Raw genomic sequence first — 57,671 nt, forward strand, 5'->3', positions numbered from 1 at the left:
TGTTCAGCATCATCCCGATGGTGGTCGAGTTCGCCCTGGTGGCGGTGATCCTGCTCACCCACTACGACCCGATCTTCACCCTGGTCACCTTCGGTACCGTCGCGGTCTACATCGTCTTTACCTTTGCCGTGACCGAGTGGCGCATGGATTACCGCCATACCATGAACCGGCTGGAGTCCCAGTCCAATGCGCGCGCGGTGGACAGCCTGATCAACTACGAGACGGTCAAGTACTTCGGCAACGAGCGGCTCGAGCTGGAGCGCTTTGACGGCACCCTGGACGGATGGGAAGAGGCGGCGGTGAAGAGCCAGAGCTCCATGTCCCTGCTCAATTTTGGGCAGGGCGGGATCATCGGTCTCGGCGTCACCGCCATCATGTTCTTCGCCGCCGGCGGGGTGGTGGACGGCAGCATGTCCATCGGCGACCTGGTGCTGGTCAACGCCTTCCTGCTGCAACTGTTCATCCCACTCAATTTTCTCGGCATGGTATACCGGCAGATCAAGTACTCCCTGGCGGACATGGACCTGATCTTCAAGCTGATGGAACTGGAGCCGGAGATCCAGGACCGCGCGGACGCACCGACCCTGCGGCTGAGCCGGGGCGAGGTGCGCTTCCAGCACGTCTGCTTCTCCTACCAGCCGGAACGGGAGATCCTGCGCGATGTGGATTTCACCATCCGCCCCGGCCAGAAGCTGGCGGTGGTGGGCCACAGCGGCGCCGGCAAATCGACCCTGTCGCGGCTGCTGTTCCGCTTCTACGACGTGACCGGCGGCGCGGTGCTGGTGGACGGTCAGGATGTACGCGAAGTGACCCAGGAGAGCCTGCGCGAGGCGATCGGCGTGGTGCCCCAGGATACGGTGCTGTTCAACGACACCATCTATTACAACCTCGCCTACGGCCGCCCGGATTCGACCCGGGAGGAGATCGAGGCGGCCGCCGGCATGGCCCATATCCGCCAGTTTATCGAGTCCCTGCCGCACGGCTACCAGACCCTGGTGGGGGAGCGCGGGCTGAAGCTCTCCGGCGGCGAGAAGCAGCGCATCGCCATCGCCCGGGCGATCCTCAAGCGGCCGCGAATCCTGATTTTTGACGAGGCGACCTCGTCCCTGGACACCCAGACCGAGCAGGCGATCCTGGAGACCATGCGTGAGGTGGCGGAGGATCACACCACCCTGGTGATTGCCCACCGCCTCTCCACCGTGGTGGACGCCGACCAGATCCTGGTGATGGACCAGGGACGGATTATCGAACGCGGCAGCCACCGCCAGCTGCTGGCCAAGGCCGGGGTGTACAGCGAGATGTGGCAACTGCAGCAGGAGGAGCGCAAGATGCAAGTGGAGCAGGCGGTATAAATCTGAATTCCTCGACTCCGCGAAAACGGTAGATTTATAATTTCTATCTCCCTAACCTGTGGTGAGCTCCAAAACCGTTCGTAGGGGCAGGTTCCGTGTCTACCCTGGGTCGGTGCAACCGGAGGTTTCGGGCAACCACGGGGGGTTGCCCCTACGGGGACGGTGAACACCTGAGGGGCAACGCCATTCGTAGGGGCAGGCCCCCGTGCCTGCCCTGGGGCGGACTGCATACAAGGATGGGAGATGCCTGGTTCTGGAATTTCAGAGGCGGCCTTGGTTTATGTAATTGCACAATCCCTGTAGGCTCCACTATGGCATCCCTGCCATAGAGGCTCTTTCCACAAACACCCCGTTCTAGCTAGGGCTGAATAGTTACCAATCCCTAAGAGATACAATGAGGTTTTCAGGATGAATATATACTTGGTAGGCGGCGCGGTACGCGACCGGCTGCTGGACATCCCGGTCAAGGACCGCGACTGGCTGGTGGTGGGGGGCAGCGAGGCGGAGATGGTGGAGCGGGGCTTTGTGCGTGCCGATGGACAGTTTCCGGTGTTCCTGCATCCCGAGACGGGCGAGGAGTACGCCCTGGCGCGGCGCGAGGCCAAGACCGGGCCCGGCTACAAGGGGTTCAGCGTCGAATACGGCCCGGATGTCACCCTGGAGGAGGACCTGCAGCGGCGCGACTTCACCATCAACGCCCTGGTGGAGAATGAGGCCGGCGAGGTGATCGATCGGGTGGGCGGCCTGGACGATCTGGCACAGCGCCGACTGCGCCACATCACCCCCGCCTTCAGCGAGGACCCGGTGCGGCTGCTGCGCGCGGCGCGCTTCATCGCCCGTCTGTCCAAACACGGCTTCTCCCTGGCCCACGACACCTTCAGCCTGATGAAACAGATGGCGACCGGCGAAGAGCTGGCGGCGCTCAAGCCGGAGCGGGTCTGGCAGGAGCTGAAACGGGCCCTGCCGGAGCCGGAGCCGTGGCGCTTTTTCGAGACCCTGCAGCGCTGCGGGGCGCTGGCGTCGCTGTTGCCGCCCCTGGCCGAAGCGATGACCGAGGCGACGGCCGAATCGGAAGCAAGCGATGCCGCCCACGGCGAGCAGCCGGACTGTGAGCCGATCCGGGCGCTGAAGCGCGCGGTGGCGGCCGGGGCCGATCCGCAGGTATGCTTCGCCGCGCTGTTTCATAGCCTGTGCCAAGGGCTCGCCCGGGCCAGCTGGCTCAAGGCGGCGCTGCCGGTGGAGCGGGAGTATCTGGACCTGCTGGCCCAGTTGCAGGGGGTGGCCCGCTTCTATCCGGGCACCGTGCGACAGGAGGCCGCGGCCACCCTCGATCTGCTGATCCGCGGGCGGGCACAGCAGCAGCCGGAGCGCTTCCATCGGCTGCTGCTGCTGTGCGGCGTGGTCTGGCCCGCGCCGCCGGAGCAGCTGGCCGCCTGGCTGGCCGAGGCCGGGCGCGCCATGGCCTCGATCTCCCCTGCCCGCCTCAGCGAAGAGGGGTTGCAGGGGGCGGATCTGGGCCGGGTGCTGCGCGAACGGCAGATCCGCGCCATCGCGGCGGTTGCTGACGAGGTTAAGTATATAAATCATACCTGTGGGTAGGCGATAGGGCGCCCCGTGGGCGCCGTGAAACAGTGCGTGGTTGTGGTGGCGGGCACGGCCCGCCCTATGACTACTGAATTCCTTATGAGAACCCATCTGACTCAGCCCTACCGGGAGAAATATGTGCCGCGAATGTACGCAAATGAACGCGAATAAGGTTACTGGGGTATTCGGTTGAGTGAAGTATCACTACCTGTGGTGATCATCTCCATCCCCAGCAATCGTAGGGTGGATAAGCCGGTAGGCGCATGCCATCCTCAGGTCCGTAATCGGTACATCCTTGTACCACTCCTCACCATGGGCGTGGTGGATGCGCTGTCGCTTATCCACCCTACGGCTCCTCTCAATGACAGCAGAAAGCCCGTTCTGGATCCAGGTCCGTAACGATCGCGTTGGGGGCGTGAGCCGGAAGTGGCTTTGCCTAGTGGATTTTTTCGTATTTTTTATCGCATGCGCGGTTCAACTGGGCTAGTCGGGATGATGCGCCGATGGCCAGTTTCCTCCACCACGGAAAATCATGCTAAATTAGCAACTTCGAATACTGAGTGCTGAGCAACCCGGTTCGCATCCACACAAGGTGAAAAATGACTACGGCCATGACGAACGATGAGAAGACGCCTCGTTCCCCTGCGCCCGAGGCCGGCGGCCCGCTGATGAACGTGGTCGGCCGCTACCCCTATCTGCAGGTGCTGGTGGCCGCCCGCCTGATCGGCCCGCTCATCACCCTCGCCTCGGCGCTGCTGTTCAGTCTGCTGCTGGTGCTCTGGTTCATCCGCGGCACGGCGCCGGACCCGATCGGTGTGCTGTTTCTCGCCACCATCCTGGTGGCGATCGCCGCCTTCATTGTCGGCGTCAACCGCCTGCGTAACCGCCTGCTGGCGCCGTTGGTGCAGCTGGAGCGCGCGGTGGGGGATGTCTGCCAGGGCGAGCCCTGGACCTCGCTGCTGATCGATGACGTGGGGGTGCTGGGGCCGCTGGCCAGGGATCTGGACAGCCTCAGCAGCGAGCTGATCGACCTCTACGAGGACATGGACAACCGGGTGGCGCGGCAGACCCGCCGCCTGGCCCAGCAGACCACCGGACTCAAGGCGCTCTACGATGTGGCGGCCAGCATCAATCAGGTCGATGACATGGACGAGCTGCTGCTGCGTTTTCTGCGGGTGCTCAAGGAGATGGCCCATGGCGTCGCGGCCACGGTCCAGCTGACCACCGCGCAGGGGCTGATGCGCCTGGTCGGCAGCATCGGCCCGGATGACCGGATCCTGACCGAGAGCGAGCAGCTGCCGGTGCCGCTGTGCCAGTGCGGCAAGACGCTCTCCAGTGGCGACGTGCTCTGTGAACACGATGCGGTCGCCTGCTCCAGGCGCAACGGCCGGCACATGTACGGCAGCGACGAGCTGGAGCAGATCACCATCCCGCTGAAATTCCATGGCGATGTGCTGGGGCTCTATCGCCTGCTGATCAAAAAGTCGGGACTGGAGGGGCGCGAGGAGACCTACGACCTGCTCTATACCATCGGCAGCCACCTGGGCATCGCCATCGCCAAGCACCGCTCGGACGAGGAGGCGCGGCGCCTCTCCATTATCGAGGAGCGCACCGCCCTGGCCCATGAACTGCACGACTCCCTGGCCCAGACCCTGGCCAGCCTGCGCTTCCAGGTGCGCATGCTGGACGAGACCCTGGAGCAGGAGCCGGGCGACAACTCCCTGGCCCGCAACGAGCTGGAGCGGATCAAGAACGGGCTGGACGAGGCGCATACCGAGCTGCGGGAACTGCTCAACAACTTCCTCGCCCCGGTGGACCAGCGCGGCCTGATCCTGGCGCTGGAGAAGATGACCCAGCGCTTCCGCCAGGACACCGGGATCCCCATCTTCTTCCAGTGCGGCTGTCGCCAGGTCAATATGGGGGCCAGCGAGGAGATGCAGCTGCTGCGCATCGTACAGGAGAGCCTGGCCAACATCCGCAAGCATGCCAAGGCGCATACCGTGCGCGTGCTGCTCACTTGCAACGCCGACGGCGAATACCGCTTGCTGGTGGAGGACGACGGCGTCGGCTTCGACAACGTCCGGCCACACGGCAATCCGGGGGAACATATCGGCCTCTCGATCATGGAGGAGCGGGCCCGGCGGGTGGGGGCCGAGATCAGGATCGAGAGTGAACCGGGTGAAGGTACCCGGGTTGAACTGACCTATAGCCCGGGCCTGAGCGCCCGCAAAAGCGAGCAGAAAGAGAGCGGCTGATGCGTATCCTGTTAATCGATGACCACGCGCTGTTTCGTATCGGCCTCCAGGAGCTGTTGCAGCGCCGCGGCATCAACGTGATCGGTGCCTTCGGCAATTGCCGGGAGGGGATCGAAATGGCCGCGCGCGAACGGCCCGACGTGGTGCTGCTGGATATGCGCATGCCGGAGATGAACGGCATCGAGGTGCTGCGGGTGCTGCGCGAGCAGGGGCTGACCATGCCGATCGCCATGCTCACCACCAGCCGCGAGGAGAGCGACGTGATCAACTCCCTGCAGGGGGGCTCCCAGGGTTATCTGCTCAAGGACATGGAGCCGGACGACCTGGTCAATGCCCTGCACGCCATCGTTGGCGGCGCCACCATCGTCGCCCAGGAGCTGACCGGCATCCTCGCCAAGGCGGTGCAGGGCGAGGGCCAGGCCAGCACCGCCCGGGATGTCTTTGCCGACCTCACCCCGCGCGAGGCGGAGATCCTCTGCCTGCTGGCGGATGGCCAGAGCAACAAGGTGATCGCGCGCAACCTGGGCATCTCCGACGGCACCGTCAAGCTGCACGTCAAATCCATCCTGCGCAAACTCAATGTGCACTCGCGGGTCGAGGCGGCGGTGATCGCCGTCGAACAGGCGCTCTGCTCCCGTGAACAGTAACCCTCATCGTAACTACTCACGGGGTGATTGGCCTGCCTTGCCGGCCTCACGTGATGGCTTGTGTCCTCGAATCCGGCCCCTTTTTCAGCGCCTGCCCAAACTCGCTTCGCTCAAACAAGGGCAGGCTTGAATCTGAAAAAGGAGCCGGATTCGAGGCGCCATCAAGATCGGCCAACAAAGCAGGCCAATCACTTACAGACTGGGTGAGTAGTTACCCCTCATCAACGATAAACCAAGGTAGTCACAGGACTTATCCCTATGATGCGATTTATTGAACTGATCCGCAGCTGTCTGACGGATGTAAAAGAGATCATGCCGTGGGATCTGGAGGAGCGCCAGCTGGCCAATCCCGATCTGCTGATAGTCGACGTGCGCGAGCCGGAAGAGTTCGCCGCCATGCACATCCCCGGCTCCATGAACGTGCCGCGCGGCATCCTCGAATCGGCCTGCGAATGGGACTACGAAGAGACCGAGCCGGAACTGGTGCGCGCACGCGAGTGCGAGATCGTGGTGGTCTGCCGCTCCGGCTACCGCAGCGTGCTGGCCGCCAACTCCCTGCAGGTACTCGGCTTCGAAAACGTCGCCTCGCTGAAGACCGGCCTGCGCGGCTGGAACGACTACGAACAGCCGCTGGTGGACGCCAACGAACAGCCGGTGGACGTGGACGACGGCGACGACTACTTCACCACCAAGCTGAGGCCGGAGCAGAGGCGGCCGGTCGGGGGCTGAACCCACTGTCCGTGTGCAGGGCGCCGGGTTCACTCCGTACCCTTGGGAGCAATAGGGGGGAGCAATAGGGGACAGACCAGAATGGCACTTACTTAAGCCAAGAACCACCGTCATCCCGGCGCAGGCCGGAGGAGTGGTGCAGGAGGAGTGGTACAGGGATGTACCGTTTACGGAGCCGAGGATGCCATGCACCGTTTACGGACCTAAGGATGGCATCCAGACTGCTTAATGGTGGCCGTATTCCTGGATTATTCGCTTCGCTCACCCTTCGGGCCGACTTTCAGTCGTTCAACGCGCTTCGCGCTTTTGTCCGGTCTGAGCCGGAGAAGTGGTGCAGGAACGCACCGGTTACGGACCTAAGGATGGAATGACGAAAATCCTGCAATTCGCCTTAAGTAAGTGCCATTCGGGACAGACCACGGTTATGAAGGAGGAACGACGTAACCCATCGGTTCCGATCAATAGGCTACGTTGCGCTTCACCGATCCTCTCATCGCCGGCTAGCCGTCCTTCCCCTGGCGTTGTTCGGCCTCCAATGCCGTGACCAGATCCTGGAATACCGTTTGGTTGCGTTCGTCGATGGCGCATAGGCGGCGATGGGCGGAGAGGACCAGTTCCAGCATTTCGCGCTCGTCCACGGCCAGGGTCTCCAAGGCTTCCAGTTCGGCGGTCTCGATACTGTCGCCGCTCAGGATATGGAACTGCTGATCGAAGCAAACTACCCGCAGTAGCTCGGTGATATCCGGGTTGGACGAGACGATCACCGGCTTGCCTTCTCCCCGCTGCGCCAGGTGATTGGCAATACCTGCCAGGATGCCGAGACAGGTGCTGTCGATGGTTTCGGCCTGATTGAGGTCGATCAGGTAACGGGTCAGCCTGCTGTCGGCGAAGGTGTTGTTGAGCAGGGCATCGATGGCGGGCGCCAAAGGGTGACGGACGTCACCGGAGAGCTGTAGGATCAAAGTGTCGCCATCTTTGGCATAGCGTGCAGAATTCTTATTCATTCTAACCGTCCCGTGTCAGCAGCAGCAGTGTGATGTCGTCGGGGTAGCTTTGACCCTCTCTCAATCCCAGGCGCTCGATCAGATTTCGGGCGCCGGGGTCGAAATGGTTCAGGGCGTCGAGCAGGTGCTGTTTCTTCTCCACCAGGGTCGGCTGAGGCAGCACCTCGAGGATGCCGTCGGAAAAGGCGGCAAGGGCGAAATGCTCCGGCAGGTCCAGGGTATCTGCAGCATAACCGGCTCCCGCAAAGAGCCCGACGGGTGGGCCTCGTCCCGGGAGAAAAACTGCCTGGGTGCCGTCGAACAGCATGGGGCTGGGAAAGTGTCCGCCAATGCTGAATTTGATCCGGTTATGCCCGGTGTCGATGACCGCATAGAAGATCGTCAGGTATTTCTCCAGTTGGTCCGACAGCAGGGTCTGGTTGAGGCGTGTGAGCAGCCGGTCGGGTTCCAGCACGGTTTGGTCATTGTCCTTGTGCAGCCGTTCGAGTTGACGGTTGACGTAACTCTTGAGGAGCACCGTAATGAAGGCGGAGGAGACGCCGTGGCCGGATACGTCGGCAAGATAGCAGCCAAAGTGGCCGCGATCGATACTGAAGTAGTCGACGAAATCACCGCTCAATACCATTGACGGCAGGAGGCTGTGGCTCAATCGATAGGGGCCGAGGTCGATCGCCTGCTCGGGCATGATCTGCAGCTGGATGCGACGTCCCGCATCGGCATCGTCGCGCATCTGCTGCAGGCTCTCCTGCAGACGGTGGTTGGCCTGTTCCAGATCCTGTTGGTAACGGTGGTTATCGCGGATCAATTGCGCCTTTCCCAGGGCGGCGGTGACGGCATGTTCGAGTACCGCCATGTCCTGGATCGGCTTGACGACAAAATCCCAGGCCCCGGCGCGCAGCGCGTCCACCGCATCTCCCAGCACCCCCGTACCGGAGACGGCGATGATCGGCAGTTCAGGATGGGAGTGGTGCAGCTGCCCGATCACCTCCAGTCCATCGAGACCCGGCATGCGTAGATCGCTCAATACCAGATCAGGCCGTTGCCGCTTTACCGCCTCGATCGCCTGCAGCCCGTCCTCCGCCTCGAACACCGAATAACCGGAATCTTCCAGATAGCCGGCGATGTTGTAGCGGATCATGCTCTCGTCATCCACTACCAGGATCCGGGTCTCCGCAACTGTCGGGGCGAGATTGCTCATCGGCCGGCGCAGAGCGCGTGCACGGTTGCAGTAAATTCGGCCATGTCCATGATCGGTTTACGGTACAGATGATCCGGCGTGATACCGATGGCGCTGAGCTCGGGGGATATGACATAGTTGGGTGACCCGGTATGGAGCAGGAAGCGGATCCCGGGGTCCTGCCGGTGCAGCGCCTGACAGGCCTCGTTGCCGTTCATGCCGGGCAGGCGCATATCCATGATGCATACCTGCACACTCAGTCCTGCCTCCACCAATCGCAACGCATCCTCCGCCGAATTGGCGACATCGACCTCCAGCCCTTCATCCTCCAGATAGGCCGCCATATTGCTACTGATCAGCTCCTCATCGTCGACAATCAGGACCGATGCCATCTCAATGCTCCTCGTGCCGAGGTAGCCGCAGGGTGAACTTTGAGCCCTTGCCCGGAATGGAATCCACCTCCAATCGGCCATGGTGTTGCTCGGTGACGATGAAGTAGGCCACCGCGAGTCCAAGACCTGTCCCCATGCCGACCGGCTTGGTGGTGAAAAACGGTTCGAACAGACGGTGACGGACCTCCGCCGACATCCCCGGTCCGTTGTCGATCACCTCCAGGCGTAGCCACTGTTCCTCCTCACGCAGCCGCAGGGTGATAGCCGGAGCGGTCTGCTGTGGATTGCCGGCCATCGCCTGGGCGGCATTTTTCAGCAGGTTGAGCAGCACCTGTTCGATGGCCATGGCTTCGCAGAAGATCACGTCGGAGCGGATATCGTAGTCGCGCTCGATGCTGATGCGCCGGAAGTCGTAGTTTTTCTTGACGTCATAGTCGTGGCTGGCGAGGTGCAGCACGGTCTCCACCAGTTCGCACAAGGAGGTTGGGACGAAACTCGAGGTGCTGCGCCGGCTATAAGCGAGCATCTCGGTGACGATTCGTCCCGCCCGCTCGGTAGCCTCCTGCATGCCGGCGATAAACTGAAAGAGTCCGCGCTCGGTCATATAGCGGCGCATTGTGTCCAGATCCAAGCCCAGATTATCGGCCACCTCCCGGTTCTTCGGGATCTCGTCGGAGAGCCGGCGCACCAGGTTTTGGCAGCTCTGGGCGATGATGCCAAGGGGGTTGTTGATCTCGTGGGCCATGCCTGCGGCCAGGCCCCCCACCGACATCATCTTCTCCGTCTGGATCATCATCTCCTCGATGCGGACTCGTTCGGTAACATCATCGATACGGACCACTCCACCCAGGCCATCGGCAGAACTGAGCGGATAGACCACCAGGTCGATAAAACGGGTGCCGCTACCGCTTTGCAGAGGGAGGCGTTCCTTGCGCACCGGATGGCGTTCGCGAATGGCGCTGCTGATATCCCCCAGTTGACGCTCCAGAAAGGGGAAGAGCTTGACCAGGGGTTGGCCGATGCCCTCCCTGATGTCCATATTCCGCTCCGCCGCGGCGGAGCGGTTCCAGTGGGTAATAATGCCCTGCTCATCCACGCCGACCAGGATCGATGGCATGGAGTCGATGATGTCCTGGAGAGAGGCCCGGGCGTTGCGCAGGGCCTTTTCCGCCTCTTTCTGTACCGTCAGGTCATGGATGATGCCGATAAAGCCATGGAACTCCGCCACCTTGACCTCTCCCACTGAGAGGTAGATGGGGAAAACGGTACCGTCCTTGCGCCGTCCCTCCACCTCACGGCCGCTGCCGATGATATGGGGCTCTTCGGTCTCCAGGTAACGGGCGATATATTCGTCGTGATGCCGGCTGTAGGCCGGTGCCGCCAACAGCTTGATATTGCGCCCCATCACCTCTTCCGCCGGATAGCCGAACAGGCGCTCGGCAACCGGATTGAACATCTCGATGTTGCCGTGGATATCGATGGCGATAACCGCATCGGCGACGTTGTTGACTATTTCCCGTACCCTGGGATCGGCACTCCAGAAACGAACCCGCTGTGCTTGGTTTACTGAGGTATCCATCGTTACGCTCGTGTCCCAGCCCGTTTGGACCCAATAACCTATCCCCCTCCCGCCCTCTGCGGGCAAATCTTAGTATAGTTGACTAAATTTGTCGGGTAATGGTTCGGATATAAACCGCCAACCAGAACCGCAATCCCGGGGGCCGGCATTCGATTAACTGTGCCGTGATGCTAATCACCTGACGGTTGGCCTTAAAGCGTACGAAGCGGCCATAGCAACTCGGGTTGATTTAGCGGGGAATATTCGAGGTTAGAGTGACGGGTGTCCTGGAAAGCCGGGCAGCAGGGAGGCAAAGGGCGGCGGCAGCGTCAGCAGCGGGGTGATATTGTCCGCCGGCACCGGCCGTTGGAAATAATAGCCCTGCACCCGTTCGCAGCCCTCGTTGTGCAGGAATTCGAGCTGTTCCCGGGTTTCGACGCCTTCGGCCACGACATGGAGCCGCAGTCGCTCCGCCATCGCGATAATGGCCCGGATAATCGCCGCGTCGTCAAGGTCGTTGGGCAGATCGTCGACAAAGGTTTTATCGATCTTCAGCACGTTCACCGGAAACCGCTTAAGATAGCTCAGGCTCGAATAGCCGGTGCCGAAATCGTCCAGCGAGATCGAAAGCCCAAGGTCGCGCAGCTTTTTCAACATCTCCAGGGCCGTATCCGGATCCTGCATCAGCGCCGTCTCGGTAATTTCGATCTCCAGCTGCTCGGGATCCAGCTGATGATTTTCGATGATGCGGCTGACGATCTCCACCAGGTTGTGCTGGTGGAACTGAAAGGCCGAGAGGTTCACGGCCATCCGCGGTGTCGGTGATATGCCGGTCGCCTGCCAGTGACTGACCTGTTGACACGCCTCTGCCAGCACCCACTGCCCGATCGGCAGAATCTGTCCGGTCTCTTCGGCTATCGGAATAAAAGTGGCCGGCGAGATCGGCCCCCGGTCTGGATGCGTCCAGCGCAACAGTGCCTCGACCGCAACAACACGGCCGCTGGACAGCTCGACCTGGGGCTGGTAGTGGAGCGAGAATCGCTGGCCTTTCACCGCCTGCCCCAGATCCCGTTCCAGGCTCAGGCGCTGATGCAACTGCTCGCGGATCTCGGGTTTGAAGAACCGGCAGCCACCCTTGCCCTCCTTTTTGACCCTGTGCATCGCCATGGCTACATTGCGTTGCAGCTCTTCCGCGTCCTTGCCGTCGTCCGGAAAAACACTGACACCGATACTGGCATGGACCTGCAGCGCATAGCCGCTAAGGGTGACAGGCTTGGCGAGCGTCCTCTGCAGTTTGCCGATGCTCCGCACCAGGTCGCTTTTCAGCGCCAGACTCGGCAGGATCAGGACAAACTCGTCGCCGGCCAGTCGTGCGACCACGTCGTCCGGCTTGACACACCTGACCAGACGCCGGGCAATCTTCTTCAGCAGTTGATCGCCGGCGTCCTGGCCCAGGCTGCTGTTGATATCGCGAAAGCGAACCAGGTTAAGGTGCACCAGCCCGACCATCTGTCCTGCCCGCCGGGCCTGCTCGATCGACTGGTCGAGACGCCTGTCGAACAGGGCATGATTCGGCAGGGCGGTGAGTTCGTCATAATTGGCCAGGAAGTGGAGGCGTCTTTCGGCCAGACGCCGCTGACGCCGCGTTTCCGACTCCCGCAACTCGCGGGGCACCGTGGCCGACAACCGGCGCAGGTTACCCTTGAGGATGTAGTCCTGGGCGCCCGACTTGACGGCCTCGACCGCACTCTCCTCGCCGAGGGTACCGGAGACGAAAATAAAGGGTACATCCGGATCCTTCTGGCGTACCAGTCGCAGCGCCTTGATACCATCGAAGGTGGGCATCGTAAAGTCTGAAAACACGATCTGCCAGGGGTTCTGCAGTGCCTCTGCCAGGGCCTCTTCGGTGTCGACGCAGACATAGTCCGGCTCGTAGCCGTTGCGGCGCAACTCCCGCAGCAACAGCTGAGCATCGTCCTCGACATCCTCAATAATCAGAGCCTGCAAAGGTATCCTGTCCATTATCCTTGCTCCTGTAAACGTACCGGCCCGCTGCTGTGGTCTGGCCGGGTCGGGTTCAGGGTCACCATCGATCAGGCCCCTGATTACTCCTGACTACCCCTGACTAATAGGGCAGCTGATTCAGCAGCAGCCAGTACATGCCCAGCTGGCCCACCGCCGCGACAAACTCGTTGAAGTCCACCGGCTTGCGCACATAACTGTTGGCGCCCAGGTTATAGCTGCTGACAAGATCCTCATCCTGTCTCGACGAGGTGAGAACGACCACGGGCAGCATTCGCGTCTGTTCGTTGTCCCTGATCCGGCGCAGCACTTCCAAGCCGTCAATCTTCGGCAGCTTGAGATCGAGCAGTACTACCGCGGGCAGGTCGCGGCTGTCCCGATCGGCATACTGACCCTGGGCGAAGAGGTAATCGAGGGCTTCAGCGCCGTCCCGGGCGACCACGATCGGATTGCTGATATTGCTCTTGCTGAAGGCTCTGAGGGCCAGGACCTCGTCATCGGCGTTGTCCTCTACCAGCAGTATCGGTTTACTGTGCATCATCCATCTCCTGTTATCGTCTCCGGGGGCTGCGGCAGCGTGAAATAAAAGACCGCGCCCCGGTCAACCTCCGCTTCGGCCCAGATCTGGCCGCCGTGACGGCGTATGATGCGCTGGACCGTTGCGAGACCGACCCCGGTACCGGGATAATCGCGCGCATCATGCAGGCGCTGAAAGGCGCCGAAAAGCCGGCCGGCATAGGTCATGTCGAAGCCGGCGCCGTTATCTTCAATGAAGTAGCTGGGACGACCGGCGGCATCGCGCAGGCCGAATTCGATCCGTGGCTGGCTGCGCTTGCCGGTGTATTTCCAGGCGTTGTTGAGCAGGTTCACCAGTGCCACCCGGATCAGCCTTGCGTCGCCGTAGCCGCTCATCCCGGCGGCGATCTGCACCTCCACTTCGCGCTGCGGGTCGCTTTCCCGCAGCTGCGCCACGATCTCCTCGGCCATGCCGCTGAGATCCAGCACCTCACGATCGAGCTGCGTCCGGCTGACGCGGGACAGGTTCAGCAGGTCGTCGATCAGTACCCCCATGCGCTGGGCCGCCAGGCGTACCCGGCTCAGGTAGTCCTGGCCGGTAACGTCCAGACTCGCCTGGTAGTCCTCGAGCAGGGCCTGGCTGAAGCCGTCGATGGAACGTAACGGCGCCCGCAGGTCGTGCGATACCGCGTAACTGAAGGCCTCCAGTTCCTTGTTGGCATTTTCCAGTTCGGCGGTGCGCTCGAGCACCCGCTGCTCGAGTTCGGCATTCAGGCGTCTGACCTCGTCGCTGGCCTCGATACGCTCGCCTATCTCCTCGGCCAGCCGGCGGTTGCTGGACTCCAGTGCCTTGGTGCGCCGGCCTATTTCCGACAGCAGGTCGTTGAAGGCCTCCACCAGATAGCCGATCTCGTCGTCGGTGGTGCCTTCGGCGCGCAGGCTGTAATCCCGCTGTTCGACCACCTTTCGTGCCAGTTCGCTCACCCGAAGTACCGGGCGTGTGATGCGTGTCTGGATCCACAGCGAGACCAGCATCGAGATCGCCAGCGCCAGCAGAGCCACGCCGAGGACGATGCCGATATCACGTAATAGCCGTTCGTTATAGGGAAAGTCCGCCAGCAGATAAACGGAGCCGAGTACCTCGTTCTCGAACTGGATAGGCTGGAACAGACCCAGTTGGCCTTCGACGCTACGAAAATCCGCCGTACCCGGCCGTTCGGGCAGCACCGCGGGCTCGATGTCCGCGGCGGCATAGTGGGTGAAGAGTGCGCCATCGGACCGGTAGATCGCAGCGGCCAGTATCTGCGGGCGCAGGTGCAGCAGCGCCAGTTGCTGACCGGCGACCCCGGGATCGTCGAACTGCAGCGCCGCCACACTGGCCTGGCCCATCAGGTCAGCCAGGGTGCGAAGATCCTGCTGAGTACGTTCACGAAAGTCCCCCAGGTCGTAGACGATGATGATGGATCCCGAAATCAACAGCGCCGTCACCGTCGTCAGTAGCACGCCCAGGGTCAGTTTGTGGCGGATCGAACGCAGTCCGAAATGCTGCTTCCCGGAGCGGCCTGTCACGCCGGGCGTCCTGTCCCGCGCCGGCGAGTCGTGCGCCGAATGCCCCTGATTCATACCGAGACGCCGCATCATGGCCGTGCCCTTCGTACCTGACGCGCGACCGCCAGCAACTGTGAGCTGATGCGCAACTGTTTGGCCTCGGCGGCAATCAGCGAGATATCGAAGCGGACCCGGTCGCCTTCGACAACAAAATTGACGCTACCGCCGGTTGCCAGTCCGTCGGGATCGTCGGTAACCAGCAGCACCGGCTGGTCCTGCAGGTGCTCGAGCACTGTATGTCGGGCGGCCCGGTCCCTGCCATCGACGTATAGCAGATGGACCCCCGCCGGGGTGATGTCGTTGCGGTAAAAACGCACCTGCAGCGGCCGCTGTTTGACGTTACGGCCGACGATCACCCGCTGCAGCTCCTTGGCGATGGTGATATCGCCGACGACCCCGATCACGATCGGATCGGCGGGCCCGGCAAAGGCCTCGTCGGGCCATTCGACGTAGAGGCTGAACTTGTAAAGAAAAGCGGCCTTGATGCGGTTCTCGGGCGTAATTTCCTGTGCGGCGGCGGGCACTGTCACCAGCCAGAGACTCAGCCAGAACAGTTTGATCATCAGTGCCGCCGGTCGTTTCGTCATCAAAACCTCAGCAGCAGTTCAAGATAAAGACTGCGTTCGACTTCGCTGCGCGACGTAGCCTCACCGAACTCGCCATGCGCTGAATCGAGCAAGTTCCAGGCCGACAGGGACAGCTCGGCATTGGGCGTGGGCTTCCAGCCCAGGCGCAGGTCCAGGGCCGTATAGGCGGGTACCTGTGGATCCGGCAGCTCGCCCACATGGCGCAGCGTCAGGTCGAACTCGTGGGCGGGGCCGAGATTCAGACTGGACCGCAAGAGCCACTGGTTCGACGGGTCGTTGCCCTGCGAGGTCTCGATACTGCCGGGTGCAAGATCGAGATCGTCCCGGCGCAGCAGGACGCCGGCGCTAAGGCGCCAGCGCTCGGTGGCCTGGAAATCGCCCCAGGCCTCGAGCCCGTAGATCTGCGCCTCGATACCGTTGCCGAGCACGAAGGTGCCATCACCGACCGGTTCGAGCGCACGCAGATCAGCGTAGTCATGATAGAACGCGGTCAGCGAGTAGTTGAACCGCCCTGAGCGGGAGCCGCGGTAACCAAGCTCGAGCGAATCCGCGGTCTCGGATTCGAAATCCGGACCACCGACCAGTGGCAGCGACGGCACGAAGACGAAGAAGTCGCGGTCCAGGCGCGACGGCGTGCGCACCGCCCGGGCCACCGAAGTCCAGAGCAGATCCTGCGGCGTGATACTCCAGGCCAGCCGGGCATTGGGCATAAATTCCAGGCCAGTATAGCTGTTGTGCTCCAACCGGCCGCCAAGCGTGAGCTGCAAGTTCGGCCGCAGGCTGATCTCGTCCTGCAGGAAGAGGTTGCTCCAGCGCAGGCGCTTCTTGGCCGGCAGAAAGGCCAGGAGCGCCGAGTTGGTCACATCGTCCCAGGCCGAACGATGGCCCAGACCCCAGACGATCGTCTGCCGCTCGCCCAACCTGAAATTGTGCTGCAGTTCGAGATCGAGGATATCCAGGGTCTCAGCGAATTGGCCGGGAATGTCGCGCTCGGTCCTGTCGTAGTAGGCCTGCAACTCCAGTGTCGCATCATCCCCGAGCTCATGCCGCCAGCGGCTCAGCAGGTTGAGGCCACGGATCTCGTCCCGATCTTCGGCCTGCCGGTTCAGCCGGCCCTCATAGGCATCTCCCTGCAGGGTCAGGCTGCCATTCAGCGGCGTATCGACGCGGAAACCGGCCTGACCCTTGTGCCAGCCGTCCCCGGCCTCGCCGCCGCTTTCCCGCTGCGACTCTTCGACCCGGAAACCCTTGCCGTAGACCCGATAATGGCCGCCGCTTTGCAGGGCGCCGCCATAGCGCAACGTCGCGCCCCGCTCGAGATTGCCGGCCCCCGCCGCCAGCAGGGTACCCTGGGTATCGGCGGCAGCGCGGGTGATCACATTGATCACGCCATTGACCGCATTGCTGCCCCAGATGGTGGTGTTGGGGCCGCTGATCACCTCGATACGCTCGACATCCTCGAGCAGCACATCCTGTGCATCCCAGAACACACCGGAAAACAGCGGTGTATAGGCGATGCGGCCATCGATCAGCACCTGCAGCTTGTTGGCGGTGGTGGCGTTGAAACCCCGGGCGCTGATCGCGTAGTTGGCGGCATCGACGCGGGCGACCAGCAGGTTCGGCGCCAGGCGCAGGACCTCGGGCAGGCTGGTAGCACCGCTGCGACGGATATCCTCGGCGGTGATGACGAATACCGATGCGGCGGCATCGGACAGGCTCTCGGGTTTTTTCGATACCGAGCTGATCGTCAGGTTGGCCAGATCCTCGAGGCTGAGTTCGATCAGCTCATCGCCGGCATAGGCATAGCTGGCGGCCCCGGCCTGCGGGGGCAGCAGCAGCGCTGCGGTCAACAGCAGGCTGAGGTAATGAACAAGCGGCCGTTTTGGGCGACCGTATGGCAATGCCGTATCCGCGCGGCTCTTCCGTGAAATCCTTGCCAGCATAACAAGCGTCCAGACATGGAGGGTATAGGCAGCATAAGAGAGCTTTTCCGCCGCCTGTTCGGGATCGTGACCGACACAGTCGGAAACGCCCTGAGTCGATCTAGAACTAAATGTATAGACGACCGGTGAGGAATTGCCAGCCTATTAATGGCCGGGATTACCGATTGCCAAATACTATAAAAAAAGTATGGTAAATAAATGGCTCGTCAGGTTGAAGGTTTTTTGATGGTGCGCCGCCCCTTAGAAAATAGTGGTCTGTCCGTTCGCATGCCCGCAGGTCCCGCATGCCCGTCAGGTCACGGGTTTCATCGCCTCGATATCTGCGGGGTTCCCGATCCGGACTAATATCGAGGTGTTATTCATCGTGACTGGCGTCGCTTCTCTACAGACGGGCGGCGTCAGCCGCGAGGCGGCCGGTCGCAGGAATGAAGTGGGGACAAGAGGTTCCTAAAGGTGCATCCATATGAATGACCCGAAAAAAAATATCTACCACGAGCATCTGGGAATGAGTGCCGAGGACCTGCAGCGCTCCCTGGCCAATCGTCTCGAGTACAGTGTCGGCAAGGACAGCCTCACCGCCAACCTGCGCGATTGGTACAACAGCCTGTCCTATGTGATGCGCGATCGCATGATCGAGCGCTGGATGTCCACCATGCGCAGCTATTATCACCAGGACACCAAGCGCGTGTATTACCTGTCACTGGAGTTCCTGATCGGCCGTACCCTCTACAACAGCATTCTCAATCTGTGCATCGAACCGGAAACCCGGGATGCCCTGTTGCAGTGCGGCCTGGATCTCGAGGAGATCCGTGAACAGGAGCCCGATGCCGCGCTGGGCAACGGTGGTCTGGGGCGGCTTGCCGCCTGCTTTCTCGATTCCATGGCCACCCTGGGGTTGCCAGGCTATGGCTACGGCATTCGCTATGAGTACGGCATGTTCACCCAGCGCATCGAGAACGGCTACCAGGTGGAGCATCCGGACAACTGGCTGCGCTACGGCAATCCCTGGGAGTTTTCCCGGCCCGAGGTGCTGTACCTGGTGCGTTTCTACGGCAAGGTGGTGGACTATGTGAACGAGGTCGGCAAACTGCGTCATCACTGGGTGGAGGGCGAGGTGGTCATGGGCATGGCCTATGACACCCCCATTCCCGGCTATGGCAGCAACACCGTCAACAATCTGCGCCTGTGGAGTGCGAAGTCGAGCCGGGAGTTCAACCTCAACTACTTCAACGAGGGCAACTACATCAAGGCGGTGGCCGACAAGAATGAATCGGAGAACCTGTCCCGGGTGCTGTATCCGAACGACACCACGGCCATGGGCCGCGAGTTGCGCCTGAAGCAGCAGTATTTCTTCGTCAGCGCCTCCCTGCAGGATATCCTCTACCGCTACCTCAAGCGCCACGAGGATTTCGCGCCGTTTCCCGACAAGGTGGCGATCCAGCTCAACGATACCCATCCCGCCATTGCCATTCCGGAACTCATGCGTCTGTTCATGGATGTGCATGACCTCGGCTGGGATGAGGCCTGGAATATCAGCAAGCGCACTTTCTCCTATACCAATCACACCATCATGTCCGAGGCGCTGGAAACCTGGCCGGTGGAGCTGATCGGCCAGCTGTTGCCGCGACACCTGCAGATCATCTATGAAATCAACCGGCGTTTCCTGGAGGATGTGCGACATCGCAATCCGGGCGATCTTGATCTGTTGCGGAGGGTGTCGCTCATCGATGAACGGGACGAGCGTCGCCTGCGCATGGCGCACCTGGCCATCGTCGGCAGCCATACGGTCAATGGCGTGGCCAAGCTGCACACGGAGATCATCCAGCAAACCATATTCGCCGATTTCCACCGGCTGCAGCCGGAACAGATCGTCAACGTCACCAACGGGGTTACCCAGCGGCGCTGGATGAACCAGGCGAACCCGTCGCTGTCGGCGTTGATCGGCAAACACATCGGCCACGGCTGGCTGAAGGATCTGCGTGAATTGCAGGGGCTGGAGCCATTGGCGGAGGATGCCGGCTTCCGCGCCGCCTTTCGCCAGGTCAAACAGCAAAACAAGACACGCCTTGCCGCCCTGATCCACCGGCATCTGCAGATCGCGGTGAACCCGGAGTCGCTGTTCGATGTGCAGGTCAAGCGCATCCATGAGTACAAGCGCCAGTTGCTGAACCTGCTGCATGTGGTCCATCTGTACGATCGCATGCGCACCGACCCCGATGCCGACTGGGTACCGCGCACTGTGATCCTGTCCGGCAAAGCGGCGCCCGGCTATGACATGGCCAAGCGCATTATCAAGTTGATCCATGATGTGGCGGATGTGATCAACAACGACCCCCATATCGGCGATCAGCTGCGGCTGGTGTTCATCCCGGATTATGATGTCAGCACCGCGGCGGACATCATCCCGGCGGCGGAACTTTCCCAACAGATCTCCATGGCGGGTACCGAGGCGTCCGGCACTGGCAATATGAAGCTGTCCCTCAATGGAGCCCTGACCATCGGTACTCTGGACGGGGCCAATGTGGAGATCCGCGAGGCGGTCGGTGAAGAGAATATGTTTATCTTCGGACTGGATTGCCGGCAGGCGGTACAGGTGCATGCGGAAGGCTATGACCCCAGGGCCTGGGTACAAGCCAGTCCGGCCCTGTCCAACGCCCTGAAGCAGATCTCCGAAGGCTTTTTCTCTCCGGAGGAGCTGGATCGGCATCGTCCCATTGTGGAGGATCTGCTGCGGACCGACCGCTATCTGCTATGCGCCGATTTCGAGCACTACCTGCAGACCCAGGAACAGGTATTGGAGCTATATCGTCAGCCCGAGGAGTGGACGCGGCGCGCCATCCTCAACGTGGCCCGCATGGGCTGTTTCTCCAGTGACCGCGCCATTCACGAATATGCCAAGCGCATCTGGGCGGTGAGTCCGGTGGTGCAGGGGGCCAGTGGGCCGTCTAACAGCGACAAGCCCGGGTGCGCTCGATAAATACGCAACCCGGGACACCCAACATTCGACTGGGTAAGCCGACTCCTGTGTGTTCATGACGCGGAATTGTTGGATTAATTGACAACGCGCGGTTGTTGGCATAATGTCCAACACATGAAAGCCGAACTGCTGTTCCGTAAGCGCGAGGGGCTGTTGGAGACAGCGTTCGTTGAAATCGTAATCTGGCGGGTGCGTGGCTCGGTGCGGGGTAGTCGCCACAGCTTCAAGTACAGCTTGGCTCTCGTATCGGAAGGGGCTTGTGTACTGCGCTATGACAACGAGGCGGGGAAAGGCGATCACAAGCATATGGCAGGCCGCGAAGTGCCGTATCGCTTTATCGACCTGGAGACACTGCAAGCAGACTTCTGGGCGGATGTAGAGTCGTGGAGGACAGCACAATGAAGACCGTTACGCTTGGCATTTCCTCGATCGAGGAAACGAAACGACAGATGGCCGCTGCATTCCGTGGTGAGCGGCAAGGAGAGTTTATATCCTTTGACTCGGTTGAGCTGCTATGGAAAGTGCTCACCGTGAAGCGGTGGGAAATTATCAGGGCAATGACCGGACAAGGAGGGATGACGATTCGCGAAATCGCCCGGCGTGTCGGGCGGGACGTAAAGGCCGTACATGGCGATGTGCAGGCGTTGCTTAATGCAGGTGTGCTTGATCGTACGGACACCGGACAGGTGATTTTTCCCTATGATGCGGTGCACGTGGATTTTACGGTGACCACGGCCGCATGAAGAACGCTCCGCCTCCCGGCGGCTGCTCCGCTATACCTGCCGCTGAGGCAGCTATAAAACCTCTTCATCCGCAGCTTTAATAAACAGTATCCGATCATGGCTGAGCCTGAAAGTTATCAGGCAAAATAATATGCTTTAATAGCAAAAATAAGGTATTAGAGATATAAAAATATCCTTAATAAATATTTACACCATTCGTCCGTTTAATGTACTAATATAGGTAAATAATTACTCTTAACCGGTATAAATAGCTATTTATAGGTAAATATATGCCTGTTAAAAACCTGTATTCCATGAGCGACGAGGCCATTGCCGCCGAGCTGGGCGGGCGCATCGAGCAGCTGCGGCTGGAGGCGGATATCACCCAGGAAAGTATTGCCGAGGAGCTGGGGATCACCACCAAGACCTACCGCGCCGTGATCAAGGGGAGGGGCAAGTTTGCCACCCTGATCGGCATCCTGCGGGTGCTCGGGCAGCTGGAGCTGGTGAATCGCTTTATCCCGGAGACTCCGTTCAGCCCCATGGCCCTGCTGGAATTGCAGGGGCGCCAGCGCCAGCGCGCATCCGGGGCCGGTGGGCGCAAAAAGGATCCGCACGCTGAGGAGGATCTCGGATGGTAACGCACCAGGTCGCCCGGGTGATGCTGTGGGGCGAACTCGTGGGCGCCCTGGCCTATAACGAGGAGACCGGCTTCAGCGCCTTTGAATACGCCCCCGGCTGGCTCCGCAAAGGGGTCGAGATTTCGCCCATCCGACTGCCCCTCGGGCGGCGCAAGTACCTGTTCAGCGAGCTCCCCTATGCCACCTACCGCGGCCTGCCGGCCGCCTTCGCCGATACCCTGCCAGACGATTTCGGCAATGCGGTGATCGATGCCTGGCTGGCGAAGCGGGGGCGCGACCCCGGCTCGTTCTCCCCGGTGGAGCGCCTGCTCTACACCGGGCGCCGCGGGATGGGGGCGCTGGAGTATCACCCGGAGTTCGACCAGGCGCTGACCCGGACCGCCCCGCTGCGGGTCGATGCCCTGGTGGCGATGGCCCAGCAGGTGATCGACGGCCGCGCCGCCCTGCAGGTGGCGATAGACCGGGAGCAGCGCGGCGATGGCCTGGAGTCGCTGTTTCAGGTGGGCACCTCCGCCGGCGGGGCGCGCGCCAAGGCGGTGGTCGCCGTCAACCGGGAGCGTACCGAACTGCGTAGCGGCCAGGTGGACTGCCCCGAAGGCTTTGAGCATTTTATCCTCAAATTCGATGGCGTGGTGGACAGCAACCGTACCCATCAGACCTTCGGTGACCCGCAGGGGTATGGCCGCATGGAGTACGCCTATTACCTGATGGCCCGGGACGCGGGCATCCATATCTCCCATTGCGAACTGCTGGAAGAGGGGGAACGGGCCCATTTCATGACCCGGCGCTTCGACCGGATCGGCAACGAGAAGCTCCATTTCCAGTCGCTCTGCGCCATGGATCACGCGGACTATAAAAAGCCCGGGCACTACAGTTATGAGCAGCTGTTCGGCCTGATGCGCCGCCTGCGCCTGGACCGTCGTTCGGCGCTCGAGATGTACCGGCGCATGGTGTTCAATATCGTCGCCCGCAACCAGGATGACCACCCGAAGAATGTCGGTTTCACCCGCCGCCAGGGGGGCGACTGGCGGTTGGCTCCGGCGTTTGACCTGGCTTACAGCTTCCGAGCCGATTCGCCCTGGGTGGCCACCCACCAGATGACCCTGAACGGCAAGCGGGATCAGTTTGTCCTGGAGGACCTGCTGGCGCCCGCCGCCACCTTTGCCCGGGAGGCCCGGGAAATTATTGAAACGGTCCGGGAGGTGGTCTCCCGCTGGCCGGATTACGCGGCGCAAGCGGGCGTGCCGGAGCCCTTCGCGGCGGTCATCGGCAAGCATCACCGCCTGGTTTTTTCCTGATGCGCCGGTTGGAGTGGGGAAAAGACCATCCCATCATCCGGCAAAGCTACGCTACTATGAATGGAATCAGCAGGCGGCGGAGCGCCTGAAATTCCTGTTGGATTGAACCGGCATTAATCGAGGAGTCCGTGATGACCGAGCCTTTTATCGCCCAGGACAACAAACCCCGCTGCCGATGGTGTAGCGCCGCGCCGGAGTTTCTGGATTACCATGACCACGAATGGGGCTACCCGGTGGATGATGACCGGCGCCTGTTTGAAAAGCTCTGCCTGGAAGGCTTCCAGTCGGGCCTCAGCTGGCGCACCATCCTGGCCAAGCGGGAAAACTTCCGCACGGCCTTCCACCAGTTTGATTTCAACAAGGTGGCCCGCTTCACCGAGCGCGATGTGGATCGCCTGCTGCAGGATGCGGGTATCGTGCGGCATCGTGGCAAGATCGAGGCGGTGATCAATAATGCGCAACGTGCCCAGGAGCTGGTAAGGCAGGAGGGGTCCCTGGCCGCCTTTTTCTGGCGTTATGAACCCCGGGCCGACAACCTGGCGGCGCCGCAAACCGCATCGACGTCGGATGAATCGGTCGCGCTGTCCAAGGCGTTGAAAAAGATGGGCTGGAAGTTTGTCGGCCCGACCACCGTATACGCCTTTATGCAGGCCATGGGATTGATCAACGATCATGTCGGGACCTGCGTTATCCGAGATAAAGTGGAACGTGCGCGCGAGCGTTTTACACGACCCTGACCCGTAAACCGGCGAATCATTACAACGCCCACGCCGATGCGCCTTCAGGTCACGGGTTTCACCGCCTCGATATTGGCCGATGCCACGTAATCACCCACCGACGACCCCGGCGCCCAGTCGCGGATGAAGCGCTTGCTCTCGTCCTTCGGCGTGATGCGAATCTGCTCAAAGCCACTCTCGCGCAGCATCGCTTCCACTTCCGCCACCCGTGAGGCGCCGGCCACGCAACCGGTGTAGAGCGCCAGATCCTGGCGCATCGCCTCCGGCAATTCGGCCAGCGCCAGCACGTCGGCGATGGCCAGCCGGCCGCCCGGTTTCAGTACCCGGTAGGCCTCCGCGAACACCCGGGGTTTATCCGGGGAGAGATTGATCACGCAGTTGGAGATGATGACATCCACCGTGGCGTCGGCCAGCGGCAGATGCTCGATCTCTCCGAGGCGGAACTCGGTGTTGCGATAGCCGCCTTGCGCGGCATTTTGCCGCGCCCGGGAGACCATATCCGGGGTCATGTCGACGCCGATCACCCGGCCGCTATCCCCCACCTGGCGCGCCGCGAGGAAACAGTCGAAACCACCCCCACTGCCCAGGTCGAGCACCACTTCGCCCGGTTTGAGCGCGGCGATGGCCTGCGGGTTTCCGCAACCCAGCCCCAGGTTGGAGCCCGCGGGGACACCGCCGGTCTCGTTGGCGCTGTAGCCAAGCCCTTGCGACAGGCTCGCTACGCTGGTTGTCGGCGCACCGCAGCAGGCGCTGCCACAGCCGCTGCCCTCGCCGTTGGCCACGCGGCCGTACTGCTGTCGTACCGCCTGGCGAATTTCGTCATGCTTCAGGTTGTCCATGGGTTTCTCCCGTTGTTGGATGTGCGGCGGTTGCCGCGTTCTACCCTATAGACGGAGAAAGCCGGAAAAAGACGCAAGCGCTTTTCAGTCGCAGGGCTTTTTACAGAACCTGTCGTTGCCGTCACGCGGTGAATAGCCGACGATCCGGCCGCGCTCGCACTCGATGTCGCAACAGGCCAGCAGTTGCGCCCGCAATCTCTCCCGGCCCCTCTGGATTCTGGATTTTGCCCCGGAGAGGGAGAGGCCGAGGCGCACGGCCACCTCCTTTTGCGGCAACCCCTCCAGTTCGGAAAGGAGCAGTGCCGTGCGGTAGGTTTCGGGCAGCGTGGCGATCAGCGGGCGCAGGCAATCCGCCAGCTCCGCGCCATAATTCCGTTCGCCCTCGGGGGCCGCCAGGTCTGCCAGCAGTTCGGAAGTGGGCGATTGCGTCCGGTAATGGTCAGCAATGGTGTTTGCCGTGATGCGGTAGAGCCATGAGGTGATTTTGCCTTTTGATTTCAGCCTGTGCAGGCTCAGGTGGGCCTTGAGATAGACATCCTGGAGAATATCGTCGATGGCATCCCGCTCCCGGACGCGCCGGGCGACATAGCCGCGCAGCCGCTCTTTGTGTTGTTGCCAGAAGTCGTTCATGGGTGACCTGATCCGCGAGTTGGTTGAACCGCATCGGTGATTATGAATCGATTTACAGCCCCGATGCAGCTATTACTGCTAACATTATTACTTGTAGGGGATTGATTTGGAGGTGATACGACATGACACGCAGTGGAATATTGAATCCCATCAATACAACCCTGATTATGGGCTCCCTATTGTTTGCAACCCTGCCCTTGGCCAGCGAAGAGATGCATATGGAGAAACGGGGTGAGCACAGCATGGGAACCGAGGCCGGGCACATGGAAGGCCGCAAGGAGCATACGGAACATATGGCGCGTCACGGGCACAAATCCTGGGTGACCCCTCCCCACGCCTACGCCGACAAGCGAAACCCCGACTGGGATGACCCACAGGCGGTGGTCAGGGGCATGGGGGTATTCGCCCAGCAGTGTGCCCAGTGCCACGGTGTATCCGGTATCGGCGACGGGCCGCTGGCGCGTGGTCTGGTCCACCGGCCGGCTGACCTCAGTAAGCATTTTCATGCCAAGGACGGCATCAGTGACGCCTATCTCTTCTGGCGCGTGAGTAAGGGGGGGACGGTGGAACCGTTCAAATCGGCTAATTCGGCAATGCCCGCATTTGACCAGCTGCTGAACGAGCGGCAGCGTTGGGACGTGCTGACCTATGTCCACCAGCAGATCCACAAGGGCTTTGTTCTGACCGTGGAAAATACCAGGTAAATAACCCGGCGTGCGGCTCACATGCCAGGGTAAATCAACTATTCCCACTTGAAACTGCGCGCGCCGATGGTCATGAACAGCACGCTCATGGCCAGCATGATCAACAGGCGCGGGGCGATATCCCACAGCCCGGCGCCGTCGATCATGATCGCGCGGGCCGCCTCGATCATGTGGGTCAGCGGGAATATCTGCGCTGCTTGGCGGATAATCTCCGGCGAGCCCTCCAACGAAAACCAGACCCCGGAGAGCAGCATCATCGGCCAGCTGATCATGTTCAGCAGGCCGTTGGCGGTTTCCTCGCTGGAGAGGCGCGCGGCAATGATCAGGCTCAGGCAGATCATGCTGAAGGTGCCGATGACCAGCACCAGGAACAGGGTCAGATAGGAGCCGTACATGCGGAAACCCACCAACAGGTTGGTACCGGTATAGACCAGGGTGGTGACGGCGACGATCAGCCACAGCCGCGACACCACCTGGGCGGAGAGGAACTCGAAGGCGGTGAGGGGGGTCGCCTTGAGCCGTTTCAGGACGCCGTTTTTACGATAGCGCACGATCACGTAGCCGACGCCGAACAGGGCGCTGAACATGATGTTCATCCCCAGTACACCGGGAATCAGCCAGTCCACGTAGCGGATCGCCTCGCCGCTGACGGTCTGTTTGTGAAAGCGGTTCTCGCCCCCCGCCAGCAGTTGCTCCAGCAGATAACCGTTGGCCGACTGATCGTTGATCCAGTAGCTGCCGCTGGCGGTCTCCAGCAGCATGTCCAACTGGTGCCGCTCCACCTTGGGGATGGCGGACGCGATGCTCTCCACCGGGATGAACTGGATGTGCTTGAGATGCAGAAAGCGCTCGATGCCGGGCACCTGCTGCGGCTGGCCGAACAGCCCCACCTTGAATAGTGTCTGCCCCCCGGTGGAGAAGGCGAAGGCAAAGCCGAACACGATCAGCACCGGCAACACGATATTCCAGGAGAGGGCGCTGCGGTCGCGCAGGAACTCCAGGTTGCGGGCCGAAAGCACGGCCAGGAAGCGACGGAATCCCACGGTTCAGCTCCTCAGCTCGCGGCCGGTCAGTTCCAGAAACAGATCCTCCAGGGTGCGGGAGCGGATCTGCAGGTGGGTCAACGGCACCTCCCGGGCGATCAGCAGCTCGATGGAGGCGGTGATATTGTCACTCAGGATCTCCACCTGGCCATTTGCCCGGTGCAGCCGCATCCGGCTGTCGCTGTCGAGTGATTCCGGTACCTCGCCGGCCGGCAGGCAGATCACCGAGTGGTCGAAATGTTCTTTCAGCAGCGCCCGGGGCGAACCCTGGGCAATGATCTTGCCGTGGTCCATGATGATGATCTCGTCACACAGCTCATACGCCTCCTCCATGTAATGGGTGGTGAGGATCAGGGTCTTCTGCTCCCGTTTGATGTCGTTCACCAGCTGCCAGAAGTTGCGCCGCGCCTGGGGATCGAGGCCGGTGGTAGGCTCGTCGAGAAAGACGATCTGCGGGTCATTGATCAGGGCGATGGCCAGCAGCAGTCGCTGACGCTGGCCCCCGGAGAGTCGGCGCACGTCGCGGTCGAGGAATTCGCCCAGGGCGCAGCGCTCGATCAGCTCATCGATCGGGCGGGTGCGCGGGTAGAAGCGGCTGAACAGCTCCAGGATCTCGCCGACCCGGATAAACTCCTGCAGCGCGGTCTCCTGAAACATGATGCCGGCCTCGGTCCGGAACGCCACGCCGGTCGGCTCTCCCTTGTAGCGGATATCCCCCCGGGTCGGGGTGATGATCCCCTCCAGCATCTCCACCGTGGTGGTCTTGCCGGCGCCGTTGGGACCGAGCAGACCGAAGCAGCTGCCGCGCTCGATGGAGAAGCTGACGCCATTGACCGCCTGCACGCCATTGAAGTGTTTGACCAGATTGTCGACCTGCAGGATGCTGCTCATGAAATATCCGCCCTGATTGATCGGTCATTGTAAGCGATTTGACGGCGGCGTGGGATCCTCCGTCGGCGCAGTCGTCGATGGCCTAAAATTAACCGGAAAAGGGTGGGCGGAATGGTCTGAATTTTACCTATCGGGGGACGACTTTTATTCACGGATTTATCCGAACCATAACGAGGGGGAGAGACCAGTATGTTGATTGGTGTGCCGAGAGAGATAAAGAATAACGAGTTCCGGGTGGGCCTGACCCCGGCCAGTGTGCGTGAGCTGACACTCCATGGCCATCAGGTCGTGGTGGAGAGTGAGGCCGGTGCCGGTATCGGCATGGATGATGACGCCTATCGGGCGGTGGGCGCCGAGATCGTGGCGGAGGCCAGAAGCGTGTTCGACCGGGCCGAGATGGTGGTGAAGGTGAAGGAGCCCCAATCCTCCGAGTGCCGCCTGTTGCGCGAGGGCCAGCTGCTGTTCACCTACCTGCACCTGGCGCCCGATCCCAACCAGACGGAACTGCTGGTCAACGCCGGCGTCACCGCCATCGCCTATGAAACCGTGACCGACCGGCGCGGCGGCCTGCCGCTGCTGGTGCCCATGTCTGAGGTGGCGGGGCGTATGTCGATTCAGGCCGGTGCCCAGTGTCTGGAGAAGTCTCACGGCGGCGCGGGCCTGTTGCTGGGCGGGGTGCCGGGTGTGGCGCCGGCCAATGTGGTGGTGATCGGCGGCGGCGTGGTAGGCACCAACGCCATCCGCATGGCGATGGGGCTGGAAGCTCACGTCACGGTGCTGGACCGTTCCCTGCAACGACTGGCGGAGCTGGATCTGCAGTTCGGCGGCCGCCTCAACACCATCTACTCCACCAAGGAGGCGCTGGAGGCCTATGTGCTGGACGCCGACCTGGTGATCGGCGCGGTGCTGGTGCCGGGGGCGGCGACCCCCAAGCTGGTGACCCGCGAGATGCTGGGGCGCATGCGTCCCGGCTCGGTACTGGTGGATGTAGCAATCGACCAGGGGGGCTGTTTCGAGACCTCCCACGCCACCACCCACGCCGATCCCACCTATATCGTCGACAACATTGTCCATTACTGCGTCGCCAACATGCCCGGCGCGGTGGCCCGCACCTCCACCTTCGCGCTCAACAACGCCACCCTGCCGTTTACCCTGGCACTGGCGAACAAGGGCTTCCCCCTGGCCCTGGCGGATGATCCCTATCTGCTGGAGGGGCTGAATGTGCACAAGGGGCGTGTCACCTACGAAGCCGTGGCCAGTGCCCTGGGTTACGACTATCTGCCGGCTCGGGAGGCGCTGGCGCTGTGAGCCCGCCAGCAACCCCGCAAATGGCGGGCATGGCCCGCCCTGCAGGGCACCCAGGGGGCGCCGATCCCGAGGCCGTTTCTTGACACCCCTTTGGCATTGCTTTAGCTTCCAGCGTCTGCTTCAGGTGTCCCCAGGATATCCATCCAGGGGATGAAACGGGAAGCCGGTGCGTTACTGACCCGCTCGGTCAGGGAACAATTCCGGAGCTGCCCCCGCAACGGTAAGCGAGTCACGGCGCATCACTCGGCCACTGCGTAGCGATTACGTGGGAAGGCGGTCCGCCCGGTGGTCACACCATTCGCAAGCCCGGAGACCGGCCTGGAAGCGAGGGCCTGGAAAAAAACTGTTACAGATTGCGCCGGATTTTCGTTTGCCTTCGAGGCACGGCAAGGCGCGCATAGTCGTTCTATGTAAGTCTTGCCGTAACGCCTAAGGCGGGCGAAAAGACCAGCAAGATGTGATAGTTATTTATTGACAGGCCCTTAGTTGGCATCGCGGCGGGCGATGCGCCGGCTATGGGTGGCGACGTCCACCCCGGTCCGTGTTGCTTCCCCTCTGCCATGCCTTTCAGCCACACGATCGGCGCGCGGGTGAGTGCGCCCAAGGAAAACCCATGAGTGAATCCGACAAAGGCGCGCGGCATCGCCGGCGCATGCAGCGCAAGAAGAGCGTGGTGGACAGCGCCATCGCCGAGGCGGACCGGGATCAGGGGCTGCTGCTGGTGCTGACCGGCAACGGCAAGGGTAAATCCAGCTCCGCCTTCGGCATGCTGGCGCGTGCCCTGGGTCACGGCCTGCGGGTCGGCGTGGCGCAGTTTGTCAAAGGGCGCAGCGACACCGGCGAGGAGGGCTTCTTCCGTCGCCAGCCCGGCGTCACCTGGCAGGTGCTGGGCGAGGGGTTCACCTGGGAGACCCAGAACCTGGCGCGCGATATCGAGACTGCCCGGCGCGGCTGGGAACAGGCGCGGGCATTGCTGCGCGATCCGGACCTGGGACTGGTGGTGCTCGACGAACTCACCTATCCGCTCAAGTACGGCTGGCTGGAGCTGCAGACCGTGCTGGACGACCTGGCGGCGCGCCCGCCCATGCAACATGTGGTGATCACCGGCCGTGGCGCGCCCGAGGCGCTCTGCGAGGCGGCCGATACGGTGACCGAGCTGGCCGATCTGAAGCACGCCTTCCGCTCGGGTATCCGCGCCCAGCCGGGGGTCGACTGGTGAGCGTGCGGCGCTGCCCGGCGCTGTTCGTCAGCGCCCCCGCCTCCGGCCAGGGCAAGACCACGGTGACGGCGGCGCTGGCCCGCTTTCATCGCCGCCAGGGGCGGCGGGTGCGGGTGTTCAAGACCGGTCCCGATTTTCTCGATCCGATGATCCTGCAGCAGGCCTCGGGCGCGCCGGTCTATCAGCTCGACCTGTGGATGGGCGGGGAAGCGCACTGCCGGCAACTGCTCCATGCGGCCGCGGCGGAGGCCGACCTGATCCTGGTCGAGGGGGTGATGGGGCTGTTCGACGGCGAACCCTGCAGCGCCGATCTCGCCGCCCTGTTCGGTATCCCGGTGCTCGCCGTGATCGACGGCAGCGCCATGGCCCAGACCTTCGGCGCGGTCGCCCACGGCCTGGCCGGTTATCGGCCGGGGCTGCCGTTCGCCGGCGTGTTAGCCAACCGGGTCGCCGGCGAGAGCCACTACCGGATGCTGCGGGAGAGTCTGGCGCCCGGCCTGAAAGCATTCGGCTGGCTGCCGCGTGACGGCGAGATCGGCCTGCCCGAACGCCACCTGGGGTTGCTGCAGGCGGCCGAGATCACCGATCTGGAGACGCGCATCGAGCAGGCCGCAAAGGCCCTGCGGGAGGTAGACCCGACCCTGCCGCCGGCCGTGCCGTTCGCCGCCGCTTCACAGCCTGGAAGTGGCGTCGGGACACCACTTCGCGGGGTGCGTATCGCCGTGGCCGAGGATGCGGCCTTCGCCTTCCTGTATCGCGCCAATCTGGAACTGCTGCAGGCGCTGGGCGCCGAGCTGGTCCACTTTTCGCCCCTGGCCGACGGCGAGCTGCCGGCGGCCGACGCGCTCTACCTGCCGGGCGGCTACCCGGAGCTGCATCTCGAACGGCTGGCGGCCAACCGGGGGATGAAAGATGCTGTCCGCGCGCACCATGCGGCCGATCGACCGTTGGTGGCCGAGTGTGGCGGCATGCTCTATCTGCTGGAGTCGCTTACCGATGTGCAGGGCCATGGCGCCGCCATGGTGGGCCTGCTGCCGGGCCGGGCAGTCATGCAGCCACGGCTCGCCAACCTCGGCCTGCAGGGGGCGCAACTGGCGGAGGGGGCGCTGCGGGGGCATACCTTCCATCACTCCCGTCTGTCGGCGGGGGACGAACCAGCGGGCTATGCCGCGGCCGCCAGGCATCAGGGGCAGGGGGAGCCGATCTTCCGCCGGGGGCGGCTGCTGGCCTCCTACCTGCACTGGTACTTCCCCTCCAACCCGCAGGCGGCGGCGCGGCTGTTCCTGCCCTGAGCGACGGAGCCAGACTCGAATGGCACTTACTTAAGCCAAGAACTACCGTCATCCCGGCGCAGGCCGGAGGAGTGGTGCAGGGATGCACCGTTTACGGACCAAAGGATGGAATGACGAAAATCCTGCGATTCGCTTTAAGTAAGTGCCATTCGGGTCAGACTCGATTTTTTTCTTCAGATTGCCAAATTGGCTGGGTCATCATCACTATGGACATCGTCAACCGCCACTACCCGCAACGCATCGTCTGCCTGACCGAGGAGACCACCGAGCTGCTCTATCTCCTGGGCGAGCAGGAGCGTATCGTCGGTATCTCCGGTTTCACCGTACGCCCGCCGCGGGCGCGCAAGGAGAAGCCGAAAGTCTCCGCTTTCACCAGCGCCAAGATCGACAGGATCCTCGACCTGGAGCCGGACCTGGTGCTGGGCTTCTCCGATCTGCAGGCCGACATCGCCGCGCAACTGATCCGCGCCGGGGTGGCGGTGCATATCTTCAACCAGCGCAGCGTCGCGGGGATTTTCGAGATGATGTGGATGCTCGGCGCCATGGTGGGTGCGGCGGACAGAACGGCGCGGCTGATCGACGAAATGCAGCAGGGACTGGCGGCAATCGAGCAGTCGGCCAGGGCCCTGCCGCGCCGGCCGCGTATCCTATTCGAGGAGTGGAACGAGCCGCTGATCTCCGCTATTGGCTGGGTCTCTGAGCTGATCGGCATCGCCGGTGGCGAGGACTGCTTCGCCGAACTGGGCCGGGAGCGGTCCGCCAAGGGCCGGATCATTGCCGATCCGACGGAGGTGGTCCGGCGCGCCCCCGATATCATTATCGGCTCCTGGTGCGGCAAACGCTTCCGGCCCGAGCAGGTGCGGGCGCGGGAGGGCTGGGACAGCGTGCCGGCGGTTCACCATGGCCAGCTCCATGAGATCAAGTCCTGCGATATCCTGCAGCCGGGACCGGCGGCGCTGACCGACGGGGTGCGCCAGCTGCACGAGATCATCCGGCGCTGGGCCGCCAGCCAAGACTAAGGGCTCGCGCAGGAATAATTCCACAGCACCGAGGGCGTCACTGGGCCATGCCGGCAAGGCACGCTTTGCAGGCAATGGCCGCTCCCGGCCATCCATGGCCTTCGCGGCATAAGTCCATCCCTGGACAAAGCTGCTCCCTTGCCAAAAAGCGTAACGCCGCAGGCGGGGTCCAGGGGCGACCGAATACCGGAACTTATTCTTGCGCGAGCCCTAACGCCGGCGTAACGGTGCGCCCGCCGCAATCGCGGGTGATGCGGTTCGCAAGCTCACCAGCATCCTACGGCGGGTTGGGTGCAAAGTTATCCTTATTCGCGTTCATTTGCGGCCCGGTTTTCCTTGGTACTGCCGCGCGCGCCAGTGCAATTGCCCGGTCGATGGTCTACATTTGATCTTACAATACAGGGCCTTGTCCAAATCCATGAGCGAAAGCAACCGTATACAGTCCACCATGGTCGATTCACTTTTCGACATTTTCGAGGAGATGTGCGAGGGCGCCATCTCGGTGGATGAGAACGCCCGCATCGTCTGGATCAATGCGAAATACCTGAATCTGCTGGGGGTGGCCGACGAGGACGATGTGCTCGGTCGGGACGTGGCGTCGGTGATCCCGGAGAGTATGCTCGCCCACGTGGTGGAGACTGGGCAACCGATCCTGCTCGACATCATGCGCTTCAACAACCGCCACTTCGTGGTCAGCCGGCTGCCGCTGCATAACGAGGCTGGGGTGGTGATCGGGGCGGTCGGCTTTGTACTCTACGACAGCCTGGACTACCTGAAGCCGCTGATCTCCAAGTTCGAGCTGCTGCAGCAACGGCTCTCCAGCGCGGAGGCCAAGCTGGCCGCCGCGCGGCGTACCCGCTACAGCATTGCCAATATCATCGGCCGCAGCCAGCACATCTGTGATCTCAAGGAGCAGGCGCGCGCGGTGGCGCGGCACACCAGCCCGGTGCTGATCCTGGGCGAGACCGGCACCGGCAAGGAGCTGCTGGCCCAGTCGATCCACTCCGCCTCGGTGCGGCGTCACGAACCGTTCGTGGCGGTCAATCTGGCGGCCGTCCCCGACAACCTGCTGGAGGCCGAGTTCTTCGGTGTCAGTCCCGGGGCCTATACCGGTGCCGACAAGCGCACCGGGCTGGGGAAATTCGCCCTGGCCAATGGTGGGACCCTGTTTCTGGACGAGATCGGCGACATGCCGCTGCAGCTGCAGGCCAAACTGCTGCGGGTCCTGGAGGAGCAGGAGTTCGAGCCGGTCGGCTCGAACGCTGTCCAGCGGGTGGATGTTCGCATCATCGCCGCCACCTCCCAAGACCTGGAGGCCAAGGTGCGGCAGGGCAGTTTCCGTAGCGACCTCTACTACCGGCTCAACGTGCTGCTGGTCGCGGTGCCTCCCCTGCGGGAGCGGCTCGATGACATCAAGTCGCTGAGCGAATATTTTCTCGAAACCATCGCCGCCCGTAGCGGCGATGCCCTCAAGGTGATCGACCCCGATGGCCTGGCGGTGCTCGAGTCCCACAACTGGCCCGGCAACGTGCGCGAGCTCAAGAACACCCTGGAGCGGGCCTGTCTCATGTGCGACAGCGCCGGCCTCTCCGCCGACGGCCTCAGGCCGTTTGTCCCGCACGGGGCCGCGGCCCCCGTCACCGCTGCCGAAACCGGACTGTCACTGCCGGCCCGCATCGCCAGCATCGAGCGGCAGGCGATCAGCCGGGCACTGGAGATGACCGGCGGCAAAAAGGCACCGGCCGCGCGCATCCTGGGGATCTCCCGTTCCCAGCTCTACGACAAGATCCGTGACCACCGGCTGTACGATTAGGCGACACTCTCTGTCGTAAATTCACGCACTGCAATATAGTCCTTTAAAAACAACAACTAAGTAAATTTCCGGGTAAAGCTGTCGGGATTAGCGACAGCGCCGGCCCCTGCCACTTATGTCCTACGATAATCCAACCATTTGTAAATATTGGTTATTTTTTTATTCCGCCACTCTGGCATGTGGGTTGCACCCTTATGCCTCAAGCGATAAGCGGCCGGCCATTTCCTTGGTACGGACGCAGGAAAACGAGGAGGAGTGGAGGGCCCACGACATGGTGCACCGGTGTGCAACCCTGTCTCTCGGGACTAATCCATCCGGTGATTCCTGCTGGCGTTCGCTGCCACTCTCGGCCCGGGTCTGCAGACGCGGGTCGAGGCTATGTTCCGACCTTTTTCAACAACACCAGTGTGGAGGTACGAGATGAGTAGCCTGTATGAGATGAAATCCAACCAACGGGAGATGCTGAAGCGGGCATTGGGTGCGGCGCTGATCGGCGCCGGCCTGGTGCTGGGATCGGCTGCGCAGGCGGCGGAAAATGTGCGCTGGAAGGTGCCGGTCGCCTTCGGTACCAACCTGCCCGCCCTGGGTGACAACATCAACTATGTCGCCGAGGCGCTCAACGCGGCATCGGGCGGCGCGGTCCAGTTCAAGGTGTTCGAGCCGGGCAAGCTGGTCCCGCCGTTCTCGATCACCGACGCGGTCAGGGACAACAAGGTACAGGCGGGTTACACCTGGGTCGGCTACGACCAGGGCAAGATCCCCTCGTCGCCACTGTTTGCCGCCCGTCCCTTCGGCATGGAGCCATGGGAGTACACCGCCTGGTGGTATGAGGGCGGCGGCCAGGCGCTGGGTGAGACCGTGTATGGCGAGCACAACATCCATCCGGTGCTGTGCGGCATCATCGGCCCGGAAACGGCCGGCTGGTTCCGTAACGAAATCAAATCGCTGGATGATCTGAAGGGCCTGAAGATGCGTTTTGCCGGACTCGGCGGGCGGGTGATGCAGAAGCTCGGTGCGTCGGTCACCATGCTGCCGGGTGGCGAAATCTTCCAGGCACTGGAGAAGGGTGCCATCGATGCGACCGAGTTCTCGATGCCGGCGATCGACCAGAAACTCGGCTTCGACCGGGTGGTCAAGTACAACTACTTCCCCGGCTGGCACCAAACCTACACCGCGTTCCACCTGTTGGTGAACAAGGGTGTCTGGGACAAGCTGGACCCTTCGAACCGGGCGCTGATCGATATGGCCTGTACCGCCGGTGTGATACGCAACCTGTCCAAGGGCGAGGCGATTCAGGGGGCGGTTATCGACAGCTTCAAGGCGAGTGGCGTCCATGCCAATCGGTTGCCTGATGAGCTGCTGCGTGAGTTGCAGGAGATCACCCGCCAGGTGATGGTCGAAGAGGCGGCCAAGGACGCTCACTTCAAGACGGTCTACGAGGCCCAGGAGGCCTTCTCCGAGAGCTACAAGAGCTGGAAGAGCCTGGGCTACCTGCCGCGCGACTTCTGATCTGGTTTAGGGCCTGGAAAGAAATAACTGTTACAGATTGCGCCGGATTTTCGTTTGCCTTCAAGGCACGGCAAGGCGCGCATAGTCGTTCTATGTAAGTCTTGCCGTAACGCCGAAGGCGGACGAAAAGACCAGCAAGATGTAATAGTTATTTATTGACAGGTCCTTAACGCCACTGGCCATTAACCGAATGCGACGAGCTCATGGGGGAACGAGATGATGAAACCGGGAACCACACCACCATCAAGCATACCCGAGGAACATGATCTCCTGCATGAGCTCGTCCATCACGCCGAACTGCCGCATACGGCTTTTTCCACCAGGATAGACCGGGTGATACGGGCCATCGGCGCCTCCATCTCCTGGATCTGGCTGCTGCTGGTGGCGATCATCATCACCAATGTTTCCATGCGTTATCTGTTCGGCGAGGGGCGCATCGAGTTCGAGGAGATCCAGTGGCACCTCTATTCCATCGGCTTTCTGCTGGGGCTCTCCTACTGCATGGAGTCGGATGACCATGTGCGGGTGGACGTGCTGTATGAACGCTTCAGTCTCAGGACCAAGGCGTGGGTGGAGCTGTTTGGCACCCTGTTCCTGCTGCTGCCCTTTCTGCTCCTGTTGTTGCGTTACAGCGTACCGTTCTTTAGCTACGCCTGGTCCATCAATGAGGTTTCGGATGCGCCGGGGGGACTGCCGGCGCGTTGGGTCATCAAGTCGTTCCTGATCATCGGCGTTATCCTGCTGATCGTGATCACCTGCTCGCGGCTCTCCCGGGTGACCGCCTATCTGTTCGGCCGGCCGACAGCGCTGCCGGCGGCTCCTGCCAAGACGGAGGAGTGAGGTCATGGCGTTCAATGAGATCCTCTGCATCCTGATGTTCGTGAGCTTTATCGCTCTCCTGTTCACCGGTTTCCCGGTGGCCTGGGTGCTGGGTGGGCTCGCGGTTGTATTTACCGTGATCGGCTGGGCCACGGGCCAATTTACCGATCTCATGGCGGATTCGTTCTACGCCATCGACTGGGCCTACACCTCGGCCGTGGTCGACCGCATCTGGGACGTGATGAAGAACTGGGTGCTGGTGGCCCTACCCATGTTCATCTTCATGGGACTAATGCTCGACCGTTCCGGCATCGCCGCCCAGCTGATGGGCAATTTCGTCAAGCTGTTCGGACGCATGCGCGGCGGCTATGCGGTGACCGTCGCCCTGATCGGCATCCTGCTGGCCGCCTCCACCGGCATCATCGGCGCCTCGGTGGTGCTGTTGTCGCTGCTCGGCCTGCCGGTGATGCTGGAGAACAAGTACCGGCCATCGTTCGCCGCCGGTACGGTCTGCGCGGTCGGTACCCTCGGTATTCTGATCCCGCCGAGCATCATGCTGGTGCTGATGGCCGACCGGCTGGCCATTTCCGTGGGTGATCTGTTCCTCGGGGCGCTGATCCCGGGGGTGCTGCTGGGCACCATCTACATCGCCTACATGGTGGTCTTTGCCGCCCTGGTGCCGGGGGCCGCGCCGGCCCCGCAACACACTGACCCGATCACCTGGCGACTGGTGTTGGGTGTGCTGTGGGCGGTGCTGCCGCCGGCCGGGCTCATCCTCGCGGTGCTCGGTACCATCTTCATGGGCCTGGCGACCCCCACCGAGGCATCGGGCGTCGGTGCCTTCGGCGCCATCCTGCTGGCCGGGGCCAATCGCCAGCTGAACCTGGGGGTGTTTCGTGAAGTCTGTCAACAGACCACCCGGACCACCGCCTTCATCTTCGCCATCTTTCTCGGTGCCACCGCCTTTTCCCTGGTATTCCGCGGCCTGGGTGGAGATGAGCTGATCGAGTCCGGATTGACCTCGCTGCCCTTCGGACCCACCGGCATCGTTATCGCCATCCTGTTTTTCACCTTCCTCCTGGGTTTTTTCCTCGACTGGATCGAGATCACCCTGATCATTCTGCCCCTGGTCGGTCCGGTGGTGCAGGGCCTGGGCTTCGACCTGGTCTGGTTCACGGTGCTGTTCGCCGTCTGCCTGCAGACCTCGTTCCTGACACCCCCGGTCGGCTTCGCGCTGTTTTATCTGAAGGGGGTGGCGCCGAAGAGCATCACCGTGGCGCATATCTACAAGGGCGTGCTGCCGTTTATCGCGCTGCAGCTGCTGGGGCTGGCCCTGGTATTCGTCTGGGAGGATCTGGTGACCTGGCTGCCGGGTCTCGCCTACGGCAATTGACAGTGATGCGGTTCGCCTTACCCACCGCATCCTAAGGGTTTTCTGGATAGCTACCGATGGGCGTTGAGCGTAACACCACGCCTTCACAGCAGGGGGAAATGACCATGTTGGCCTTGATTCAAAAAATTCTCTACGCGACCGACCTGGGTGCCAATGCACCGACGGTATTCAACTATGCGGTAAGCCTCGCCAGGAGTTTTCAGGCGGAGATTCATCTCCTGCACGCCATCGAGCCATTGGGTGCCACCGGCCGAACCCTGATGCGTAGCGCGGTACCGGAAAAACAGCTCGATGAGCTGGAGCGCCAGGGCCTGGCAAAGGTACGGAAAGAGATTCACCGGCGGCTCACGGAGTTCGCCAAGCGTGAGCTGGGTACGGCCGATGAGCGAGCGACGCTGGTGAGCAAGATCGTCATCGCCGAGGGACAGGCCGATACGGTGATCATCGAGCAGGCCAAACAGATCGGTGCCGACCTGATCGTCATGGGTACCCACAGCCAGTCCCCCCTCGATCGGGTGCTGCTGGGCTCGGTCGCCCGCAAGGTGACCCATCTGAGCCCCATCCCGGTACTGCTGGTACCCATTCCAGGGGAACGCTGAAACCTACGGAGGCGTATATGTCGAAACTGGTGCTCAAGACAGAGATTGACGCGCCGCCCGGGGTGGTCTGGCAGACCCTGCGCAACTTCGCGGCCACCACCAACTGGCACCCCTTTGTTGAACAGCGTTACACCTGTGACGACGCCGCCCGGGTGATGGTCTGTTCGCTAACGGAGAGTCCCTTGCCGATCGAGGAGTGTTCAATCGAAATCCGCGTTACCGACAATGGCGCGGGTGCCTCCTCCATCTCCTGGACCGGTGTGTTCTCCACCAGCAGTGAGCATGAGATGGCGGCGGTCAAGGAGCTGCACCGGATCCTGCATGGCCGTATCACCCAGCTCGAGGCGATGCTCGGCGGTACCAACAAGGGGTAACACCTCAATAGTGGCGGTTCAGCGTAACGGGACAACCATGATCGAAGCGACGGCCGCTGCGGCCCGCGAGGAGGGCAGGTGCGTAACAAGGTAGTCTCACTGGAGGATGCGGTCGCCATTATTCAACCGGGCGATACCCTCTGCACCTCCGGTTTTGTCGGTATCGGTACCCCGGACGAGCTGTTGGAAGGCCTGGAAAAGCGCTTTATCGACAGCGGCTCGCCGCCCGACCTGACCCTGATCTTCGCCGCCGGGCAGGGTGACGGCAAGGAGCGGGGGCTCAACCGGTTGGGCCATGACGGGTTGCTGAAACGGGTCATCGGCGGCCACTGGGGGCTGATCCCCAAGGTGGGCCGGCTAGCCATCGAGGGCCGCATCGAGGCCTACAACCTGCCCCAGGGCTGCATCTCCCACCTGTTCCGCGATATCGCCGCGGGCAAGCCGGGCACCCTCAGCCGGGTCGGCCTGGAGACCTTTGTCGACCCGCGCCACGGCGGTGGCAGGCTGAACGATATTACCCGGGAGGAGATCGTCAAACTGATCGAGATCGAGGGTGAACAGCTGCTCTTCTACAAGGCCTGCCCGATCAACGTGGCGCTGATCCGCGGCACCACGGCCGATCCCTCCGGCAACATCACCATGGAACGCGAAGCCCTGCTGCTGGACAACCTGGCCATGGCCATGGCGGTGAAAAACTGCAACGGTGTGGTCATCGCGCAGGTGGAGCGCATCGCCCGCCAGGGCTCGCTCGGCTGCCGCGACGTGGTGATCCCCGCGCCCCTGGTGGACTGTATCGTGGTGGCGCGCCCGGAGAACCACATGCAGACCTATGCCACCCACTATTCGCCCGCCTATTCGGGAGAGATCAGCGTGCCGCTGGAGGGCGTGGCACCCCTGCCGCTGGATCTGCGCAAGATCATCGCCCGGCGCTGCGCCCTGGAGCTGCCGCCGAACGGGGTGATCAATCTCGGCATCGGCATGCCCGAAGGGGTGGCGGCGGTGGCGGTGGAGGAGCGGGTGCTCGACCTGCTCACCCTGACCGCCGAACCCGGCATCATCGGCGGCATGCCGGCCAGCGGACTCGATTTCGGTGCGGCGGTGAATACCGAGGCGCTGATCCATCAGAACCAGCAGTTCGACTTCTACGACGGCGGCGGTCTCGACCTGGCCTGCCTGGGCATGGCCGAGGCGGACCGCCAGGGCAGCGTCAACGTGAGCCGGTTCGGTCCCAAGCTGGCGGGGGCCGGCGGCTTCATCAATATCAGCCAGAATGCCCGCCGCCTGGTCTTTGCCGGTACCTTCACCGCCGCTGGCCTCGATGCCGTCGTGGAACGTGGCCGGCTATAGATCCGCCAGGAGGGGCAAGCGCGCAAGTTCCAGCAGGCGGTGGGGCAGGTCACCTTCTCCGGCCCGCTGGCGGCGCGGCGTGGCCAGCCGGTGCTCTACGTGACCGAGCGCTGCGTGTTCCGGCTCAACGAGGACGGCGCCCTGGAGCTGATCGAGATCGCCCCCGGGATCGAGCTGGAGCGGGACATCCTGGCACACATGGCGTTCCGCCCGGTCATCAACGATCCCCGGCCGATGGATGGACGCATATTCCGCGCTGAGCCGATGGGGCTGAAGTCGATTCTGCTGGACCTGCACCTGGACGACCGCATCGGCTACGACCCGCACCGCAACCTGCTGTTTCTTAATTTCGAAAACATGCATATCCACGACAGCGCGGATGTGGCGGCGGTGCGCCAGGCCGTCGAGGCGCGCTGCCGGGAGATCGGCAGGCGGGTCGATGTGGTGGTGAATTATGGTGGCGTGCGCATCGATGACGAGGCGACGCAGGCCTACGCCGCCATGGTGCAGGATATGGAGGCGCGCTATTACGCACGTATCTCCCGCTACGCCACCAGCGCCTTCATGCGCATGAAACTCGGCCGGATACTGACCCGGACGGTGGCGCCCCATGTGTTCGAAAGCCGCGCCGAGGCGCAGCATTTTCTCGACCGGATCGAGGCGGATCGGCCGCCGGCGTGATGCGGCGGGTGCCGCGGATTCCGCCGCCGTGGGTAGCACCAGAATAATTGTGGTATTCTGCCGGATAAGCGATTTTCCTTGTCCTGTTGGTTTTTGATCAGCGAGCATTGGCTCCCGATCAAAACAACAGTTTGTGCTGGAGTGCCTTTTGACTCAGGATCGACGCAAACACCCGCGCTTCAAGAGCAGCCATCCGGCGCGACTGATACTGAGTGACGCGTTGGCAGAGGATTGCCGGATCGACAATTTTTCCCGGGGTGGCTTCTGCCTCGCCATCGACAGCGAGGCACTGCAGCGGATCAGGCGTGAGGGCCGCCTCGATGCCCGGCGGTCGGTGGACGCGGTGGTGCTGTTGCAGGCGGAGACGGATGCGCAGGAGCACCGCATACCGGTGCGGGTGGTGTTCGCATCCGACCAAGGGGTCGGTGCGGTCTTCATGCACCCGGATCAACAGGTGTTGAGCTACCTGTCGCGCGCCTCCCTGGCCAACAGGCAGCGTGCGGCCACCACCGGCGATACCCCGTCAACCAGGGTGTTGCAGCAGATTCAGGTGCTTCTGGAGCAGATCCTCAGCAACCGCTATGCGGGATTTATCCACATTCTGACGGAGACTTTTCTGGAACTGGAAGACCGGGCCTCGCAACAGGAACAGCCCGATCTGCGCCACGGGCGGCGGGCGATCGAGACGGGGACGGCCGCGCTGAAGCAGCGCTTCCTTGAACAGATTGCCGGGAACTGGCAGCAGCTGCGGTATGTCAAGACCGCTGCGGATCTGGCGATGGCGGATGACAAGAGCCTGGAACTGGTGGATCAGGGCGAGTTTGACGAGTGGGCGGCGGTGGTCGCCACCTCACGCCGCCTGGAGAGCCGCCTGTCGCAGACCCTGTTCAGGCTCTCCCAGGCGATCGCCCACATGCTCAAGTCGCCGGTCAGCAACGACAACAACCCGCTATCGCCCTACAGCCTGCTGTGGGCCTTCAAGAAAAGCCTGGACCCCCTGGGCCTGAGCGCGCCTGCCAGGCACACCGCCTACGCGGTGTTTGCGGAACAGATCCTCGCCACCCTGGATCCGCTCTATCATCGGGTCTACCAGCTGTTGGAGCAGAACGGCTTCGCGGTCGACGAGATCGCGGCGCCGCGGGTGCGGGCGGCCCCCGTAGCGCAGACGGAAGACGCCCCCGAGCCGCGGACCCGGCCCAGGCCCCGCTCCCTGATTGAATCCCTCTCCGCCTTCATCGGACGGGCCCGGGAAGACGGTCGGAGGGAGGGCGGCCGGCGGGAGGGGGCCCGCCATGTCTCCAGCAACACCGCCGTCGCCCATGCCCTGGAGGACATGGTACAGGCGGATCAGCGCGACCTGGTCGACCGGGTCGAGCAGGCCCTGGGTGGCCACGCCGGCGCCGAGGGCGGTGTGGAGCTGTCGGCCGAGAGCCGGCAGATAATCGACGCCACGGAGCAGCTGCTGCGCATGGCGCAGCAGGACCCGCGCCACAACAGCACCATGCGCCGCATCCTGCGCCAGGTACAGCTGCCGCTGGCCAAGGCGGCGATCAGTGACCCGGCGGTACTGAATGATCCCGGCCACGCCTCGCGCCGGTTGCTGGACAATCTCGATCAGCTCGCCCTGCTGACCCCGTCCGCGGAAGAGTCCGCGCTCTCCCGCGGTAGCGACGAAAAACTGCAGGCGATACTCCACTCGCTGGAACAGACCGGCGGCAAGGCCGACCTGGACCAGGTGACGCAGGAGGTGTCGACGCTGTTGCAGGAGCGCCGGGAGCGGTTCAACAGCAACCTTGAACAGGTGCTGGCCGCCTCCGCGCAGGAGCGGCAGGCGGTCGACGCCAGTTGTCGGATCCGCGCCTTCCTGCAGCAGGAGCTGGGCGGCTCGATCTCGCTGCTGGTCGATCAGCTGTTGCACCTGGGGTGGGCCGGACTGCTGGTGCAGACCGACCTGGCGGGCGCGGAGAAACAGAAGCACCTGAAGAGCTACCAGGACGTGCTGCGCCTGCTTAACCAGGCGCTGCAGCCGGATTCGCGGCACGCCTACCTGAAGGCCGACAAGTGGGGCAAGGTGTCCCGGGTATTGAACACGGGCTTCGACAGCTACCCGGTCTACCGCCGCCAGTCCCATGCCCTGATCGCCCAGCTTGGCGAGTGCCTGGCGCAGGGCAGCGAAAGCTACCTCCCGCATAACGAGCGCCGCATCGATGTGGACGAGGCCTATCTCGACCAGCTGTTGCCGGCCTCGGTCGAGCCCGACCGGCAGGGCGATCGGGCGAGCCGGATCGATCCGCAATGGCGCTCCCAGCTGGCGGATATACGGATCGGCGACTGGGTGGCCGAGCAGCGCTCCCAGGGACATGCGCGCATGCTCAACCTGGCGTTGCAAGACGAGCCGGACAACCGCTATCTGTTCGTCGACTGCAACGGCGTCAAGGCATTGGATTGCACCGATAGCGAGCTGGTGCTGCGGCTGCAGTCCGGCCAGCTTTCACTGCTGGAGGATGCCGGACTGCCAATGGTGGAACGGGCGGTGGAGCGGGCGCTGCGGCTGAGTTTCGAGCAGCTGCGGGAGCAGAGCGACCGGGACAGCGTCACCGGCCTGATGAACCGTCGCGCCTTCCGGCGCGAGCTGGAGCGGCTGCTGAAAAACAGCCTCCGCACGCACAACCGGCACGCCCTGATCTGCATCGACGTGGACAAGTTCAGCCTGGTGAACGAACTCTGCGGCAGCGACGGCGGCGACCAGTTCCTGGCCAACATTGCCGGCATCTGCCGCAGCTTCCTGGACGGCAGCCATGTCATCTCCCGCACCGGGGACAACGAGTTCAGCATCCTGCTGGAACAGATCAAACTGGAGGAGGGCTTCCGCTTCGCCGAGAGCCTGCGCAAGGCGATTCAGAACTACCACTTCCAGTGGAGCGGCGAGCAGGTCACGGTGACGGTCAGTATCGGCCTGGCCGAGGTCAATAGCGACAGTGGGGGGGCGGAAGTGCTGATCCACGCCGCCCACTCGGCCTGCGAGGAGGCCAAGCTCGGGGGCCGCAACCGCTGCCTCTGCTACCAGCAGGAGGGCGCGGTATATGAGGAGAAAAAACGCCTGGTGCAGTCGGTTCCTCTGATCGAGAGGGCGCTGGAGCACGATCAGCTGGAGCTGTTTGCCCAGCTGATCCAGCCGGTGTTTGTCGGCGATGGCCTGACGGACCATCACGAAGTGCTGCTGCGGCGCATGGATGAACACAATCAGCCGGCCAGTCCGGAGCAGTTCATCGAGGCGGCCGAGCGCTACGAGCGCATGCAGGCGGTCGATCGCTGGGTGGTGCAACGCTTCTTCAACTGGGCCAACAACGAACTGAGTGCCGAAACCGCCGGCTACCTGGGGGGGTTCAGCATCAACCTCTCCGGCCAGTCGATGGGCGACGAGAGTTTCATCCCGTTCCTCAAGGAGCAGATCCAGCACTCGGTGATCGCGCCCGAGAAGCTGGCGTTCGAGATCACCGAGACCGCCATGGTCAGCCAGCTGGGACAGGTTACGGCACTGATGCGGGAGATCAGGGCACTGGGCTGCCGCTTCTTCCTCGACGATTTCGGCACCGGCTACGCCTCCTACTCCTACCTGAAGGAGTTTCCGGTGGATGTGGTGAAGATCGACGGCATCTTCGTCAAGGATATTCACCAGGATGAGGTGAGCTGCGCCATGGTCAAGTCGATCACCGAGGTGGCGCATCACATGGGCAAGCTGGTGGTGGCCGAATTCGTGCACACCGAGGCGATCCTCAACGTCCTGCGCCGGCTGGAAGTGGACTACGCCCAGGGCTTCTGTATCGGCCGGCCGGGGCCGCTCAAGCTGCTCTCCCGCTACAAGCCGCCGGTCTGAGGCACGGCTGGCCACGCGGGGCGCGCTGGTCCCTATCCATAAACTATCGGTGGCCATGTCCACGGCAGGATTTGATATAGTCCCGGTACTATCGGATTCGGCGCCGAAAGGAGGCGAAGTGATGCATACAAGAACCATTGGCCCGTTCACGGTCTCGGCCCTCGGGCTAGGCTGCATGAGCATGTCCTGGGGCTATGGGGCGGCCGATGACGCCACCTCGGAGCGGTTGCTGCAGGAGGCCCTGGATGCCGGTTACACCTTTCTGGATACGGCGGCCATGTACGGTATGGGACACAACGAGTCGCTGATCGGGCGCGCCCTCGGTCACCGGCGCGATGAGTACGTCCTGGCCAGCAAGTGCGGCATCGCCCGGGGCGAAGACGGCAACCTGAGCGTGGATGGCCGTCCGGAGATCCTCAGGCGGACCTGTGAACAGAGCCTGCGGAATCTGCAGGCCGAGGTGATCGACCTCTATTACCTGCATCGGCTGGATCCCCAAGTGCCGGTGGAGGAGAGCGTCGGGGCGCTGGCCCGGCTGGTGGACGAGGGCAAGGTGCGCAGCATCGGGCTCTCCGAGGTCTCCAGCGAGACCCTGCGCCGCGCCCACGCCGTCCACCCGATCACCGCCGTGCAGTCCGAGTACTCGCTCTGGGCGCGTACCCCGGAGCGCCGCATGCTCGCCACCTGCCGCGAGCTGGAGGTCGGATTCGTCCCCTTCTCGCCGCTGGGCAGGGGGTTCCTTACCGGCCGTGCCCAGGACATCTCCCATCTGGAAGAGGGGGACATCCGCACCAATGTCTGCCGCCCCCGCTTTGAGCCGGATAACTTCGCCACCAACCAGCGACTGCTGCAGCCGTTTGGCGAGATCGCCGCCGAGCAGGGCTGCAGCATGGCCCAACTGGCCCTCGCCTGGGTGCTGGAGCGGGAGGAGGGGACCCTGGTGCCGATTCCCGGTACCAAGCATCCCGAATACATGCGGGAGAATGCCGCCGCCGGGGATATCCGGCTGGACGCCTCCGTGGTGGCGCGGCTGGACGGGCTGATCAATGACCGGACCGTCAAGGGCGAGCGCTATAACGCCCAGTTGATGGCATCGATCGATTCCGAGAAGGATTGAGATCGGTCGGCGCCCATAGGCTATCCTATAAGAGCCAGCTATATACGGGTGTGAGGATAGGGCATCCTAGGAGCCTACGGCCCGATTCCGCTGCAAGGGGCTGTTGTCGGCCTCTGTTGTTCCGGAAGAGAAAAAGTCGCTTGTCTTTTTGTTGGTTTTTCAATAGAGTGCGACACATTGCAGTGTACTTGTAGTTTTTCGGTAGTTATCCTCTCGCAGTTCGTGGCAGATTCTTCCGTAAGCGCTTGGCAAGCGTCTGCATATCAAAGATCAATTTTTACAGAGGTTAGCAACATGGCTACAGGCACAGTTAAGTGGTTCAGCGACGAAAAAGGCTTCGGCTTCATCACCCCGACCGACGGTTCCAAGGACGTTTTCGTTCATCACAGCGCCATTCAGGGCGGCGGTTTCAAATCGCTGGCTGAAGGACAGACCGTCTCCTTCGACGTCGAGCAGGGCCAGAAAGGCCCCAGCGCGGCGAACGTCGTACCCCAATAAAACGGGTTCGGGTGCCTGGCACCCGGGAAAAAGCCCCGCCATCCGGCGGGGCTTTTTTTTTATGGGCGAGCAGGATGGGTGGAGGAGGAACGACGTAACCCACCAACCCTTCTGCCACACAGGGGTCGGAGTCAATCCGTGCAACGGCGGCGGGAACTTCTTCGGGGGCCGAGCGGCTTGACTCCGACCCCTTCCCCCGCTTGGTTGCAGGAGGCCCGCCCCGGGCCGATTGTCCGCCCCCCTCCCGGTTAAGCGAGGTGCGCCGGGCTCTGGTACACTCGGACGTATTGGACAGGGCATCCACCAGGGCCATCGGGACGGGTTACGCATGTTCACCACGGAATTTCTCATCACCTCGCTGATTATCGTGATGCTGCCGGGGCCCGGTGTCATCTACACCCTTTCCACCGGCCTGTTCGTCGGCCGGCGCGCCAGCCTGGCGGCGGCTATCGGCTGCACCTTCGGCAGTATTCCCCATCTGCTGGTAAGTATCCTCGGGCTGTCGGCGCTCCTGCACCTGAGCGCGCTGGCGTTTCAGCTGCTCAAGTATCTGGGGGCGGCCTACCTGCTCTATGTCGCCTGGTCCATGTGGCGCGACACCGGCCGCCTGCAGATCGACCAGCGGCGCTGCCGGCACGGCCTGCGGGCCATCGCCGTCAAGGGCTTCCTGATCAATATCCTCAATCCCAAGCTCTCCATGTTCTTTATCGCCTTTCTGCCCCAGTTCGTGCCGCTCGGCTCGACCTCGCCGGCCCTGCACCTGGTGCTGCTGAGCGGCATCTTCATGCTCATCACCCTGGCGGTATTCCTGCTCTACGGCCTGTTTGCCGGCTCGCTGCGGGATTACGTGATCGGTTCCCCGCACCTGTTGGGCCGCCTGCAGCGCGGCTTCGCCGTCGCCTTCGCTACCCTCGGCGCCCGGCTGGCGATGGCCGAAAGGTAGTGCCGTGTACTACTTTGCCTATGGTTCCAACATGTCCAGCCGGCGCCTGCGGCAGCGTCTCGGTGCGGCCCGCGCGGTAGCGGTGGCGCGACTGCCGCGGCACCGGCTGTGCTGGCACAAGCAGGGGCGGGATGGCTCCGGCAAGTGTGATGCCGCCCCTACCGGCGACCCCGGCCATGCCGTCCTCGGGGTGCTGTATGACGTGGCGGCGGTGCAGCGTGCGCTGCTCGACCGTGTCGAAGGGGTGGGCGCCGGCTACGAGGCGATCGAAGTCGGCCTGCTGCTCGATACAGGTAGCACCGTAGCGGCCTTTACCTATCGGGCGACCCTGATCGATGCCGACACCTTGCCCTTTCACTGGTACAAGACCCACGTGCTGCGCGGTGCGCGTGAGCATGGCCTGCCCGAGGAGTACATCGCCCGACTGGAGGCGGTGCCATCGCGGGACGATCCGGACCGGGAACGGCAGCGGCGCGAGCTGCTGATATATCAACCCGGGGCGTTGGGGTAGCCTGCGAACCGCAACGGGGCTTCATGGGGGTTGTCATGATGTCGGGATTCTTTCTCACCCCAACCGGGATCCTGGCGACAATGGTGGATGCGCCTACCGGCTTATCCACCCTACCAAACTGAAACAGCTTTACCCGGCAATATTAAATTGGAAGACTGCTGGGTCGGATTAACGTAGCGTAATCTGACGAGAAAGCCGGAGGCGCAGCCCTCGGTTGCTATGCCAAGAATAAATGTCGTATGGTTATTCGCAGCAACTAAAAAAGTGGGACGAGGGGGGCGTATGTCGGAGGGATTGACCGGAACAGGTTCATCACATGCGGATATTCTGCAGACCATTATCGATTTCCTGCCCAGTGGTGTCACCCTGTTCGATACGCAGTTGCGGATGGTCGCGTGCAATGAACAATTAAAGCGTTTGCTGGATTTTCCCGCGGCCCTGTTCGAGAGCGGCTTGCCGACGATGTATGAGCTGGCCATTTTCAATGCCCGCCGCGGTGACTATGGCCCCGGCGATCATGAGCGGCTGGCGCAACAGGTTTTGGAGCGTGCGCGCAACATGCAGGCGCACGTGTACGAGCGGACCCGACCCGATGGTACCGTGCTGGAGATCCGCGGCGCCCCACTGCCGGATAACGGTGGCTTTGTCACCATCTATACCGATATCACCGAAAGAAAACGTGCCGAGCAGGAGGCGAAGCGCTACGCCACCTATCTCGATACGGTACTGAACACCCTGCCGCAGGGGGTTACCGTGATCGATGAAAATCTCGACCTGGTGCTATGGAATCAGCGGTTTGTCGATGTGCTGGAGCTGCCGCCTGAACTGATCCATGAAGGGGCGCGGCTTGAGGATGTGATCCGCTACAACGCGGAGCAGGGCGAGTACGGCGAGGTGGACCCCGAGGCGAAGGTGCGTGAGGTGGTGGATCTCGCCCTGCGTTTCGAGCCGCATCGCCTGGAGCGTACCCGACCGCAGGGTCAGACAATCGAGGTCGAAGGCCGGGCCATGCGGGTTGACGGCAACGTGGCGGGATTTATCACCACCTACACCGATATCACCGAGCGCAAGCAGGTGGCACGGTTCGAACAATTTCGCAGCCATTCCCTGGAAATGCTCGCCAGTGGCAGGCCGCTGCCGGAGATTCTCGATACCATTACGCACGGCCTGGAACAGCTCAATCCTGCCATGCTGTGCAGTATCGCCTTGCTGGATGGCGACGGCAGATACCTGAAGACGGCGTCCGCGCCCAGCCTGCCTGATTTCTATACGCGGGCCGTCGACGCCATCGAAATTGGGGTGGGCGTGGGGTCCTGTGGAACGGCCACCTTTACCGGGAGGCGGGTGATTGTCGGCGATATCATGTCACATCCCGATTGGTCGTCGTTGCAGGAGCTCGCGACCCGTGCCGGACTGGGCGCCTGCTGGTCGCAACCGGTTCGCTCCTCGTCGGGTCGGGTGTTGGGTATGTTGGCGATCTATCATCATCGCCCGCGCGTGCCCACGGAGTATGATATTTCCATCATCGAGCAGTCTGCCCACTTGGTCAGTATCGCCATCGAGCGCAGCGTCGCCGCGGACCAGGTGCGGCAACTGGCGTTCTACGACACGCTGACCAACCTGCCCAATCGGCGCCTGCTCAACGACCGCCTGGTTCAATCCCTGGCTGCCAACAAACGGAGTGGTCGTTCTGGTGCCTTGATGTTTCTGGACCTGGACAACTTCAAGCCGCTCAACGATGCCCATGGACACGTGGTGGGCGATCTGCTGCTGGTTGAGGCGGCGGCCCGGCTGAAAGGGTGCGTGCGCGAAATGGATACCGTGGCTCGGTTCGGCGGGGATGAGTTTGTGGTGATGCTGACGGATCTGAGCGCGGATAAGGCCGATTCGGTTTCGCAGGCCAGGAGCGTGGCGGAGAATATCCGCAATGCGTTGTCGCAATCCTATCGACTGGCCATCAGGCATCAGGGAGCGGAGGAGAGCCGGGTCGAGCATCACTGCACGGCCAGCATTGGCGTGGCCATGTTCGCCGGCCATGAGGCCAGCCAAAGCGACATCCTCAAATGGGCCGACAAGGCGATGTATCAGGCCAAGGAGGCCGGGCGCGATGCGATCTGCTTTTATGCTTCAGGGGCTTGCGTGTGTAACGACAGGTAGAGCCGCGACCGCCTTGGGCGGCCCGGGGGTATGGCGGGGCGGGGTGTTGCGGTGCCTTTGATGCGCTTACCCAAAAAGCCCCCGGCTTTGCCGGAGGCAGTTAACTATCGATGCCTCCCCCCTCCCTGGCTTGGCCTATAGTGTTAACAGTGAATTGAGATGGCCAGGCCACACACGGGTCAAGGAGAACAGTCATGGCGTTAACCGAAAGGCAGCAAGAACTGTGCACCAGTCACCCCTACGACTTCTCCGATCTGTCGGCGCTGTTTCTCAACTGCACCCTCAAGCCGACCGGTGTGACCTCGAACACCGAGGCGTTGATCGATGTTTCTCGCGCCATCATGGACGCCAACGGTGTCAAGACCCAAATCCTGCGTCCGGTGGATTATCAACTGCCCCCGGGGGTCTATCCCGACATGACGGAACACGGCTTCGAACGGGATGACTGGCCGGAACTCTGTGAACAGGTCATGCAGGCACACATTCTGATCATCGGTACCCCGATCTGGCTGGGTGAGGAGAGCTCCGTATGCCGTCGTGTCATCGAGCGCCTGTACGGGGAGTCGGGGAGATTGAACGCCAAGGGCCAGTACATCTACTACGGCAAGACCGCCGGGACCCTGATCACCGGCAATGAGGACGGGGTAAAGCACTGTGCCATGACCGTGCTGTACGCCCTGCAGCATCTCGGCTACACCATTCCGCCACAGGCGGATGCCGGCTGGATCGGCGAGGCGGGGCCGGGCCCCTCCTATGCCGATGAGGGCTCGGGCGGTCCCGAAAACGAGTTCACCCAGCGCAATACCACCTTCATGAGCTGGAACCTGATGCACATGGCACGCCTGCTGACCGATAGCGGTGGTATGCCGGCCCACGGCAACCAGCGTGACCGGTGGGAAGCCGGCTGCCGGTTCGATCACCCGAATCCGGATTATCGGTAGTCCGCGTAGCCTGGGCACCAGTAGCGTGCCCATCCGGCAAGTCGACGCGCCGGCGCGGCTATCGGCCGAGCCAGCCCAGCGCCAGGCCGGCCCACAGGGAGAGTGGCCGGCTCTTGAGCAATCCGAGTGCCTCGGTCCGCTCCAGCACCAGGGGGCGGATATCCTCGCCCTCGCGTGCCAACCCGTGATATCCAGCCACAGCCGTGGCGTCCACCGTGGCGCAGTAGAGATGCACCTGTTCGCTCGACAGGTGTGGTGCCGTCAGATAGGTGCCGATCGGTTTGATCGAGACGGGGATCAACCCGGATTCCTCGGTAATTTCGCGGGTTATCGCCTGCAGCGGCGTCTGCCCGGTCTCGATGCGGCCGGCCACGATGTCGACCAGCCAGGGAGACAGACCGGCCACGTGTGCGCCGGCACGGTACTGTTCCACCAACACCACCTTGTCCGCGGTTGGATCGTGCAGCAGGGCGGCCACCACATCGCTGCGATGCAGGACTTCCCGCACCAACGGACCGGTGGTGCCGCCGTCAAAGCGGTCATGTTCCACCGTCAGGCGACGCAGCTCGAAGAATCCCGCGTACTCGGTGCGGGTTTCAAGAATATTCGCTTTCAGTCGTTTGTCTGCCATGGCGTCATTGTGGATGAACCGCGCCGGGATGGCCATATCCCGCGGAACCCGGGCAGCCACTGCGCTACTCCCGCAGGGTGGATGCGACCCGCCGATACCGATTGAATCCCCTCCTGCCGCGGATTTCCAAAGCCCCCGCGTGTTCACTACTGACACGAGCTGGCATAGAATGACCGGTGACCTGTTCCTCTACTCATCGAAGCGCGCCACCACGGCGCGCCGTTGGTGATCACAACAACACTACCTGGGGGTGATCAGATGCGGCTTTTGACCTATCGCACGGGCGCGGGTGTACGCTGGGGGGTGAGCACGGCGGCCGGGGTATTGGATGTTGCCGCCGCCCAGCACGAATTCGCTGCTGATACCCGACCCTTCGAACCCGCCTGCGACCGGCTGCCCGGGTTGCGTGAACTGCTTGAACAGGCTGAGGGCCATGAGGATCTGTTTATCGACGAGGCCGCCCTGGAACTTGGCCCCTGCCTGCCGGTCGCCAACAAGATCATCGGTATCGGGCTCAATTACCGTCGCCACGCGCACGAGGCCAACATGGCAGTGCCGAAGGCGCCGATCCTGTTTGCCAAGTACAACAACTGCCTGGCATCGGCCCGGGACACTATCGACCTGCCGACCACGCGCCACCAGTACGACTACGAGTCCGAACTGGCGGTGGTGATCGGCAAGCGGGCCAAGCGGGTCGGTCCCGACGAGGCGCTGGACAGTGTGTTCGGCTACTGCGTGGCCAACGACCTGAGCGAGCGTGAACTGCAGCTGAGCGCCGGCCAGTGGACCATCGGCAAGATGCTCGACGGCTTCCTTCCGGTCGGTCCCTACCTGGTCACGGCGGACGAGGTGGGCGATCCGCAAAATCTCGGCATCCGCTGCTGGGTAAACGGGGAGCTGCGCCAGAACTCGAACACCGCCGACATGATCTTCCCGGTGGCCGAACTGATCAGCTACATCTCCTGTTACGCCACCCTGGAACCGGGCGACATAATCGTCACCGGCACCCCCGAGGGGGTGATCCTGGGGATGGAGCACAAGGTCTGGCTCAGGCCCGGCGACGAGGTGGTGGTCGAGATCGACAAGCTCGGGCGAATGACCAACCGCATGACCTGCAGCGACAACTGAAGTGGGGCGCAACGCCACATCCTACCCCGGGCATCGTGGTTTGTCGTCCGTGTAGAAGGGTGGGCACGTTGTATTCGACCACCCTACGAAAGTACTTTGTCAAATTGAAGTAGTACTAGTGCACGGAATTCTCATCCCGGTAGGCCTTCGGGCTGAGGCCGATCTTCTTTTTGAACAGCCGGGAAAAGTATTGCGGATAATCGAATCCCAACCGGTAGGCGACCTCGGTCCGGTGACATGGGGCTGCAACAGAAGATCCTTGGCCTATATGTTCCAGTTGTGATCTTCAATCCATCGAGAGAAACGCTCCATCTATTTATTCACCGTGGAGTGATCCATGTATCACTCTTTTCAGACAACATTACATGGCCCATGGTAGTGGTTTGGAAAAAGCGCGACTGCCGCAAGAATTGGAATGATAAATCCAGAAATTCAGCTTCATTTAAGTTTGGTGCGATAGATTCACCGGGCAAGGAACACCCTGTCCGCACTTGCCTGCGGCTGGGCCTGCATTAAATGTTTAATTTAACGCAATGGAGTCTTTAACTATGGATAACTTAAAGCGCCGAGTATTATTCTGCGCGCTGTTTAGCGCCAGTGCCGTTGCCATGGGCCAAGGTCAATGGCAGGCACTTCCAAAAACCGCCCCCGCCCCGGTGGACAATCCGACCACACCGGAAAAGGTGGAGTTGGGCAAGATGCTCTTTTTCGATCCCCGGCTCTCTTCCAACGGGACCGTCTCCTGTTTTTCCTGTCACAATGTGATGGAGGGGGGGGATGATCATCGAACCACCTCTATCGGTGTACACGGTCAGGCCGGTGGTCGCAACGCCCCGACCGTCTGGAACGCCGTCTTCCATTCAGTTCAATTCTGGGATGGTCGTGCAGCAAGCCTTGAGGATCAGGCCAAAGGGCCACCCGCCAATCCCATCGAGATGGGTATGTCCGGTCTGGATGCGGTCTCCACCCGTATTGCCGGCATCCCAGGTTACAAGAGCTATTTCGACAAGGCCTTCGGAGGGGGTGACAACGTCAATATCGATAATATCGCCAAGGCTATAGGCGCCTATGAACGCACACTGATTACGCCCAACAGTCCCTACGACCGCTATGTGCGCGGTGACAAGAAGGCGATGAGTGTCCAGCAGTTGCGCGGCATGGAGACGTTTGCGGCGACGGGCTGTACCGCCTGCCACTCAGGGGCCAACTTTGACGGGCCCACACTACCCACAGGACAGGGTTTTTATCAGAAATTCCCGGTGTTCACCAACAACGACTATGTCAGCAAATACGGCTTGATGAACGATACCGGGCGCATGTCCGCCACCGGTAAAGTCGAGGACAAGAACCTGTGGCGCGTGCCGACCCTGCGCAACCTGGTTTATACCGCGCCCTATATGCACACCGGCTCGGTTAAAAGCCTGGACGAAGCGGTTAGGGTGATGGCAAAGAGCCAGCTCAACAAGGACCTGCCCGATCAAGATGTGGCGAACATCGTCGCTTTCCTGGATAGCCTGAACGGAGAGTTCCCGGAGCAGACCATGCCACGTCTGCCCGCTACCCCGGGTGATCTGCTCGACTAATGCATTGACTCCGCACGCCGCCGGTCGCCTGACCGGCGAGGTGCTCAAGGGCGGGAGTTACCGGGTTACCGATCATGTCGTCGCCTCAAATAAACGTCCCTGTGCCAGCCCCCTGTCGGATCAGGTAACGGTACAACCGGGGCGATCAGTTGAACCCGCAAGCGGGGCTGGTTACAGCAACAGCAGCGCGATGAGCGGCATGACCAGGAATGCCAGGAGTGTCTGGAAGGTGATGATCGATGCCATGGTGGGGGTGTCGCCGCCCAGTTGCCGGGCCAGAATATAGGCCGACGGGGCGGTCGGTACCATGAGACAGATAACCAGGGCACCAGCGGGTATGCCGGAGAGGCCTGTCACGGCGATGAGCAAAGCCGCCGCGGCGGGCTTCAACCCGAACTGGACCACCGAGGAGACCAGGATGGGGCCGATATGTCCACGTACCGCCTCCGGTTTCAAGGCGGCCCCCACGGCGAGCAGACCGAAGGGCAGGGCAGCCCGGCCGATAATCTCCAGGATATCTTCTGTAATACCGGGTACCCCGATCCCGCTAAGGCTCAGAAACCAGCCGACGGCACAGGCGAGAATCAACGGATTGCCAATCACATCACGGATGATCGGTCTCAATCCCTTGCGAGCGCGCACCCCCCAGATGGCAAAGGCGGAGATGCACAGCAGGTTGATCAGGACGATCATGAAACCGGCTGACACTGCCGCCATTGCCAGTCCGTCTACTCCCAAAAAGGCCTGGGCCACGGCCAGTGCGATGTAGGTGTTGAAGCGCACGCCACCCTGGAAAATTGATGTAAAGGTTGCTCCATTCACCGCCGCGCCAAGTTGTTGCCAGGCGATGAGGAGTGCCGCGGCCAGGAGCACAGTCCCCACTACCACCAGCAGCATGACCGACCAGGGCGCCCCACCCAGACTTTGATTGCCCAGCGTGCGGATCAGCAGCGAGGGGAAGAGGATGAAGTAGGTCAGCTTCTCCATCCCGGACCAGGCGTCGTCAGGTAGAAATTGGCTCCGCTTTAGGCCGTATCCGATAAGAATCAGGACCAGGATAGGGGCCAAGGCCGTTGCGATATCGCTCATCGGGCGATCGTCACTCGTTGATTATGCCGGGGGGGGGGTGGATTATTCCGGTTTTTAGCCGGATCGTCCAGTTGGGCGGGACAGGTTGTTCTGTTTCCAGCTGGCCCGCTCTTTGAAGCTGTGGCATGGCTCCCGGGGACGGTCGTTTTTGACACTTGGGTGACCGGCCCCGGAATTCAGCCTGGACTCACGGACCCTGACGGACGCGCCGCCCGAGGTACGCGATTCGTGCGCGTCAATTCGATTGATTACCCAAGGCCTCCTGCTCCAGGCGCTGTTTCAGATCGGCACCCAGCCCAAGATGTTCGGCCAGGTGGTCGAGATAGGTACGTTCGAGAAAACCGGCCTCCCCAATCACCAGTGCGCTAGCGAGATAGACCTCGCTGGCCAGCAGGGCGTCACCCGCGACCTCGGCTGCAATTGTCTGTGGGTCGAGCGGTGTTTCCAGTTCCGCCTCCACCCAGGTGCGTAGTGACCCATCACCGTCATGGCGAGCGATCTCCTGATCGATCAGGACCCGCTCCCGTTCGTCGATATGGCCGTCAACCCGCGCCGCGGCCAGAACCGCACGCAGCACGGCGCGGCTCTCGGTGGAGGCGTTTGCCACGGGGGCCGGCGGGGTGCTGTCGGATGCTGCGGAGCGATTCTGGTTATAGGCGCGCCAGGCCATGGCCCCCAGGGCCGCTAGACCGCCGTAGGTCGCCAGCTTGCGACCTGTCTTGCTGCCCAACAGCAGGCCGACCAGGCCGCCGGTGGCCGCGCCCCTGCCGTAATCGGAGAGCCCCCCGGCCGGGTTGGTGACCCCGCTATCGTTGAGTAACGTCTTTCCGGCACCAAGTAGCTGATCGAGTAAGCCTCGGGTATCCATGTTTAACTCCTTTCAGGGATGAGTTTAAACAGCGTAGTATTACTTGCACGACTGAAATGAGGCTGAATATTTACGAGCGGCGGATCCTGCGGAGCAAGAACGATTTGGTTTACTCGATCAGGTCCGTTGGGGTGAGCTTGCGCATCCACCGCCATCCGATTCATGGTGGATGCGCTGATGCTTATTCCATTCTCAGGTCCGTAAACGGTACATCCTTGTACCACTCCTCACCCTACAAATTCAGCGATTCGGGCTTTGTGAAATGAACTCCGAAACTTGAGCTCTTAAGACCATAATGGTGTGGGAGCGCCGTGAGTGAACCTGCCCCAGTACGTCCAAGACGGTCCAGACCCCAAGTCAGGCGGGACATGCCATCACTCACGACACACTTACAAATAGCGCGTTTTATCGGTCATGTCCGGTTCCACCCATCTCTGGTCTGCAAGTGGGGCCTCATTTCAGATGCTCCTCAATCCATTCCCACCGCTTATCCTTGACCATCACGAAACGGCAGCGCCCCTCGGACATGTTCGCCCAGAGGCCGCCGATCAGCCGGTCATCCTCAGCGGCGCTCCAGCGATCCGCACCCTTGTACTCGACGGCCAGGACGGCCCCGGGGTTTTCCGTTGTGCCGGGTAGTTGGCACAAAAAGTCAGGGTAGAACCGCCCATCGGCCTTTTGCAGGAAGAAAGAACTGCCTTCGCGCCTGACGAGATTTCGCACCCAGAACTGGATACGCCCCTGCTGGGCCTGAATGTCCAGCCAGCAGGCGCACTCGAATTCCTCCTTGCTGTCGAAATCACCGATGCGGCCATAGAAATGTTTGCGGAAGTCGAAATATCCGAAACGTCCGTCGTAATCACGGCTGGGCGCGTAGGCCTGGGCGTGGAACTCGAAGGCGTACTGGTCGGTCACGGCGACGCGTGACGCAGCATCATCGCCAAACAACGTTTGCTGGAACGCCTTGTTGACCGCCTGCTTGCGCAGCTCCCGGATACGCGTTTCCAGCAGATTGCGGATCAGGAATTTCTGCAGGTTGGCGCGGGCCAAAGTGAAGCCATCCCGCCGTAGCAACTCGGTCAGCCACGCAGCCACGAAG

At 62.2% G+C, this 57,671-nt stretch carries 51 protein-coding genes and 1 riboswitch (2 of these 52 cut by a window edge); of the genes, 33 read left to right on the top strand and 18 right to left on the bottom strand.

The window, feature by feature from the left end:
- The 5 genes from O9K64_RS00230 to O9K64_RS00250 all read left to right on the top strand — a co-directional run.
- Positions 1-1,352: the 3' portion of an ABCB family ABC transporter ATP-binding protein/permease gene (locus tag O9K64_RS00230; protein ID WP_275096054.1), read on the top strand. The gene continues 457 nt to the left of window position 1, outside the view; the window shows 1,352 of its 1,809 coding nt (coding positions 458-1,809); its start codon lies beyond the left edge, outside the window; its stop codon occupies positions 1,350-1,352.
- 408 nt (positions 1,353-1,760) lie between these two features.
- Positions 1,761-2,951: a rhodanese gene (cca, locus tag O9K64_RS00235; RefSeq protein ID WP_275096055.1), complete on the top strand. Its 1,191-nt coding sequence runs from the start codon at positions 1,761-1,763 to the stop codon at positions 2,949-2,951.
- A 596-nt stretch (positions 2,952-3,547) separates the two neighbouring features.
- On the top strand, positions 3,548-5,191 hold the full coding sequence (locus tag O9K64_RS00240) for an ATP-binding protein (RefSeq protein WP_275096056.1): 1,644 nt from the start codon (positions 3,548-3,550) through the stop codon (positions 5,189-5,191).
- On the top strand, positions 5,191-5,838 hold the full coding sequence (locus O9K64_RS00245; RefSeq protein ID WP_275096057.1) for a response regulator: 648 nt from the start codon (positions 5,191-5,193) through the stop codon (positions 5,836-5,838). The genes O9K64_RS00240 and O9K64_RS00245 overlap by 1 nt, the downstream gene beginning before the upstream one ends.
- A 258-nt stretch (positions 5,839-6,096) precedes the next feature.
- On the top strand, positions 6,097-6,567 hold the full coding sequence (locus tag O9K64_RS00250; protein ID WP_275096058.1) for a rhodanese-like domain-containing protein: 471 nt from the start codon (positions 6,097-6,099) through the stop codon (positions 6,565-6,567).
- 500 nt (positions 6,568-7,067) lie between these two features.
- On the opposite strand, the gene O9K64_RS00255 is transcribed toward O9K64_RS00250, so the two are convergent.
- The 9 genes from O9K64_RS00255 to O9K64_RS00295 form a co-directional block, all read right to left on the bottom strand.
- Positions 7,068-7,571: an STAS domain-containing protein gene (locus O9K64_RS00255; protein WP_275096059.1), complete on the bottom strand. Its 504-nt coding sequence runs from the start codon at positions 7,569-7,571 to the stop codon at positions 7,068-7,070.
- Between the two features lies 1 nt (position 7,572).
- A complete protein-coding gene (locus O9K64_RS00260; RefSeq protein ID WP_275096060.1) occupies positions 7,573-8,769 on the bottom strand; it encodes a SpoIIE family protein phosphatase in 1,197 nt (398 codons plus the stop codon).
- Positions 8,766-9,140, bottom strand: a complete 375-nt coding sequence (locus O9K64_RS00265) for a response regulator (RefSeq protein ID WP_275096061.1) — start codon at positions 9,138-9,140, stop codon at positions 8,766-8,768. Before O9K64_RS00265 ends, O9K64_RS00260 begins: the two co-directional genes overlap by 4 nt.
- Before the next feature lies 1 nt (position 9,141).
- Positions 9,142-10,719 (bottom strand): PAS domain-containing sensor histidine kinase, encoded by a 1,578-nt coding sequence (locus tag O9K64_RS00270; RefSeq protein ID WP_275096062.1) that lies wholly within the window; start codon positions 10,717-10,719, stop codon positions 9,142-9,144.
- 249 nt (positions 10,720-10,968) lie between these two features.
- Entirely contained in the window at positions 10,969-12,720 is a 1,752-nt protein-coding gene (locus tag O9K64_RS00275; RefSeq protein ID WP_275096063.1) for a putative bifunctional diguanylate cyclase/phosphodiesterase, read from the bottom strand.
- 103 nt (positions 12,721-12,823) lie between these two features.
- A complete protein-coding gene (locus O9K64_RS00280; protein ID WP_275096064.1) occupies positions 12,824-13,261 on the bottom strand; it encodes a response regulator in 438 nt (145 codons plus the stop codon).
- Entirely contained in the window at positions 13,258-14,877 is a 1,620-nt protein-coding gene (locus O9K64_RS00285) for a sensor histidine kinase (protein WP_275096065.1), read from the bottom strand. Before O9K64_RS00285 ends, O9K64_RS00280 begins: the two co-directional genes overlap by 4 nt.
- Entirely contained in the window at positions 14,874-15,431 is a 558-nt protein-coding gene (locus O9K64_RS00290; RefSeq protein WP_275096066.1) for a YfiR family protein, read from the bottom strand. The genes O9K64_RS00285 and O9K64_RS00290 overlap by 4 nt, the downstream gene beginning before the upstream one ends.
- Entirely contained in the window at positions 15,431-17,332 is a 1,902-nt protein-coding gene (locus tag O9K64_RS00295; protein ID WP_275096067.1) for a TonB-dependent receptor plug domain-containing protein, read from the bottom strand. The genes O9K64_RS00290 and O9K64_RS00295 overlap by 1 nt, the downstream gene beginning before the upstream one ends.
- Positions 17,333-17,837: 505 nt before the next feature.
- Between O9K64_RS00295 and O9K64_RS00300 the strand changes: the two genes are divergently transcribed.
- The 6 genes from O9K64_RS00300 to O9K64_RS00325 all read left to right on the top strand — a co-directional run bounded on the left by O9K64_RS00300 (position 17,838) and on the right by O9K64_RS00325 (position 23,749).
- Entirely contained in the window at positions 17,838-20,351 is a 2,514-nt protein-coding gene (locus O9K64_RS00300) for a glycogen/starch/alpha-glucan phosphorylase (protein WP_275096068.1), read from the top strand.
- 114 nt (positions 20,352-20,465) lie between these two features.
- The gene (locus tag O9K64_RS00305; protein WP_275096069.1) at positions 20,466-20,753 is read left to right on the top strand and encodes a toxin-antitoxin system TumE family protein; all 288 of its coding nucleotides are present in this window, start codon (positions 20,466-20,468) and stop codon (positions 20,751-20,753) included.
- Positions 20,750-21,094, top strand: a complete 345-nt coding sequence (locus tag O9K64_RS00310; RefSeq protein WP_275096070.1) for a winged helix-turn-helix transcriptional regulator — start codon at positions 20,750-20,752, stop codon at positions 21,092-21,094. The genes O9K64_RS00305 and O9K64_RS00310 overlap by 4 nt, the downstream gene beginning before the upstream one ends.
- 269 nt (positions 21,095-21,363) lie before the next feature.
- On the top strand, positions 21,364-21,714 hold the full coding sequence (locus O9K64_RS00315; RefSeq protein WP_275096071.1) for a helix-turn-helix transcriptional regulator: 351 nt from the start codon (positions 21,364-21,366) through the stop codon (positions 21,712-21,714).
- Positions 21,708-23,012 (top strand): type II toxin-antitoxin system HipA family toxin, encoded by a 1,305-nt coding sequence (locus O9K64_RS00320; RefSeq protein WP_275096072.1) that lies wholly within the window; start codon positions 21,708-21,710, stop codon positions 23,010-23,012. Before O9K64_RS00315 ends, O9K64_RS00320 begins: the two co-directional genes overlap by 7 nt.
- Positions 23,013-23,143: 131 nt before the next feature.
- The gene (locus tag O9K64_RS00325) at positions 23,144-23,749 is read left to right on the top strand and encodes a DNA-3-methyladenine glycosylase I (RefSeq protein WP_275096073.1); all 606 of its coding nucleotides are present in this window, start codon (positions 23,144-23,146) and stop codon (positions 23,747-23,749) included.
- 44 nt (positions 23,750-23,793) lie between these two features.
- On the opposite strand, the gene O9K64_RS00330 is transcribed toward O9K64_RS00325, so the two are convergent.
- Positions 23,794-24,588, bottom strand: a complete 795-nt coding sequence (locus O9K64_RS00330; RefSeq protein ID WP_275096074.1) for an arsenite methyltransferase — start codon at positions 24,586-24,588, stop codon at positions 23,794-23,796.
- An 84-nt stretch (positions 24,589-24,672) separates the two neighbouring features.
- On the bottom strand, positions 24,673-25,218 hold the full coding sequence (gene sigZ, locus O9K64_RS00335) for an RNA polymerase sigma factor SigZ (RefSeq protein ID WP_275096075.1): 546 nt from the start codon (positions 25,216-25,218) through the stop codon (positions 24,673-24,675).
- A 122-nt stretch (positions 25,219-25,340) separates the two neighbouring features.
- Here sigZ and O9K64_RS00340 point away from each other — a divergent pair, with 122 nt between their 5' ends.
- Complete coding sequence (locus tag O9K64_RS00340) at positions 25,341-25,922, top strand: c-type cytochrome (RefSeq protein WP_275096076.1); 582 nt, start codon at positions 25,341-25,343, stop codon at positions 25,920-25,922.
- Between the two features lie 38 nt (positions 25,923-25,960).
- Here O9K64_RS00340 and O9K64_RS00345 read toward each other — a convergent pair whose 3' ends face one another.
- Positions 25,961-26,965: an ABC transporter permease gene (locus O9K64_RS00345; RefSeq protein WP_275096077.1), complete on the bottom strand. Its 1,005-nt coding sequence runs from the start codon at positions 26,963-26,965 to the stop codon at positions 25,961-25,963.
- Between the two features lie 3 nt (positions 26,966-26,968).
- On the bottom strand, positions 26,969-27,856 hold the full coding sequence (locus O9K64_RS00350) for an ABC transporter ATP-binding protein (protein ID WP_275096078.1): 888 nt from the start codon (positions 27,854-27,856) through the stop codon (positions 26,969-26,971).
- Between the two features lie 189 nt (positions 27,857-28,045).
- Here O9K64_RS00350 and ald point away from each other — a divergent pair, with 189 nt between their 5' ends.
- From ald to O9K64_RS00440, 19 genes are all read left to right on the top strand, one after another.
- A complete protein-coding gene (gene ald, locus O9K64_RS00355) occupies positions 28,046-29,164 on the top strand; it encodes an alanine dehydrogenase (protein WP_275096079.1) in 1,119 nt (372 codons plus the stop codon).
- 105 nt (positions 29,165-29,269) lie between these two features.
- A riboswitch (cobalamin riboswitch) is annotated at positions 29,270-29,501 on the top strand.
- Between the two features lie 276 nt (positions 29,502-29,777).
- Positions 29,778-30,383: a cob(I)yrinic acid a,c-diamide adenosyltransferase gene (gene cobO / locus O9K64_RS00360; protein WP_275096080.1), complete on the top strand. Its 606-nt coding sequence runs from the start codon at positions 29,778-29,780 to the stop codon at positions 30,381-30,383.
- Positions 30,377-31,675 carry a cobyrinate a,c-diamide synthase gene (locus O9K64_RS00365; RefSeq protein ID WP_305792977.1) on the top strand — a complete coding sequence of 433 codons (1,299 nt, stop codon included), beginning with the start codon at positions 30,377-30,379 and terminating at the stop codon, positions 31,673-31,675. Before cobO ends, O9K64_RS00365 begins: the two co-directional genes overlap by 7 nt.
- A 206-nt stretch (positions 31,676-31,881) precedes the next feature.
- Complete coding sequence (locus O9K64_RS00370; protein WP_275096082.1) at positions 31,882-32,694, top strand: cobalamin-binding protein; 813 nt, start codon at positions 31,882-31,884, stop codon at positions 32,692-32,694.
- A gap of 418 nt (positions 32,695-33,112) precedes the next feature.
- The gene (locus O9K64_RS00375) at positions 33,113-34,507 is read left to right on the top strand and encodes a sigma-54 interaction domain-containing protein (protein WP_275096083.1); all 1,395 of its coding nucleotides are present in this window, start codon (positions 33,113-33,115) and stop codon (positions 34,505-34,507) included.
- A 420-nt stretch (positions 34,508-34,927) separates the two neighbouring features.
- Entirely contained in the window at positions 34,928-36,016 is a 1,089-nt protein-coding gene (locus tag O9K64_RS00380; protein ID WP_275096084.1) for a TRAP transporter substrate-binding protein, read from the top strand.
- Between the two features lie 216 nt (positions 36,017-36,232).
- Positions 36,233-36,856 carry a TRAP transporter small permease subunit gene (locus tag O9K64_RS00385; RefSeq protein ID WP_275096085.1) on the top strand — a complete coding sequence of 208 codons (624 nt, stop codon included), beginning with the start codon at positions 36,233-36,235 and terminating at the stop codon, positions 36,854-36,856.
- A 4-nt stretch (positions 36,857-36,860) separates the two neighbouring features.
- Positions 36,861-38,228, top strand: coding sequence for a TRAP transporter large permease (locus O9K64_RS00390; RefSeq protein ID WP_275096086.1), 1,368 nt, complete (start codon positions 36,861-36,863; stop codon positions 38,226-38,228).
- A gap of 104 nt (positions 38,229-38,332) precedes the next feature.
- The gene (locus O9K64_RS00395) at positions 38,333-38,827 is read left to right on the top strand and encodes a universal stress protein (RefSeq protein ID WP_275096087.1); all 495 of its coding nucleotides are present in this window, start codon (positions 38,333-38,335) and stop codon (positions 38,825-38,827) included.
- 17 nt (positions 38,828-38,844) lie between these two features.
- Positions 38,845-39,201, top strand: coding sequence for an SRPBCC family protein (locus O9K64_RS00400; RefSeq protein ID WP_275096088.1), 357 nt, complete (start codon positions 38,845-38,847; stop codon positions 39,199-39,201).
- Between the two features lie 78 nt (positions 39,202-39,279).
- On the top strand, positions 39,280-40,548 hold the full coding sequence (locus O9K64_RS23585) for an acyl CoA:acetate/3-ketoacid CoA transferase (protein WP_335342205.1): 1,269 nt from the start codon (positions 39,280-39,282) through the stop codon (positions 40,546-40,548).
- A 39-nt stretch (positions 40,549-40,587) separates the two neighbouring features.
- Entirely contained in the window at positions 40,588-41,229 is a 642-nt protein-coding gene (locus O9K64_RS23590) for a hypothetical protein (protein ID WP_335342206.1), read from the top strand.
- Between the two features lie 148 nt (positions 41,230-41,377).
- Positions 41,378-45,106, top strand: coding sequence for a DUF1631 family protein (locus O9K64_RS00410; RefSeq protein WP_275096089.1), 3,729 nt, complete (start codon positions 41,378-41,380; stop codon positions 45,104-45,106).
- A 121-nt stretch (positions 45,107-45,227) separates the two neighbouring features.
- Positions 45,228-46,223, top strand: a complete 996-nt coding sequence (locus O9K64_RS00415) for an aldo/keto reductase (RefSeq protein ID WP_275096090.1) — start codon at positions 45,228-45,230, stop codon at positions 46,221-46,223.
- 294 nt (positions 46,224-46,517) lie between these two features.
- Complete coding sequence (cspE, locus tag O9K64_RS00420; protein ID WP_260293686.1) at positions 46,518-46,721, top strand: cold-shock protein; 204 nt, start codon at positions 46,518-46,520, stop codon at positions 46,719-46,721.
- Between the two features lie 328 nt (positions 46,722-47,049).
- On the top strand, positions 47,050-47,664 hold the full coding sequence (locus O9K64_RS00425; protein ID WP_275096091.1) for a LysE family translocator: 615 nt from the start codon (positions 47,050-47,052) through the stop codon (positions 47,662-47,664).
- A gap of 4 nt (positions 47,665-47,668) precedes the next feature.
- The gene (locus O9K64_RS00430; protein WP_275096092.1) at positions 47,669-48,175 is read left to right on the top strand and encodes a gamma-glutamylcyclotransferase family protein; all 507 of its coding nucleotides are present in this window, start codon (positions 47,669-47,671) and stop codon (positions 48,173-48,175) included.
- 282 nt (positions 48,176-48,457) lie between these two features.
- Entirely contained in the window at positions 48,458-50,332 is a 1,875-nt protein-coding gene (locus O9K64_RS00435) for a PAS-domain containing protein (protein ID WP_275096093.1), read from the top strand.
- A gap of 194 nt (positions 50,333-50,526) precedes the next feature.
- The gene (locus O9K64_RS00440; protein ID WP_275096094.1) at positions 50,527-51,273 is read left to right on the top strand and encodes a flavodoxin family protein; all 747 of its coding nucleotides are present in this window, start codon (positions 50,527-50,529) and stop codon (positions 51,271-51,273) included.
- A 58-nt stretch (positions 51,274-51,331) separates the two neighbouring features.
- Here O9K64_RS00440 and O9K64_RS00445 read toward each other — a convergent pair whose 3' ends face one another.
- Positions 51,332-51,964, bottom strand: coding sequence for an NUDIX domain-containing protein (locus O9K64_RS00445; protein WP_275096095.1), 633 nt, complete (start codon positions 51,962-51,964; stop codon positions 51,332-51,334).
- A gap of 198 nt (positions 51,965-52,162) precedes the next feature.
- Here O9K64_RS00445 and O9K64_RS00450 point away from each other — a divergent pair, with 198 nt between their 5' ends.
- Positions 52,163-53,032, top strand: a complete 870-nt coding sequence (locus O9K64_RS00450; RefSeq protein WP_275096096.1) for a fumarylacetoacetate hydrolase family protein — start codon at positions 52,163-52,165, stop codon at positions 53,030-53,032.
- A 115-nt stretch (positions 53,033-53,147) separates the two neighbouring features.
- On the opposite strand, the gene O9K64_RS23720 is transcribed toward O9K64_RS00450, so the two are convergent.
- A complete protein-coding gene (locus O9K64_RS23720; protein WP_420493142.1) occupies positions 53,148-53,309 on the bottom strand; it encodes a helix-turn-helix domain-containing protein in 162 nt (53 codons plus the stop codon).
- Positions 53,310-53,580: 271 nt separating this feature from the next.
- Here O9K64_RS23720 and O9K64_RS00460 point away from each other — a divergent pair, with 271 nt between their 5' ends.
- The gene (locus tag O9K64_RS00460) at positions 53,581-54,615 is read left to right on the top strand and encodes a cytochrome-c peroxidase (protein ID WP_275096097.1); all 1,035 of its coding nucleotides are present in this window, start codon (positions 53,581-53,583) and stop codon (positions 54,613-54,615) included.
- 171 nt (positions 54,616-54,786) lie between these two features.
- Here the strand turns inward: O9K64_RS00460 and O9K64_RS00465 are convergent, their stop codons facing one another.
- From O9K64_RS00465 to O9K64_RS00475, 3 genes are all read right to left on the bottom strand, one after another.
- Complete coding sequence (locus O9K64_RS00465) at positions 54,787-55,704, bottom strand: AEC family transporter (protein WP_275096098.1); 918 nt, start codon at positions 55,702-55,704, stop codon at positions 54,787-54,789.
- A 235-nt stretch (positions 55,705-55,939) separates the two neighbouring features.
- Positions 55,940-56,572, bottom strand: a complete 633-nt coding sequence (locus O9K64_RS00470; protein WP_275096099.1) for a tellurite resistance TerB family protein — start codon at positions 56,570-56,572, stop codon at positions 55,940-55,942.
- 453 nt (positions 56,573-57,025) lie between these two features.
- A protein-coding gene (locus O9K64_RS00475; protein WP_275096100.1) for a DEAD/DEAH box helicase crosses the window boundary here: on the bottom strand, positions 57,026-57,671 show its 3' portion. It continues 2,075 nt past the right edge of the window; the window shows 646 of its 2,721 coding nt (coding positions 2,076-2,721); the start codon falls outside the window, past its right edge; it ends in the stop codon at positions 57,026-57,028.

It is taken from the genome of Sedimenticola hydrogenitrophicus (assembly GCF_029017505.1).
Taxonomy (GTDB): domain Bacteria; phylum Pseudomonadota; class Gammaproteobacteria; order Chromatiales; family Chromatiaceae; genus Sedimenticola; species Sedimenticola hydrogenitrophicus_A.

Bases quoted from the DNA above. Each gene is read 5' to 3' on its own strand.
- cca (WP_275096055.1), top strand. From the start codon at position 1,761: ATGAATATATACTTGGTAGGCGGCGCGGTACGCGACCGGCTGCTGGAC.
- O9K64_RS00240 (WP_275096056.1), top strand. From the start codon at position 3,548: ATGACGAACGATGAGAAGACGCCTCGTTCCCCTGCGCCCGAGGCCGGC.
- O9K64_RS00245 (WP_275096057.1), top strand. From the start codon at position 5,191: ATGCGTATCCTGTTAATCGATGACCACGCGCTGTTTCGTATCGGCCTC.
- O9K64_RS00250 (WP_275096058.1), top strand. From the start codon at position 6,097: ATGATGCGATTTATTGAACTGATCCGCAGCTGTCTGACGGATGTAAAA.
- O9K64_RS00255 (WP_275096059.1), bottom strand. From the start codon at position 7,571: ATGAATAAGAATTCTGCACGCTATGCCAAAGATGGCGACACTTTGATC.
- O9K64_RS00260 (WP_275096060.1), bottom strand. From the start codon at position 8,769: ATGAGCAATCTCGCCCCGACAGTTGCGGAGACCCGGATCCTGGTAGTG.
- O9K64_RS00265 (WP_275096061.1), bottom strand. From the start codon at position 9,140: ATGGCATCGGTCCTGATTGTCGACGATGAGGAGCTGATCAGTAGCAAT.
- O9K64_RS00270 (WP_275096062.1), bottom strand. From the start codon at position 10,719: ATGGATACCTCAGTAAACCAAGCACAGCGGGTTCGTTTCTGGAGTGCC.
- O9K64_RS00275 (WP_275096063.1), bottom strand. From the start codon at position 12,720: ATGGACAGGATACCTTTGCAGGCTCTGATTATTGAGGATGTCGAGGAC.
- O9K64_RS00280 (WP_275096064.1), bottom strand. From the start codon at position 13,261: ATGATGCACAGTAAACCGATACTGCTGGTAGAGGACAACGCCGATGAC.
- O9K64_RS00285 (WP_275096065.1), bottom strand. From the start codon at position 14,877: ATGATGCGGCGTCTCGGTATGAATCAGGGGCATTCGGCGCACGACTCG.
- O9K64_RS00290 (WP_275096066.1), bottom strand. From the start codon at position 15,431: ATGACGAAACGACCGGCGGCACTGATGATCAAACTGTTCTGGCTGAGT.
- O9K64_RS00300 (WP_275096068.1), top strand. From the start codon at position 17,838: ATGAATGACCCGAAAAAAAATATCTACCACGAGCATCTGGGAATGAGT.
- O9K64_RS00305 (WP_275096069.1), top strand. From the start codon at position 20,466: ATGAAAGCCGAACTGCTGTTCCGTAAGCGCGAGGGGCTGTTGGAGACA.
- O9K64_RS00310 (WP_275096070.1), top strand. From the start codon at position 20,750: ATGAAGACCGTTACGCTTGGCATTTCCTCGATCGAGGAAACGAAACGA.
- O9K64_RS00315 (WP_275096071.1), top strand. From the start codon at position 21,364: ATGCCTGTTAAAAACCTGTATTCCATGAGCGACGAGGCCATTGCCGCC.
- O9K64_RS00320 (WP_275096072.1), top strand. From the start codon at position 21,708: ATGGTAACGCACCAGGTCGCCCGGGTGATGCTGTGGGGCGAACTCGTG.
- O9K64_RS00325 (WP_275096073.1), top strand. From the start codon at position 23,144: ATGACCGAGCCTTTTATCGCCCAGGACAACAAACCCCGCTGCCGATGG.
- O9K64_RS00330 (WP_275096074.1), bottom strand. From the start codon at position 24,588: ATGGACAACCTGAAGCATGACGAAATTCGCCAGGCGGTACGACAGCAG.
- sigZ (WP_275096075.1), bottom strand. From the start codon at position 25,218: ATGAACGACTTCTGGCAACAACACAAAGAGCGGCTGCGCGGCTATGTC.
- O9K64_RS00340 (WP_275096076.1), top strand. From the start codon at position 25,341: ATGACACGCAGTGGAATATTGAATCCCATCAATACAACCCTGATTATG.
- O9K64_RS00350 (WP_275096078.1), bottom strand. From the start codon at position 27,856: ATGAGCAGCATCCTGCAGGTCGACAATCTGGTCAAACACTTCAATGGC.
- ald (WP_275096079.1), top strand. From the start codon at position 28,046: ATGTTGATTGGTGTGCCGAGAGAGATAAAGAATAACGAGTTCCGGGTG.
- cobO (WP_275096080.1), top strand. From the start codon at position 29,778: ATGAGTGAATCCGACAAAGGCGCGCGGCATCGCCGGCGCATGCAGCGC.
- O9K64_RS00370 (WP_275096082.1), top strand. From the start codon at position 31,882: ATGGACATCGTCAACCGCCACTACCCGCAACGCATCGTCTGCCTGACC.
- O9K64_RS00375 (WP_275096083.1), top strand. From the start codon at position 33,113: ATGAGCGAAAGCAACCGTATACAGTCCACCATGGTCGATTCACTTTTC.
- O9K64_RS00380 (WP_275096084.1), top strand. From the start codon at position 34,928: ATGAGTAGCCTGTATGAGATGAAATCCAACCAACGGGAGATGCTGAAG.
- O9K64_RS00385 (WP_275096085.1), top strand. From the start codon at position 36,233: ATGATGAAACCGGGAACCACACCACCATCAAGCATACCCGAGGAACAT.
- O9K64_RS00390 (WP_275096086.1), top strand. From the start codon at position 36,861: ATGGCGTTCAATGAGATCCTCTGCATCCTGATGTTCGTGAGCTTTATC.
- O9K64_RS00395 (WP_275096087.1), top strand. From the start codon at position 38,333: ATGTTGGCCTTGATTCAAAAAATTCTCTACGCGACCGACCTGGGTGCC.
- O9K64_RS00400 (WP_275096088.1), top strand. From the start codon at position 38,845: ATGTCGAAACTGGTGCTCAAGACAGAGATTGACGCGCCGCCCGGGGTG.
- O9K64_RS00415 (WP_275096090.1), top strand. From the start codon at position 45,228: ATGCATACAAGAACCATTGGCCCGTTCACGGTCTCGGCCCTCGGGCTA.
- cspE (WP_260293686.1), top strand. From the start codon at position 46,518: ATGGCTACAGGCACAGTTAAGTGGTTCAGCGACGAAAAAGGCTTCGGC.
- O9K64_RS00425 (WP_275096091.1), top strand. From the start codon at position 47,050: ATGTTCACCACGGAATTTCTCATCACCTCGCTGATTATCGTGATGCTG.
- O9K64_RS00435 (WP_275096093.1), top strand. From the start codon at position 48,458: ATGTCGGAGGGATTGACCGGAACAGGTTCATCACATGCGGATATTCTG.
- O9K64_RS00440 (WP_275096094.1), top strand. From the start codon at position 50,527: ATGGCGTTAACCGAAAGGCAGCAAGAACTGTGCACCAGTCACCCCTAC.
- O9K64_RS00450 (WP_275096096.1), top strand. From the start codon at position 52,163: ATGCGGCTTTTGACCTATCGCACGGGCGCGGGTGTACGCTGGGGGGTG.
- O9K64_RS00460 (WP_275096097.1), top strand. From the start codon at position 53,581: ATGGATAACTTAAAGCGCCGAGTATTATTCTGCGCGCTGTTTAGCGCC.
- O9K64_RS00465 (WP_275096098.1), bottom strand. From the start codon at position 55,704: ATGAGCGATATCGCAACGGCCTTGGCCCCTATCCTGGTCCTGATTCTT.
- O9K64_RS00470 (WP_275096099.1), bottom strand. From the start codon at position 56,572: ATGGATACCCGAGGCTTACTCGATCAGCTACTTGGTGCCGGAAAGACG.